Annotated in this window: 52 protein-coding genes, 1 tRNA gene and 6 pseudogenes (2 of these 59 cut by a window edge); 39 read left to right on the top strand and 20 right to left on the bottom strand. The window is 62.1% G+C overall.

Going from position 1 to position 55961, the window contains the following annotated elements; all coding sequences use genetic code 11:
- Positions 1–1034 carry the 3' portion of a DUF2336 domain-containing protein gene (locus tag N2A41_RS10480; protein ID WP_260110883.1) on the top strand. Its footprint begins 109 nt before the window's first position, so 1034 of the gene's 1143 nt are visible here — the last part of the coding sequence; the start codon falls outside the window, past its left edge; the stop codon is at positions 1032–1034.
- Here the strand turns inward: N2A41_RS10480 and N2A41_RS10475 are convergent.
- Positions 1031–1453, bottom strand: a complete 423-nt coding sequence (locus N2A41_RS10475; RefSeq protein ID WP_222385065.1) for a hypothetical protein — start codon at positions 1451–1453, stop codon at positions 1031–1033. The two genes, N2A41_RS10480 and N2A41_RS10475, sit on opposite strands and share 4 nt — an antisense overlap.
- Positions 1454–1582: 129 nt before the next feature.
- On the opposite strand from N2A41_RS10475, the pseudogene N2A41_RS10470 reads away from it, so the two are divergent.
- Positions 1583–2040: pseudogene (locus tag N2A41_RS10470) on the top strand (GNAT family N-acetyltransferase).
- 19 nt (positions 2041–2059) lie between these two features.
- Here N2A41_RS10470 and N2A41_RS10465 read toward each other — a convergent pair.
- From N2A41_RS10465 to parE, 3 genes are all read right to left on the bottom strand, one after another.
- Positions 2060–3277, bottom strand: a complete 1218-nt coding sequence (locus tag N2A41_RS10465) for an AI-2E family transporter (protein ID WP_222385063.1) — start codon at positions 3275–3277, stop codon at positions 2060–2062.
- 116 nt (positions 3278–3393) lie between these two features.
- A complete protein-coding gene (locus N2A41_RS10460; RefSeq protein ID WP_260110882.1) occupies positions 3394–4533 on the bottom strand; it encodes an esterase-like activity of phytase family protein in 1140 nt (379 codons plus the stop codon).
- A 202-nt stretch (positions 4534–4735) separates the two neighbouring features.
- Positions 4736–6835, bottom strand: a complete 2100-nt coding sequence (gene parE / locus N2A41_RS10455) for a DNA topoisomerase IV subunit B (RefSeq protein WP_260110881.1) — start codon at positions 6833–6835, stop codon at positions 4736–4738.
- A 217-nt stretch (positions 6836–7052) separates the two neighbouring features.
- On the opposite strand from parE, the gene N2A41_RS10450 reads away from it, so the two are divergent.
- On the top strand, positions 7053–7952 hold the full coding sequence (locus N2A41_RS10450) for an alpha/beta hydrolase (protein ID WP_260110880.1): 900 nt from the start codon (positions 7053–7055) through the stop codon (positions 7950–7952).
- 24 nt (positions 7953–7976) lie between these two features.
- Here the strand turns inward: N2A41_RS10450 and N2A41_RS10445 are convergent, their stop codons facing one another.
- The gene (locus N2A41_RS10445; RefSeq protein ID WP_260111140.1) at positions 7977–8201 is read right to left on the bottom strand and encodes a hypothetical protein; all 225 of its coding nucleotides are present in this window, start codon (positions 8199–8201) and stop codon (positions 7977–7979) included.
- Here N2A41_RS10445 and tpiA point away from each other — a divergent pair.
- From tpiA to N2A41_RS10425, 4 genes are all read left to right on the top strand, one after another.
- A complete protein-coding gene (gene tpiA, locus N2A41_RS10440; RefSeq protein WP_260110879.1) occupies positions 8149–8919 on the top strand; it encodes a triose-phosphate isomerase in 771 nt (256 codons plus the stop codon). The two genes, N2A41_RS10445 and tpiA, sit on opposite strands and share 53 nt — an antisense overlap.
- A gap of 131 nt (positions 8920–9050) precedes the next feature.
- Positions 9051–9596: a preprotein translocase subunit SecG gene (gene secG / locus N2A41_RS10435; RefSeq protein ID WP_017964389.1), complete on the top strand. Its 546-nt coding sequence runs from the start codon at positions 9051–9053 to the stop codon at positions 9594–9596.
- 143 nt (positions 9597–9739) lie between these two features.
- Positions 9740–11368: a CTP synthase gene (locus N2A41_RS10430; RefSeq protein WP_017964388.1), complete on the top strand. Its 1629-nt coding sequence runs from the start codon at positions 9740–9742 to the stop codon at positions 11366–11368.
- Between the two features lie 71 nt (positions 11369–11439).
- Positions 11440–11910: an SRPBCC family protein gene (locus N2A41_RS10425; protein ID WP_260110878.1), complete on the top strand. Its 471-nt coding sequence runs from the start codon at positions 11440–11442 to the stop codon at positions 11908–11910.
- Positions 11911–11952: 42 nt separating this feature from the next.
- Here the strand turns inward: N2A41_RS10425 and N2A41_RS10420 are convergent, their stop codons facing one another.
- The gene (locus N2A41_RS10420; protein WP_260110877.1) at positions 11953–13041 is read right to left on the bottom strand and encodes a citrate synthase/methylcitrate synthase; all 1089 of its coding nucleotides are present in this window, start codon (positions 13039–13041) and stop codon (positions 11953–11955) included.
- An 83-nt stretch (positions 13042–13124) separates the two neighbouring features.
- Between N2A41_RS10420 and N2A41_RS10415 the strand changes: the two genes are divergently transcribed.
- The 6 genes from N2A41_RS10415 to N2A41_RS10390 all read left to right on the top strand — a co-directional run bounded on the left by N2A41_RS10415 (position 13125) and on the right by N2A41_RS10390 (position 20086).
- Positions 13125–14270 carry a citrate synthase gene (locus N2A41_RS10415; protein WP_260110876.1) on the top strand — a complete coding sequence of 382 codons (1146 nt, stop codon included), beginning with the start codon at positions 13125–13127 and terminating at the stop codon, positions 14268–14270.
- A gap of 135 nt (positions 14271–14405) precedes the next feature.
- The gene (locus tag N2A41_RS10410) at positions 14406–14924 is read left to right on the top strand and encodes a FecR domain-containing protein (RefSeq protein WP_260110875.1); all 519 of its coding nucleotides are present in this window, start codon (positions 14406–14408) and stop codon (positions 14922–14924) included.
- A 5-nt stretch (positions 14925–14929) separates the two neighbouring features.
- Positions 14930–16786, top strand: coding sequence for a CHASE2 domain-containing protein (locus N2A41_RS10405; protein WP_260110874.1), 1857 nt, complete (start codon positions 14930–14932; stop codon positions 16784–16786).
- Positions 16787–16885: 99 nt separating this feature from the next.
- Positions 16886–18856, top strand: coding sequence for a DEAD/DEAH box helicase (locus tag N2A41_RS10400; protein ID WP_260110873.1), 1971 nt, complete (start codon positions 16886–16888; stop codon positions 18854–18856).
- Positions 18857–18921: 65 nt separating this feature from the next.
- The gene (locus N2A41_RS10395) at positions 18922–19356 is read left to right on the top strand and encodes a GNAT family N-acetyltransferase (protein ID WP_260110872.1); all 435 of its coding nucleotides are present in this window, start codon (positions 18922–18924) and stop codon (positions 19354–19356) included.
- 25 nt (positions 19357–19381) lie between these two features.
- Positions 19382–20086: a class I SAM-dependent methyltransferase gene (locus N2A41_RS10390; RefSeq protein WP_260110871.1), complete on the top strand. Its 705-nt coding sequence runs from the start codon at positions 19382–19384 to the stop codon at positions 20084–20086.
- Here N2A41_RS10390 and N2A41_RS10385 read toward each other — a convergent pair.
- Genes N2A41_RS10385 through N2A41_RS10365 form a run of 5 tightly spaced genes read right to left on the bottom strand, consistent with a single transcriptional unit; the run spans position 20055 to position 25513 of the window.
- Positions 20055–21278, bottom strand: coding sequence for a molybdopterin molybdotransferase MoeA (locus tag N2A41_RS10385; protein ID WP_260110870.1), 1224 nt, complete (start codon positions 21276–21278; stop codon positions 20055–20057). The two genes, N2A41_RS10390 and N2A41_RS10385, sit on opposite strands and share 32 nt — an antisense overlap.
- Positions 21275–21772 carry a cyclic pyranopterin monophosphate synthase MoaC gene (moaC, locus tag N2A41_RS10380; protein ID WP_260110869.1) on the bottom strand — a complete coding sequence of 166 codons (498 nt, stop codon included), beginning with the start codon at positions 21770–21772 and terminating at the stop codon, positions 21275–21277. Before moaC ends, N2A41_RS10385 begins: the two co-directional genes overlap by 4 nt.
- Before the next feature lies 1 nt (position 21773).
- Complete coding sequence (gene trpC / locus N2A41_RS10375; RefSeq protein WP_222385048.1) at positions 21774–22586, bottom strand: indole-3-glycerol phosphate synthase TrpC; 813 nt, start codon at positions 22584–22586, stop codon at positions 21774–21776.
- A gap of 9 nt (positions 22587–22595) precedes the next feature.
- Positions 22596–23612, bottom strand: coding sequence for an anthranilate phosphoribosyltransferase (gene trpD, locus N2A41_RS10370; RefSeq protein ID WP_017964376.1), 1017 nt, complete (start codon positions 23610–23612; stop codon positions 22596–22598).
- An 8-nt stretch (positions 23613–23620) separates the two neighbouring features.
- The gene (locus N2A41_RS10365; protein WP_260110868.1) at positions 23621–25513 is read right to left on the bottom strand and encodes a peptidylprolyl isomerase; all 1893 of its coding nucleotides are present in this window, start codon (positions 25511–25513) and stop codon (positions 23621–23623) included.
- Between the two features lie 219 nt (positions 25514–25732).
- Here N2A41_RS10365 and N2A41_RS10360 point away from each other — a divergent pair, with 219 nt between their 5' ends.
- A complete protein-coding gene (locus N2A41_RS10360; RefSeq protein WP_026154158.1) occupies positions 25733–26014 on the top strand; it encodes a hypothetical protein in 282 nt (93 codons plus the stop codon).
- Positions 26015–26114: 100 nt separating this feature from the next.
- Here the strand turns inward: N2A41_RS10360 and N2A41_RS10355 are convergent, their stop codons facing one another.
- The gene (locus tag N2A41_RS10355; protein WP_162117140.1) at positions 26115–26369 is read right to left on the bottom strand and encodes a GlsB/YeaQ/YmgE family stress response membrane protein; all 255 of its coding nucleotides are present in this window, start codon (positions 26367–26369) and stop codon (positions 26115–26117) included.
- A gap of 879 nt (positions 26370–27248) precedes the next feature.
- On the opposite strand from N2A41_RS10355, the gene N2A41_RS10350 reads away from it, so the two are divergent.
- The 3 genes from N2A41_RS10350 to N2A41_RS10340 all read left to right on the top strand — a co-directional run bounded on the left by N2A41_RS10350 (position 27249) and on the right by N2A41_RS10340 (position 29726).
- Positions 27249–27404, top strand: a complete 156-nt coding sequence (locus N2A41_RS10350; RefSeq protein WP_017964370.1) for a hypothetical protein — start codon at positions 27249–27251, stop codon at positions 27402–27404.
- 514 nt (positions 27405–27918) lie between these two features.
- Entirely contained in the window at positions 27919–28800 is an 882-nt protein-coding gene (locus N2A41_RS10345) for a transglutaminase family protein (RefSeq protein WP_026154157.1), read from the top strand.
- A 98-nt stretch (positions 28801–28898) separates the two neighbouring features.
- Positions 28899–29726, top strand: a complete 828-nt coding sequence (locus N2A41_RS10340; protein ID WP_260110867.1) for a transglutaminase-like domain-containing protein — start codon at positions 28899–28901, stop codon at positions 29724–29726.
- Between the two features lie 120 nt (positions 29727–29846).
- On the opposite strand, the gene N2A41_RS10335 is transcribed toward N2A41_RS10340, so the two are convergent.
- Positions 29847–30167, bottom strand: a complete 321-nt coding sequence (locus N2A41_RS10335) for a hypothetical protein (protein ID WP_260110866.1) — start codon at positions 30165–30167, stop codon at positions 29847–29849.
- 161 nt (positions 30168–30328) lie between these two features.
- On the opposite strand from N2A41_RS10335, the gene N2A41_RS10330 reads away from it, so the two are divergent.
- Together N2A41_RS10330 and N2A41_RS10325 are read left to right on the top strand one after the other, a co-directional pair.
- A complete protein-coding gene (locus tag N2A41_RS10330) occupies positions 30329–30736 on the top strand; it encodes a DUF3024 domain-containing protein (protein WP_017964365.1) in 408 nt (135 codons plus the stop codon).
- A gap of 67 nt (positions 30737–30803) precedes the next feature.
- Positions 30804–31946, top strand: a pseudogene (locus N2A41_RS10325) (hypothetical protein).
- A gap of 475 nt (positions 31947–32421) precedes the next feature.
- On the opposite strand, the gene N2A41_RS10320 reads toward N2A41_RS10325, so the two are convergent.
- Positions 32422–33318 carry a LysR family transcriptional regulator gene (locus tag N2A41_RS10320; protein ID WP_260110865.1) on the bottom strand — a complete coding sequence of 299 codons (897 nt, stop codon included), beginning with the start codon at positions 33316–33318 and terminating at the stop codon, positions 32422–32424.
- Positions 33319–33471: 153 nt separating this feature from the next.
- On the opposite strand from N2A41_RS10320, the gene N2A41_RS10315 reads away from it, so the two are divergent.
- Both N2A41_RS10315 and N2A41_RS10310 read left to right on the top strand, forming a co-directional pair.
- The gene (locus N2A41_RS10315; protein WP_260110864.1) at positions 33472–34125 is read left to right on the top strand and encodes a hydrolase; all 654 of its coding nucleotides are present in this window, start codon (positions 33472–33474) and stop codon (positions 34123–34125) included.
- Between the two features lie 335 nt (positions 34126–34460).
- The gene (locus tag N2A41_RS10310) at positions 34461–34775 is read left to right on the top strand and encodes a hypothetical protein (protein WP_017964360.1); all 315 of its coding nucleotides are present in this window, start codon (positions 34461–34463) and stop codon (positions 34773–34775) included.
- A gap of 507 nt (positions 34776–35282) precedes the next feature.
- Here N2A41_RS10310 and N2A41_RS10305 read toward each other — a convergent pair.
- A tRNA-Ser gene (locus N2A41_RS10305) sits at positions 35283–35372 on the bottom strand.
- Positions 35373–35639: 267 nt separating this feature from the next.
- Here N2A41_RS10305 and N2A41_RS10300 point away from each other — a divergent pair.
- Positions 35640–35962: pseudogene (locus N2A41_RS10300) on the top strand (GYD domain-containing protein); the annotation flags it as partial.
- 100 nt (positions 35963–36062) lie between these two features.
- On the opposite strand, the gene N2A41_RS10295 reads toward N2A41_RS10300, so the two are convergent.
- On the bottom strand, positions 36063–36266 hold the full coding sequence (locus N2A41_RS10295) for a hypothetical protein (RefSeq protein WP_170263105.1): 204 nt from the start codon (positions 36264–36266) through the stop codon (positions 36063–36065).
- Between the two features lie 404 nt (positions 36267–36670).
- Here N2A41_RS10295 and N2A41_RS10290 point away from each other — a divergent pair, with 404 nt between their 5' ends.
- The 4 genes from N2A41_RS10290 (at position 36671) to N2A41_RS10275 (ending at position 40889) form a co-directional block, all read left to right on the top strand.
- Positions 36671–37777, top strand: a complete 1107-nt coding sequence (locus tag N2A41_RS10290) for a septal ring lytic transglycosylase RlpA family protein (protein WP_222279468.1) — start codon at positions 36671–36673, stop codon at positions 37775–37777.
- Positions 37778–37848: 71 nt separating this feature from the next.
- Positions 37849–39042, top strand: coding sequence for a D-alanyl-D-alanine carboxypeptidase family protein (locus tag N2A41_RS10285; RefSeq protein ID WP_170278037.1), 1194 nt, complete (start codon positions 37849–37851; stop codon positions 39040–39042).
- Positions 39043–39174: 132 nt separating this feature from the next.
- Positions 39175–39855 carry a dTMP kinase gene (gene tmk, locus N2A41_RS10280; protein WP_170263107.1) on the top strand — a complete coding sequence of 227 codons (681 nt, stop codon included), beginning with the start codon at positions 39175–39177 and terminating at the stop codon, positions 39853–39855.
- 8 nt (positions 39856–39863) lie between these two features.
- A complete protein-coding gene (locus N2A41_RS10275) occupies positions 39864–40889 on the top strand; it encodes a DNA polymerase III subunit delta' (RefSeq protein ID WP_260110863.1) in 1026 nt (341 codons plus the stop codon).
- A gap of 80 nt (positions 40890–40969) precedes the next feature.
- Here the strand turns inward: N2A41_RS10275 and N2A41_RS10270 are convergent, their stop codons facing one another.
- On the bottom strand, positions 40970–41758 hold the full coding sequence (locus N2A41_RS10270) for a sulfite exporter TauE/SafE family protein (protein WP_260110862.1): 789 nt from the start codon (positions 41756–41758) through the stop codon (positions 40970–40972).
- 234 nt (positions 41759–41992) lie between these two features.
- Between N2A41_RS10270 and metG the strand changes: the two genes are divergently transcribed.
- From metG to N2A41_RS10255, 3 genes are read left to right on the top strand one after another with little or no spacing between them, the layout of a single operon-like run.
- Positions 41993–43543: a methionine--tRNA ligase gene (metG, locus tag N2A41_RS10265; RefSeq protein WP_260110861.1), complete on the top strand. Its 1551-nt coding sequence runs from the start codon at positions 41993–41995 to the stop codon at positions 43541–43543.
- Between the two features lie 4 nt (positions 43544–43547).
- On the top strand, positions 43548–44330 hold the full coding sequence (locus N2A41_RS10260) for a TatD family hydrolase (protein ID WP_260110860.1): 783 nt from the start codon (positions 43548–43550) through the stop codon (positions 44328–44330).
- 4 nt (positions 44331–44334) lie between these two features.
- Positions 44335–45159 carry an MBL fold metallo-hydrolase gene (locus N2A41_RS10255; RefSeq protein WP_260110859.1) on the top strand — a complete coding sequence of 275 codons (825 nt, stop codon included), beginning with the start codon at positions 44335–44337 and terminating at the stop codon, positions 45157–45159.
- Between the two features lie 21 nt (positions 45160–45180).
- Here N2A41_RS10255 and N2A41_RS10250 read toward each other — a convergent pair whose 3' ends face one another.
- Complete coding sequence (locus N2A41_RS10250; protein WP_017964345.1) at positions 45181–45789, bottom strand: TerC family protein; 609 nt, start codon at positions 45787–45789, stop codon at positions 45181–45183.
- 281 nt (positions 45790–46070) lie between these two features.
- Here N2A41_RS10250 and N2A41_RS10245 point away from each other — a divergent pair, with 281 nt between their 5' ends.
- On the top strand, positions 46071–46748 hold the full coding sequence (locus N2A41_RS10245; protein WP_260111127.1) for a hypothetical protein: 678 nt from the start codon (positions 46071–46073) through the stop codon (positions 46746–46748).
- A 63-nt stretch (positions 46749–46811) separates the two neighbouring features.
- Positions 46812–47189, top strand: coding sequence for a hypothetical protein (locus N2A41_RS10240; protein ID WP_026154153.1), 378 nt, complete (start codon positions 46812–46814; stop codon positions 47187–47189).
- Between the two features lie 75 nt (positions 47190–47264).
- Here N2A41_RS10240 and N2A41_RS10235 read toward each other — a convergent pair whose 3' ends face one another.
- Positions 47265–47786, bottom strand: a complete 522-nt coding sequence (locus N2A41_RS10235) for a PAS domain-containing protein (RefSeq protein WP_017964342.1) — start codon at positions 47784–47786, stop codon at positions 47265–47267.
- 363 nt (positions 47787–48149) lie between these two features.
- On the opposite strand from N2A41_RS10235, the gene N2A41_RS10230 reads away from it, so the two are divergent.
- The 5 genes and pseudogenes from N2A41_RS10230 to N2A41_RS10205 all read left to right on the top strand — a co-directional run bounded on the left by N2A41_RS10230 (position 48150) and on the right by N2A41_RS10205 (position 52043).
- The gene (locus tag N2A41_RS10230; RefSeq protein ID WP_260110858.1) at positions 48150–48929 is read left to right on the top strand and encodes a LamB/YcsF family protein; all 780 of its coding nucleotides are present in this window, start codon (positions 48150–48152) and stop codon (positions 48927–48929) included.
- A 111-nt stretch (positions 48930–49040) separates the two neighbouring features.
- A complete protein-coding gene (locus N2A41_RS10220; RefSeq protein ID WP_170278032.1) occupies positions 49041–49748 on the top strand; it encodes a 5-oxoprolinase subunit B family protein in 708 nt (235 codons plus the stop codon).
- Positions 49736–50707 carry a biotin-dependent carboxyltransferase family protein gene (locus tag N2A41_RS10215; RefSeq protein ID WP_260110857.1) on the top strand — a complete coding sequence of 324 codons (972 nt, stop codon included), beginning with the start codon at positions 49736–49738 and terminating at the stop codon, positions 50705–50707. The genes N2A41_RS10220 and N2A41_RS10215 overlap by 13 nt, the downstream gene beginning before the upstream one ends.
- 97 nt (positions 50708–50804) lie before the next feature.
- Positions 50805–50990: pseudogene (locus N2A41_RS10210) on the top strand (DUF599 domain-containing protein); the annotation flags it as partial.
- 198 nt (positions 50991–51188) lie between these two features.
- Positions 51189–52043, top strand: coding sequence for a LysR family transcriptional regulator (locus N2A41_RS10205; protein ID WP_260111126.1), 855 nt, complete (start codon positions 51189–51191; stop codon positions 52041–52043).
- Between the two features lie 51 nt (positions 52044–52094).
- On the opposite strand, the pseudogene N2A41_RS10200 reads toward N2A41_RS10205, so the two are convergent.
- Positions 52095–53039 (bottom strand): annotated as a pseudogene (locus N2A41_RS10200) (alpha/beta fold hydrolase); the annotation flags it as partial.
- A gap of 303 nt (positions 53040–53342) precedes the next feature.
- On the opposite strand from N2A41_RS10200, the pseudogene N2A41_RS10195 reads away from it, so the two are divergent.
- The 3 genes and pseudogenes from N2A41_RS10195 to N2A41_RS10185 all read left to right on the top strand — a co-directional run.
- Positions 53343–53785: pseudogene (locus N2A41_RS10195) on the top strand (VOC family protein).
- Between the two features lie 67 nt (positions 53786–53852).
- Entirely contained in the window at positions 53853–55163 is a 1311-nt protein-coding gene (locus N2A41_RS10190) for an epoxide hydrolase family protein (protein ID WP_260110856.1), read from the top strand.
- 240 nt (positions 55164–55403) lie between these two features.
- Positions 55404–55961, top strand: partial view of a mechanosensitive ion channel family protein gene (locus tag N2A41_RS10185; protein WP_260110855.1) — the 5' portion only. Its footprint extends 1593 nt past the window's final position; the window shows 558 of its 2151 coding nt (coding positions 1–558); the start codon lies at positions 55404–55406; its stop codon lies off the right edge, out of view.

Raw genomic sequence — 55961 nt, 5'->3', positions numbered from 1 at the left:
CCGAAATGTCCGGCGACGAACGGGCGGCGGCCGAGATGGCGATGACCTTTCTTCTCGACGATCCGTCGCCGCGCGTGCGGCTTGCGCTTGCCGAGGCGATCGCCTGGTCGCCCGATGCGCCGCGCAGCCTGATCCTTTCGCTTGCCGAGGACCAGCCCGAGGTGGCCTGCCACGCGGTGATCTGTTCGCCGCTTTTGAGCGATGCCGATCTCGTCGACCTTGCCGCGCGCGGCAACGGCGCCACCCGCATGCTGATCGCGGCGAGGGCGCATGTGACTCGCCCGGTTTCCGCCGCCCTTGCCGAGGTCGGCGACGAAGAAGAGCTGCTCTGCCTGCTCGAGAACGACGGGGCGGCGATCTCCACTCCGTCGCTGAAACGCATCGCGGAGCGGCTTGGCGACTGCTGTGACATCCGTAACCTGCTTCTGGACCGCAGCGATCTTCCGGCCGATGCCCGCCAGCTGCTCACCCAGCATGTCAGCAATGCGCTGGTTAACCTGCCGCTGGCGCAGGCGGCGATCGGCCTGCAAAGGCTGGAACGGATCAGCCGCGAGGCGACCGAGGCTGCCATCGTTTCGATCGCCGGCGACGTCGCGCCGCGCGAAATACCCGACCTCGTGACGCATCTGCGCCTTAGCGGCCGGCTGACGCCGTCCTTCCTGATGCATACGCTCTGCGCCGGCAAGGTGGATTTCTTCGCCGGCGCGATCGTCGACCTGACCGCGTGCAGCGAGCGCCGCGTGCGTTCGATCCTGGCAACCGGGCGCATGCATGCCGTGCGTGCGCTCTATGAGTCCGCCGGCCTGCCCAGGGATATCAGCGTCGTCTTCGTCGAGGCGACGATGCTGTGGCGCGACGCCGCCAGAAAAGCGCCAGCGAGCGTGCTCGGCAATGTCTGCGGCCGTCTTCTCGAAAAATTCCGCCATCACGACGCGCATGGCGCGATCGGCGAACTGCTCGACATGGTGGAAAAGCTTAGTGTCATCGAGCAGCGACAATCGGCCCGCATCTATGCGGCGCTTGCGGCGGCCTAATCAGCTAGCCGCGTCGCCACCCAGGAATAGCTGGCGGAGACGAAATGCAATGGCTTGCTGAGTGTGTCTCTGACGCTTCTGCCCGAGGGCAGATGGGCGCGGACCTCGCCGGCGATGCCTTCAGCAAAACCGGCGATCCTTCCTGCTGGTTCCTCGGGCGCTGCGACAGCGACCTCGGGCGCCGCGGCAGGCATGGGCGCCGGCTTCGGCGGCTCGGCGACGGCGATGGCTTTCGGCGCCTCGCACACTGCGATCACCGAGGGATAGTTGACGTTCACATAAGTCTTCAGCCGTCGTTCGGCCTCGGCATCGCAGGCGGCAACGGTTTCCCAGCGTTTATCGACCGTCGCGACATAATTGCACTGGCTGATGGAATCGTCGCAGCCGAGAATGGTCATCGCGATCAGCAACGCTTGCATCTTCTGCTTCCTTGATTATTGAGCACTTCATCGTCTTAGAGGGAGCAATTCCAACCGAATGAAGGCAACGACATTAACTCTTCGTCATATCGGGGAAATTGTGCCCCCGCGCCAGCAGAAGGAGCCAGCATGTCCGTCACCATTGCCCTGGAGCCGCCGCGCCAGGAGGGCGTCATCCGCCTTCTCGATCTTTCCGATGCCTATGCGCAATCGCTCTATCCGGCAGAAAGCAACCATCTGGTCGACCTCTCCTTACTGGAGAAACCTTCGGTGAGCTTCCTGGTTGCGCGTAACGGCGATGCGATCGTCGGCTGCTGCGCGCTGTCGAGGCCGGCGATGGCACGGCGGAAATCAAGCGCATGTTCGTCGATCCCGAGGCGAGGGGGCTGAGGATCGCCAGTGGCCTGATGAATGCGCTCGAAGCAATCGCCGGGGAAAAGGGGCTGACGGCGATCCGGCTCGAAACGGGCATCTACCAGCCGGAGGCAATCGCGCTCTACCGCAAATACGGATATCGGGAAATCGAGCCTTTCGGCAGCTATCTGCCGGATCCGCTCAGCCTGTTTATGGAAAAGCGGCTGGCGTAACCCATCTGCGAAGCTATGTTCAGCCTTCGGCGACGCGCGGCATGGCCTTCGGCGAACCGGGGACTGGCGGCGGGGCCTGATCGTCGATAATGATCTGCGGTCCGCTTTCGCTCTTGTCGGCATTGCGGGCTTCGTGGATCCATTCGCGCCAGATGGCGACGATCAGCGCCATCAGCACCGGGCCGATGAAGATGCCGAGAAAACCCATCGTCTTGACGCCGCCGACGAGGCCGAAGAAGGTCGGCAGGAAGGGCAGCTTGATCGGACCACCGACGAGTTTCGGCCGCAGCGTCTTGTCGACGATGAAGAGTTCGACCGTCCCCCAGACGAAGAGACCGATGCCGGCGACATGCGAGCCGCTCGCCAACAGATAGATGGAGACCAGCGAGAAGGAGAGCGGAGCACCGCCCGGTATCAGCGCCATCACACCGGTCAGAACGCCGAGCGTCACCGGCGAGGGCACGCCGGCAATCCAGTAGGCAAGGCCGAGCACGATGCCTTCGCCGATCGCGATCAGCGTCATGCCCATGACGGTGGAACTGATCGTCGCCGGCACGACGCGGGAAATGCGCTCCCAGCGGTTCGGCAGGATGCGCTCGCCGAGCATATCGATCTGCTTGGAGAAGGAGAATCCGTCGCGATAGACGAAGAACAACGCGATCAGCATGAAGAGCAGCGTCAGCAGCAGGTGGAAGGCGCCGCCGCCGGCCGCAAGTACGGCGCGGTAAATGTTGCCGATATTAGCGCCGCTGACCGCCTGGATGACTTCGCCGAGCGCGCCGGGACTGCCGATATATTTCGTCCAGACCTCATCGAGATAGGCGCCGGCCCAAGGCAATGCGACGATCCAGTCGGGCGTCGGGGCGCCGGCGCGGTTGGCGTGGATTGCCCAGGTGACCCAGGTGCGTACTTCGCCCGTCGTATAGGTCACAGCAAGCCCGATCGGGATGACCAGGAAAGTGATGATCATGATGATGGCGATGGTCGCGGCGATCGTCGTATTACCGCCGACGCGGGCAAGAAGCTTGCGGTAGAGTGGCCAGCTGGCGAAGCCGATGACGAGGGCTGCGAGCACCGGCACGAGGAAGCCGTAGAAGAAATAGACGCCGGCAGCGACGACCAGGACCAGCAGCCAGCGCGCCGCCGAAATGGAGGGAATCAGCGGCGTGCGCGTCTGCGCCGACGATCCGAGCCATCGCGGTTCATGATTGCTTTTCTGACGGTCAAACACACCCACGCGCGCCTCTTCTTTTTCTTGTACTCTGGTTATGGGACATCAACCCGGCGGTTTCAAGGTCCGCACCATGAAAGCGTATACAAAGCGTCGCTATTCGACCCTCAGACCCGGGCGTCTTACTGCTGCGGGAGGCTGAGAATCTTGAAGGCGTAGAATTGCGTCTTCTGGCTGGTCGAAAAATTATTATCGGAGCCGAGAATGAGAACATCGGTGCCGTCCTTGGCCTTGCCGAGCGACATGGCCTCGATATTGTCGGGAACGAGGCCGATCGCCCTCAAATCGAGGACCTGGCTCTTGCGGACGGGAACGACGCGCTGGTCGTTCTTGGCGAGGGACGCGATGGCGGATACATCGGTGGCATCAGTCAGATCCATCATCATGATCTTGATGCTGTTGCCGAAGCCCTGGGCATAACTGCGCTCGACGGCGAGCAGGCGGTGATCGTCGAGGGCGAGCATCTCCGACATGCCGTTGTCATTGCCGCCGTCGGCCTTGGTGGCGGCCTGCGGGATCGGCGAGACCGGGTAGACGTACTCGGCCTTCGGCTCGCCTGTGGCGCTGTCGTAACGGACGATGCGCGACAGGCTGCCTGATGTCAGCGAAGGGTTCGGGCCATCCTGATAGAGCGCCGCTTCGACACCGACGAAAACATCGCCTGAGGGCGCGATGGCAAGATCCTCGAAGGCGAGGTTGTCACGGATGCCGGTCGACTTGTCCGCGGTCGGCGCAAAGCCCTCCGGCAGCTTGAATTCGCGGACAAAGGAACCGTCCGGCGAAGCGACGCGGACGAACGGCGGAAGCAGCGCCTTGCCGTCGCCTTCGCTGCCCCAGTAGATGCCGTCCTTGCCGAGGCGGATCGATTCCGGATCGACGGTCCGGGCAGCGAAGGGCTCGCCGTTCTTGTCCTTCAGCGTCACCTGCTTGGCGACCGAAACGCCCTTGAGGCCCGAGGCGTCGAGATCGACGTCGAGTTCGTAGAAGCGGGTCGGGCCTCTTTCCGAGCGATCGTCGCTGATGGCGAGATAGTGGCCGGTGGCGGCATCGAAATCGAGCCCGGAAATGCCGCCGAATTCGACGCCGTTTTCCACATGGCCCGTGGGGATGACGAATTCACCGAGATAGGAGAGCGAAATGCCGGCGGCGCAATCGCCAAAGGGACAGGAGGTCTCAAAGGTGGCGCCGATATCGGTGGCGCTGACGGTGACGGTGCTGGACAGAAGAACGAAAGCGGCAGCCGCGAGAAAACGCTTGGTCATGACAAATATCCGGCAAGGGGTTGAAAACGGTTCAAACAGGTGCAGGCGTTCCTCACGGGAGGACACACGCCGACCGCTTCATGCGCCGGTTGTTTGTCGGAGTTGTTACGGTTCTTCGTCAGTTCCGTGAAATCGTGAATGCTAAAATGCGTGGCGACGAACCCATGTCTGTCCGACCGCTCGGCGCGCTCGATGGCATACGCTAGATATCGAGATTCTCCGCGAAAGCCGCGCGATCCTGGATGAAGCGGAAGCGGGCTTCGGGCTTGGTGCCCATCAGATCGTCGACGGCGGCGCGCGTGCCTTCGAAATCGATCTCGTCGATCAGCACCTTGAGCAGGGTGCGCTTGGACGGATCCATCGTGGTTTCCTTGAGCTGAGCGGGCATCATTTCGCCGAGGCCTTTGAAACGGCTGATCTCGACCTTGGCCTTGCCCTTGAACTCCGTCTGCATCAGCTCGGCGCGATGATTGTCGTCGCGGGCATAGGCGGATTTCGAGCCTTGGGTGATTTTGTAGAGCGGCGGCACGGCGAGGAAAAGATGGCCGCCACGCACCAGCTCCGGCATCTCCTGATAGAAGAAGGTGATGAGCAGCGAGGCGATGTGGGCGCCGTCGACGTCGGCATCGGTCATGACGATGATGCGCTCGTAACGCAGGTCTTCGTCGCGGTATTTCGACCGCGTGCCGCAGCCGAGCGCCTGGACGAGATCGGCGAGCTGCTGGTTGGCGCCGAGTTTTTCGCGGCCGGCGCTGGCAACGTTGAGGATCTTGCCGCGCAGCGGCAGGATTGCCTGGTTGGCGCGGTTACGTGCCTGCTTGGCCGAACCGCCTGCCGAGTCGCCCTCGACGATGAAGAGCTCGGCACCCTCGGCGGTATTCTGCGAGCAGTCGGCGAGCTTGCCGGGCAGGCGCAATTTGCGCACCGCCGTCTTGCGGTTGACTTCCTTTTCCTTGCGGCGGCGCAGGCGCTCCTCGGCGCGTTCGATCACCCAGTCGAGCAGCTTGGCCGACTCGTTCGGGTTATCGGCAAGGTAATGGTCGAAGGGATCGCGCAGCGCGTTCTCGACGATACGCTGGGCCTCGACGGTCGCAAGCTTGTCTTTGGTCTGGCCGACGAATTCCGGCTCGCGGATGAAGACCGACAGCATGCCGACGGCCGAGATCATCACGTCGTCGGTGGTGATCTGCGCGGCGCGCTTGTTCTGCGTCAGCTCGGCATAGGCTTTCAGGCCCTTGGTCAGCGCGATGCGCAGGCCGGCCTCATGCGTGCCGCCTTCGGGCGTCGGGATGGTGTTGCAATAGGAATGCACCTGCGGATCGCCGCCATACCAGGTGATCGCCCATTCCATCGAGCCATGGCCGCTGGTCTTCTCGGTCTTGCCGGCAAAGATCTCGCGGGTAACGGTGAACTCCTTGCCCATCGTCGCCTGGAGATAGTCCTTCAGGCCGCCGGGGAAGTGGAAGACGGCCTTGTCAGGCACCTCGGAACCTTCGGGCAGCACGCCTGCCTCGCAGCTCCAGCGGATTTCGACGCCGCCGAACAGATAGGCTTTTGAGCGCGCCATGCGGAAGACGCGGGCGGCATCGAACTTCATATGATCCCCAAAGATCTGGGGGTCGGGATGAAAGCGCACGCGGGTGCCGCGACGATTATGGACGTCGCCCAACTCTTCGAGCCCGCCCTGCGGCAGGCCGCGGGAGAAGCGCTGGCGATAGAGCTTGCGGTTTCGCGCCACCTCGACCTCGAGGTCGTCGGAGAGCGCGTTGACGACCGAGACGCCGACGCCGTGCAGGCCGCCTGAAGTCTCATAAGCCTTGCCGTCGAATTTGCCGCCGGCATGCAGCTTGGTCATGATGACTTCGAGCGTCGACTTGCCGGGCACCTGCGGATGGTTCTCGACCGGGATGCCGCGGCCGTTGTCGGAGACGGTGAGATAACCCTCGAGGTCGAGATAGACCTCGATGAAATTGGCGTGCCCGGCGACCGCCTCGTCCATCGCATTGTCGATGACTTCGGCAAAGAGGTGATGCAGCGCCTTTTCATCGGTGCCGCCGATATACATGCCCGGACGCATGCGTACCGGCTCGAGGCCTTCGAGGACGCGGATCGACGAGGCGCCGTAATCATCCGAGTTCGAGGCGGCGGGCGCGGGACGTGCTGAGGCTCCGGCAGCAGGGGGCGCTGCGGCGAAGGGCGCAGCCGGAGCCGACGGCCGTTCGGCGGGCGCCGCAGGCTTCTGCGCCTCCTCGCGTTTTTCAGAGAGGGGCATTCCGGAAAAGAGGTCGTTGCTATCGTCCATGGAGCCGTTCAGATCTTCATCCTGTCTTAGGTCTGGCTTGGGCGGGCATCCGCGCCGACCCAAAATCACCGCATTTCATGCCACCTTGCGAATCAGGCAGATTTTGCCAGAAAGCACATCTATACGCGACACCGCCTGTTTTGGCGGGCTTTTCCCAAATGATTTGCGTTGCCGGGTGCAGAATGGCAAGCGGCGGCGGGCTTCAGGAACCATCCGAATGCGAATGTCCACAAGTCATTGCACCATCTTCACGGCAATTGCGGCGTTTTTCTTGTCCGCGGCCATTCTGTCCGCTGTTGGCCCGGCGCAGGCAGCCGAAGCTTTGCCGCCTTTCAAGGACGACCTGTTTTCGAAGCAGGCCGTGCTCCAGACGGGCGATGACGGCGCCTTCGAGGTCATCGACTATGACGAGATGCGAGATATCAACGGCCGCGACCAGATCCCGCAAAAGCGGGTGCAGCAGAAATATGTGGCGCTCGCCATCCGCAAGACCCAAGCGGACGAGACGCTGTCTGTCGACGGCATCAAGCTCGATGTCACCAGGGTGGGACCGGTCGGGAATGCCGCCTTCACGGTGATTTTCATCCATGGGCGCGACGGTGACCGGCGGCTCGGCGCCAACGACTACAGCTTCGGCGGCAATTTCAACCGGCTGAAGAACCTCGTCGCCGGCAATGGCGGCGTTTATTATTCGCCGACGGTCAAAAGCTTCGACAGCAGCGGCGTTGCGGCGATCGCCGGCCTGATCCGCTATGCCAGCGCGCAATCACCCGGTCGGCCGATCATCCTTTCCTGCGCCTCGATGGGAAGCCAGGTCTGCTGGGGCATTGCGCGCGATGGTGACAGCGTCAAGCGGCTGAAGGGCATGCTGATCATGAGCGGGGTGACCGATCCCGATTTCACCACCAGCGCCTTCTACAAGGCGAAGCTGCCGCTCTGGTTCGCCCATGGCAGCCGCGATCCGGTCTATGCCGCCGCCGCCCAGCAGGCGCTGTTCGAAAGCCTGCACAAGGCAAAATATCCGGCGCGTTTCACGCTGTTTCAGACCGGCAATCACGGGACGCCGATCCGGATGATCGACTGGCGCAGGGTGTTGAACTGGATTCTCGCCGGCTAGAGCGCAGCGGGCCGATGCGTGGATTCAGAATGCTACCACAGCGTGTCCGATAAGACGCGCGGCGCTGTAGCGGACGATTTTCGGCAGAAATATGCGCGGGATCGCAGAGATTCCCCTTACGTCAAGGGCATGATGCTTTTCTTTGCTGCAAGCTTTTGATATTGCCCAAGGCATAAGCAGATTGTGGAAGGCCGGCATGACACCTGATGTGCGCCCGCTTGTGGCGGGAAACTGGAAAATGAATGGCATGCGTGCCTCCCTGGATCAGATCAAAGCGATCGCCGAGGGTGTTCGCCCGCCGCTGGCCGACAAGGTCGAAGCGCTGATCTGCCCGCCGACGACGCTGCTGTATGTGGCGACGGCGCTGTGCACCGACAGCCCGCTGGCGATCGGGGCTCAGGACTGCCATCAGAACCCGTCCGGTGCGCATACCGGCGACATTTCGGCCGAGATGATTGCCGATTGTTTCGGCACCTATGTCATCGTCGGCCATTCGGAGCGGCGCACCGACCATGCCGAAACCGACCATCTGGTCCGCGCCAAGGCGGAGGCCGCCTTTGCTGCCGGGCTGACGGCGATCATCTGCATCGGTGAGACGGCGGATGAACGCCGGACAGGCCAGGCGCTCGACGTCATCAAGCGCCAGCTTTCCGCCTCCGTTCCCGATAGCGCGACTGCCGAAAATACGGTCATCGCCTATGAGCCGATCTGGGCGATCGGCACCGGCGTGACGCCGACATCAGGTGATGTCGAAAAGGCGCATGCCTTCATGCGCGCAGAGCTGGCGACTCGCTTCGGTGATGGCGGCCGCAAGATGCGCCTTCTCTACGGCGGTTCGGTCAAGCCGGCCAATGCCCACGAGCTGATGGGCATTGCCAATGTCGACGGGGCGCTGATCGGCGGAGCGAGCTTGAAAGCGGCCGACTTCCTTGCCATCTACCGGGCCTATGAGGCGCTGCTCGCCTGAGGCATTTTTTATTCCTGAGTTTATTCCCGAGTTTATTCCTGGCCGAAGGGCTTGGAATAGATGAAAGCCTCATGTAAAGAGCCGCCAGAATTCTTAACTTTGTCCGTCTCGAGGCGGGCAGGACTGGACCCATGCAGACCGTATTGATTGTCATCCATCTCATGATCGTGCTCGCCCTTGTCGGCGTCGTGCTCATCCAGCGCTCGGAAGGCGGCGGCCTCGGCATCGGCGGCGGTTCGGGCTTCATGTCGGCCCGCGGCACGGCCAATGCACTGACGCGTACGACCGCGATTCTCGCGACGCTGTTTTTCCTGACTTCGCTCGGCCTCGGCATACTGACGCGTTACGAGGGCCGTCCGAGCGACATTCTCGATCGCATTCCGGCAACAGGCGGCCAGGGCAACGGTATTCTCGATTCGCTCGGCGGCGGGCAGGCTCCGGCAAATCAGCCGGCCGGCAACGGTGTTCCGAGCAGCGGGGCAGCGACGCCCGCACCGCAGGCTCCGGCCGCTCAAGCTCCAGCAACTGGGGCGCCGGCAACTGGCACTCCGGCAACTCAGGCCCCGGCGGCCACCGCGCCTTCAACGACTGCTCCGGCAACGACTGCCCCGGCAACGCCCGCAGCTCCGGCCGCGCCGGCACCGGCTCAGCCCTCCGGCGTCCCGACGGGACAGTAAGCCGGTCTTCGACATGAACCGCCGGCAGGCCCTCGGGTCTGCCGGTTTTCTTTTGTTCAGATTCCTGCGCCACGCATCGAAAGTTCTGGAAAAGAATTTTTGGGCTGGTGGAATCGTTTTTGAAAAGGTATCCGGTGACTCCCATGGCGCGATACGTATTCATCACTGGCGGCGTGGTTTCCTCTCTCGGAAAAGGAATTGCGGCCGCGGCTCTCGGAGCGTTGCTGCAGGCCCGTGGATATCGGGTCCGGCTTCGCAAGCTCGACCCCTATCTGAACGTGGACCCGGGCACGATGAGCCCGACCCAGCACGGGGAGGTCTTCGTCACCGACGACGGCGCGGAAACCGATCTCGATCTCGGTCATTACGAACGTTTCACGGGGCGTTCGGCGACCAAGACCGACAACATCACCACCGGCCGCATCTACAAGAACATCATCGACAAGGAACGGCGCGGCGATTATCTCGGCGCGACGGTGCAGGTCATCCCGCACGTTACCAACGAGATCAAGGATTTCGTCACCGAGGGTAATGGCGATTACGACTTCGTCATCTGCGAGATCGGCGGCACGGTCGGCGACATCGAGGCGATGCCGTTCATGGAGGCGATCCGCCAGCTCGGCAACGACCTGCCGCGCGGCACTGCCGTCTACGTCCACCTGACGCTGATGCCCTACATTCCGGCGGCCGGCGAGCTCAAGACCAAGCCGACGCAACATTCGGTCAAGGAACTGCAGGCGCTCGGCATTCATCCCGATATCCTGCTGGTGCGCGCCGACCGCGAAATTCCGGAAGCCGAACGCCGCAAGCTCTCGCTATTCTGCAACGTTCGCCCGTCCGCCGTCATCCAGGCGCTCGACGTCGCCAACATCTATGACGTGCCGATCGCCTACCACAAGGAAGGTCTGGACGACGAAGTCCTTGCCGCCTTCGGCATCGAGCCCGCGCCAAAGCCGCGGCTCGACCCTTGGGAAGAGGTCTGCAATCGCATCCGCACGCCGGAGGGCGAGGTGACCATCGCGATCGTCGGCAAATATACCGGCCTTAAGGATGCCTATAAGTCGTTGATCGAGGCGCTGCATCACGGCGGCATCGCCAATCGCGTCAAGGTCAACCTCGAATGGATCGAATCCGAGGTCTTCGAAAAGGAAGATCCGGCGCCCTATCTCGAAAAGGTGCACGGCATCCTTGTGCCCGGCGGCTTCGGCGAACGCGGTTCGGAAGGCAAGATCCACGCTGCCCGCTTTGCCCGGGAGCGCAAGGTGCCGTATTTCGGCATCTGCTTCGGCATGCAGATGGCGGTCATCGAGGCGGCGCGCAATCTCGCCGACGTGTCCGGTGCCTCCTCGACCGAATTCGGCGCGACGAAAGAACCGGTGGTCGGCCTGATGACCGAATGGGTCAAGGGCAACGAATTGCAGAAGCGTACGGCAGCCGGGGATCTCGGCGGTACAATGCGCCTCGGCGCCTACAAGGCGGCGCTGAAGAAGGGCACGAAGATCTCGGATATCTACGGTTCCACCGATATTTCCGAGCGTCACCGCCACCGCTACGAGGTGAATATCGACTACAAGGACCGGCTCGAGAACTGCGGCCTCGTCTTCTCCGGCATGTCGCCGGACGGCGTCCTGCCGGAGACGATCGAATATCCGGATCATCCGTGGTTCATCGGCGTGCAGTACCACCCGGAACTGAAGAGCCGACCGCTCGACCCGCATCCGCTGTTTGCCAGCTTCATAGAAGCGGCAACGGAACAGAGCCGTCTCGTCTGATGCATGCAAACCAGATCGCGTTGTTTCAGGCGCGATCTGGATAACATCCGTGCCCGCGCTATCTCGCCGGCATGACCCCTTCACGCAGCACCACCGTCTCACGCTTCATCGCAGCGCCGCGCGAGCGTATCTACCGCGCCTTCCTCGATCCAGAGGCGGTCGCCACCTGGCTTCCGCCTGATACGATGAAGGGCATCGTCGATGCCTTCGAGGGCAGGGAAGGCGGCGCCTTCAGCATGTCGCTCGTCTATCCCGATGACGAGGCGTCGCAGCCGGGCAAGACCTCTGACAAGATCGACACGTTCCAAGGCCGTTTTGCACGGCTCGTGCCTGACGAGAACATCGTCTGGGCGACGGTCTTCGAATCCGAGAACGAAGATTATTCCGGCGAGATGACTGTCAGCACGACATTGTCGCCCGCCGATGGAGGCACCGATGTGACGATGGTCTGCGACAACATCCCCTCCGGCATTCGCCTGGAAGACAATGAAGAAGGCTGCCGCTCGACACTCGACAACCTCGCCGCCTTCGTCGGCGGTTGACGATCGCCGGCAAGGACATGCCCCTGCCGGCGAATTCAACGTTTACGCGGCGGCCGGCAGCGGCCCGATATAGACCGAGCGCGGGCGGATCAGCCTGCCTTCGAGCGCCTGTTCGCGCGCATGCGCCAGCCATCCGACGGTGCGGCCGATCGCGAAGACGCCGGTGAAGGCCTCGCGGGGGAAGCCGACCGCTTCCAACAGCAGCGCGGTATAAAATTCGACGTTGACGTCGAGCGGCCGGTTCGGCTTGCGCGCCTTCAGGATCGCCAATGCAGCGGTTTCCACGGCTTCCGCCAGAGCGCCGCGGGCGCTGTTCACCTGGCCCGTTGTAATCAACGGCTTCAGCGCGCCCTTCAGCGCATCGGCGCGCGGATCGCGGACGCGATAGATGCGATGGCCGAAGCCCATCAGCCTTTCGCCGCGGTCGAGTGCTTCCTCGATCCACGGGTAAGCATTCTCCGCCGTTCCGATCGCATCCAGCATGTCGAGCACGGGACCGGGCGCGCCGCCATGCAGCGGCCCTTTCAGCGCGCTCACCGCCGCGAGTACGGAAGAGGTGAGGCCGGCCTGCGTCGAGGCAATGACGCGCGATGCGAAGGTCGAGGCATTGAGGCCATGGTCCGATATCGTCACGAGATAGGTGTCGAGTGCCGCTGTCTGCTCCCTGGTCGGCAATTTTCCAGTCAGCATGCGCAGGATATCGGCCGCCTGCGGCAGCGAGGCGTCCGGCGCGATCGGTCTTTTGCCGCGTTGCTTGCGAAGGATCGCCGGCAGGAAAACTGCGGGTGCAGCCAGAAGGCTGAGAGCGGTATCGAAATCCTCGCCGTCGGGCAGGCGGGCGATCAGCGCTCGCATCGCATCGACCGGAGGCAAAGCGAGCAGGGCGGCGTCAGCGGCCTTGATGTGGCCGAAAATCCTCGTTCGCGCCTGCGCCAACCAGTCGCGCAACTCCGCTTCGTCGAAGCTTCTTTCCATCAGCCCATCGAGCAATAGGGCGGCGACGCCTTCATAGGTGCCGTTTGCAACCAGGTGATCCAACGATACGCCCCGGATGATCAGTCGTCCCGCTTCGCCATCGACATCCGAAAGCTGCGTTTCGGCAGCAATGACATCTTCCAAGCCGTTTTTCATGTTGTTTCTCCTTTACGACCGGGATGATCGGACCTAGTCTCATTGACGTCAATCTTGACGCAATTGATCAATGTGAGGTTCCGATGTCGTGGCTGACCGCCGAGGAGGCGCTGCAGGCGCTGAAGACCAAGCCGCAGACGCTGTATGCCAATGTCAGCCGCGGACGCATCCGCGCCAAGCCCGATCCCGCCGACCCGCGCCGCAGCCTCTACCAGGCTGCCGACGTACAGCGGCTTGCCGAACGCCATGCCGGCCGCCGCAAGACCGAAACGGTCGCCGCCGAGGCGATCCGCTGGGGCGATCCGGTTCTGTCGTCGGCAATCTCCACCATCATCGGCGGACGGCTTTTCTATCGCGGAAAGGATGCAGCCGGTTTCGCGGAAGCCGCGACGCTCGAGCAGACGGCGACACTGCTCTGGAACGGCGCGGAAACAGCCTCTGGTGGCAACGAGACCCGCCATGCCTCTCCGTCGCTTCAGGCGGCATTCCAGGCGCTGGCAGGGCGGGTGACATCGGATCTGCCATCGCTCGGCCGCTCGCAGGCAGCACTTCGCCGCGAAGCAAGCGGCGTTCTCCGCACCATCGCCGATGCACTGGCGCCGGGGCCTTTCGAGCAGCTGCTGCATCTCAGGCTTGCGACAAGCTGGCAGCGGCCGGATGCCGCCGATTGTCTGCGCCGCGCGCTGGTGCTGCTTGCCGATCACGAACTCAACGCCTCGACCTTTGCGGCGCGGGTCACGGCATCGGCGGGGGCGGCCCTTTCGGCCGCCGTGCTGTCCGGTCTGGCGACGCTGACAGGGCCGCTGCATGGTGCCGCCTGGCAAGGCGTCGACGCCTTGATAGAGACCGCTTCCACCCTTGGGGCGGAGCAGGCGATCCGCCGTACGCTTGCCCAAGGCAATCGCCTTTCGGCCTTCGGCCATCCGCTCTATCCCGATGGCGATGTCAGGGCCTTGGCGCTGCTGTCGCACTTCCCCCTGCCGCCGCAATTTGCCGAGATCCGGGAAGTGGGCGAGGAGATGGTCGGCGAGAAGGTCAACGTCGATTTTGCGCTTGCCGCAATGGTCGCCGCCTTCGATCTCCCGAGGGAGGCGCCGATTATCATCTTTTCGCTTGCCCGCTCCGCGGGTTGGCTGGCGCATGCGATGGAGCAGATCGACAGCGGCGAATTGATCCGGCCGCGGGCGCGTTATGCAGGACCGGCGCCTGAAACGGCCACCAAAACTTGAATTCCGCCTCCGATTGCGCTGGTTAGCTTTTTTGCCTAGGGAAATATCCGAATTCGGCTATCATGCTTCACATGGAAGAAGACGGTTGGCGGACGCTTTCGACAAGAGCCGTCCGCACGGTCAAGGGGACTTTCCATGAATATGACGTTTCGCAGCACACTTGCCGCCATACTCGCTGTCGGCCTTATTCCGCATGGGTCAGCCCTTGCGCAGTCTGCCGGCTGCACGGTTTCGCGTGATGCCGGCGCCCGCCAGGTGCTGAGTTGTCCAGGCGGCGTCACGGTGACGGCAGAGGCGGGCGCTGCCTACAGCCTCGTCGACCGCAACCGTGACGGCAGCCCCGATTCGGCATCGCTGCGCCGCAAGGCCATCCTCGTCGATGTCGATAACACCCAGCACGCCGGTGGTTTCCAGGTCGTGACGCCGCAGGCGATCGCCGCCGTGCGCGGCACACAATGGGCTGTTGATGTCGCAGGCGGCAAGACCTCTGTGCTGGTCGTCAGGGGCAGCGTCGCGGTCCGCCGGCCGGCCGGCGAGGCAGTGGTGCTGTCGCCCGGCGAGGGCGTCGACGTCAGCGGCGGGACCGAACCTCTCGTCGTGCGTCGCTGGCCAGCGCCGCGCGCCGCCGCCCTTCTTGCCCGGCTCGGCCAATAAATCCCATGAACCATCGCCCGCTGACCGTGATCGCGCTGCTGCTCGCCGGTCTTTGGGGAGCTGCGCTCGGCTATACCAATCTCGATGCCGGAAGCGGCCTTCTCGACCGGATGGAGGCCTCGCTTGCCGATATCCGCAGCGCCATTGTCGGTGCGAAGACACCGCCTCCCGTCGTCTCGATCGTCGCGATCGACGACCGCACCGCTGGGGCGCACGGCTATCCGCTCGATCGGGCGACACTCGCGCGCCTCGCCGACGCGATCACCGCGTTGAAGCCGAAGGTCCTGGCGATCGATATTCTGCTGGTCGATCCGGGTCCGGAGGCGGGTGATGCGGCGCTGACATTAGCCCTTCGCCAGGGGCCGAGCGTGATTGCAGCCGCGGCCACTTTTGCGCAAAGCAGCCAGCGGGTCACCGATGTGGCCGAGGATCCGCTTGCCGCGATCCCGGAGGCAAACCAGCTGCTATTGCCGCTTCCCCGCTTTGCCGAGGCTGCCGCGGTCGGGATCGTCAATGTCGCAACCGACCAGACCGGCACACCGCGCTTCATTCCGCTGATCTCGCGTGCCGCAGACCGGCTGGATCCGGCTTTTCCGCTGCGTGCCGCATCGGTGGCGCTCGGCGTTGATCCCAGGATCGAACATGACGCCATCATGCTCGGAAAGCTGCGTATTCCCACCGATATCGGCCAGCGTCTGCCGGTGACCTTCTATGGCGGGCACGGCAGCATCGCCACCTTCAGCGCCGCCGATGCGCTGGACGGCAAGCTTTCGGCGGATGCGGTGGCAGGCCGGATCGTCGTCATCGGTTCGACTGTCACCGGCGGCGGCGACGTCTACCCGACGCCGTTCGATCCCGTCATGCCCGGCGTCGAGGTAATGTCGACGGCGATCACCCATCTCGTCACCGGCGATGGCATGGTGCGTGACCACAGGATGCGGCTGATCGATACCGCCACCGCCGTCGGACTGCCGATCGTGCTCGTGTCGCTGGTCGCCTGGCGCCGGAGTGCGGCAGGCTATCTCATCATCGTGCTGACGCTGGTCCTCTGGGCGATGCTCGATCTGTCGGCCTATGCACATGGCTACTGGCTGAGTGCGGCGCTGCCGATCGCCGCAGCGCTGCCGCCGGCGCTGATCTTCGGGGCGGCCGAGCTCTGGCTCGACCGCGGCCGCGCCCGCCATTTTGCCGAGCAGAGCGCGCTGCTGCAGCGCATCGAGGCACCCGGCCTCGGCGAGTGGTTGGCGCGCGATCCGAATTTCCTCGCCGCGCCTGTGCGCCAGAACGCCGCCGTCATCTTCATCGATCTCTCGGGTTTCACCGGCCTCAGCGAAAATGTCGGGCCAGTAGCGGTGAGCGAGATGCTGAGCGGCTTCTTCGAACTGGTTGACGAGGAGGCGCGGGCCCATGGCGGCGCCATCACCAGCTTCATGGGCGACGGGGCGATGATCCTGTTCGGCCTGCCGGAGCCTGCCGATGACGACGCCGCACGCGCCGCTGCCTGCGCGGTCAGCCTCTGCGAGCGCACACGAGCCTGGCTTCAGGCGCATGCTGGCTTTGCCCCGAAGAAGATTGGCTTCAAGGTCGGCGCCCATTGCGGCCCGATCGTCGCATCGCGATTGGGCACCGGCGACCGGCAGCAGATCACGGCGGCGGGCGACACCATCAATGTCGGCAGCCGGCTGATGGAGGTCGCCGCCCGCCATGGCGTCGAACTGGCGCTGAGCGCCGAAATCGTCCGCGCCGCCGGTCCCTATAGCGTGCTCACGCAGTCCGGCCGCATGGAGGGACCGTTGGAAACGGCGTTGCGTGGCCGGGCAAGCAGCATCGACGCCTGGCTGTGGCGCAGCCGCACACTTTGACAATCGCCGCGGGAGGGGCTAGGAACGGCGCAAATACCCCGCCGGCTGGCTCCGGCCATGGCGCAGCAACGCGCCTGACAGCTCCGAAAGATCGAACTCATGACAGAATTCAACGGCGTCGTTCCGGCGATCGCCAAGGCGTTGCAGAAGCGCGGTTACGCCGAACTTACCCCGGTGCAGAAGGCGATGCTCGATCCGGCGCTCGCCGCTTCCGACGCGCTGGTCTCGGCCCAGACCGGCTCCGGCAAGACCGTCGCCTTCGGCCTGGCGCTGGCGCCGACGCTGCTCGAAGGCAGGGAGCGCTTCGGCAATGCCGGAGCTCCGCTCGCCCTCGTCATCGCCCCGACGCGCGAACTTGCCCTGCAGGTGAAGCGCGAACTCGAGTGGCTCTTTGAGATGACCGGCGCCGTGATCGCCAGCTGCGTCGGCGGCATGGACATCCGCAGCGAGCGCCGCACGCTCGAACGCGGCGCCCATATTGTCGTCGGCACGCCTGGCCGGCTCTGCGACCATATTCGCCGCAGGGCGCTCGACATGTCGGAACTGAAGGCTGCCGTGCTCGACGAGGCCGACGAGATGCTCGATCTCGGCTTCCGCGAGGATCTCGAATTCATTCTCGATGCCGCGCCGGACGAACGCCGGACGCTGATGTTTTCGGCGACGGTGCCGGCGGCCATCGCGAAGCTTGCCAAGAGCTACCAGCGCAATGCCGTGCGCATCAGCACCGCGGCCGGGGAAAAGCAGCATATCGACATTGAATATCGCGCGCTAATGGTCGCCCCGAGCGACCGCGAGAATGCGATCATCAACGTGCTGCGCTATTATGAGGCGACTAATGCCATCGTGTTCTGCTCGACGCGTGCTGCCGTCAACCATCTGACGGCGCGCTTCAACAATCGCAATTTCGCCGTGGTGGCACTGTCCGGCGAGCTGACTCAGAACGAGCGCACCCACGCGCTGCAGGCGATGCGCGACGGGCGCGCCCGTGTCTGCATCGCGACCGACGTTGCCGCCCGCGGCATCGACCTGCCGGGACTCGATCTCGTCATCCATGCCGACCTGCCGACCAATCCGGACACGCTGCTGCACCGGAGCGGCCGCACCGGCCGGGCCGGACGCAAGGGCATCAGCGCCATGATCGTGCCGCTGAATGCACGGCGCAAGGCAGAGCGCCTGCTCGAGAATGCCGGTATTTCGGCTGCCTGGGCGCGACCGCCTTCGGCCGAGGAAGTGAGCGAGCGCGACGACGAGCGGCTGCTTGCCGATCCGATCTTCAACGAAACGCCGCAGGAGGAAGAGCAGGGGCTGGTACAGCAGCTTCTCGCCAGCCACGGCGCCGAAAAGCTCGCCGCCGCTTTCTTACGTCTTTACCGCACCAATCATTCGGCGCCGGAGGACCTCATCGAGGTTACCGTACAGGACGAGCGCAGCCGCAAGCGCCGCGACAATGCCGAGCCCTACGAGCCGGCGCAGAAGGGACCGCGCGAAGATTTCGGCGCCAGTGTCTGGTTCTCCGTCTCGGTCGGGCGCAAGCAGAATGCCGAACCGCGCTGGCTGATCCCGATGCTCTGCCGCAACGGCAATGTGACGAAGCGCGAAATCGGCGCGATCAAGATGCAGCCCGAGGAAACCTATGTGGAGATCGCCGCGGCGAGTGCCGAAAGCTTCCTGGCGGCGATCGGACCGAACAAGGCGCTCGAACGCGGCATCCGCGTGACCAGGCTTCCCGGCACGCCGGATTTCAACCGGGCGCCTGCGTCAAAACCCTATGCCGGCAAGCCATCCCGCGACGAGCGGCCGGACGATTCGTTCCGCGGCGAGCGGCCGAAGAACAAGTTCGGCAAGGGTCCGGGCGGCGGATATGCTGCCGCCGACAATAGCGGCGGGGAAAGACGGGATAGCAAGCCCTGGAGCAAGAAGCCGGGCAAGCCCGCCTTCGATGGCCCGAAGTCCGACAAGCCGAAATACGACAAGCCGAAATTCGAAGGCTCCAGATCCGAAGGCCCCAAATATGAGGGCAAGGGCGGCAGCGCACCGAAGAATAAGTTTTCAAAGAAGAAGCCCGGCTGATTTTGCCGGAAGCCCTTCGCTGGTCCGGCGGAGGGCTTTGGGTCGTGTCCCTAAGGGAGGCAAGGATGACGGTGGAAACGGCGATTCTCAGCGTTCCGGTTTTCAGTGCGCTCTGCAATGAGGCCTTCCGGCTGCGGCGCGCCGTTTTCGTGCATGAGCAGAAGGTTCCCGAAGCCGAGGAATTTGATGCCGACGATCTCCGCGCCCATCATCTCGTCGCCGTCACGGCGGGCGAGGTCTCCGGCACGCTGCGAGCCATCTACGCCGAGGAACATGTGAAGATCGGCCGGGTTGCGGTTGCCGGTCAACGGCGCGGCCAGGGCATTGCCGCCGCAATGATCGGGCGAGCGATGGAACTGCATCGCGGCGCCCGCGACAACCGCTTCTATCTCACAGCGCAGGCCGACAAGCTGCCGCTTTACGAGCGTTTCGGCTTCGTTGCCTATGGCGCGGAATTTCTTGACGGTGGCATGCCGCATCTTGCCATGAAGAACTACTGAGCTTCGTCGGCAGGAGCAGACAACCATGAAACGCCCGGGCACGCCGCAACCCGATCCCGCCGCCTTCATTCAGGCCAACCTGCCGATATCACCCGTTCCATCCATCCCCGAGATCCGGCTCCATACGGCAGGACCTGCGAGCGGGCTCTGGCGGCTTGCCGGTCGTGGAGAGGCCGATCCGCCGCCTTACTGGGCCTATCCCTGGGCCGGCGGCGCGGTGCTTGCCCGCCATCTGCTCGACCGGCCGGAAATTGTGCGCGGCCGCCGGGTGCTCGATCTCGGCGCCGGCTCCGGGCTCGTAGCCATTGCCGTGGCCAAGGCCGGCGCAGCCACGGTGACCGCTATCGACATCGATGCCAATGCCATTGCCGCGATCGGTCTCAACGCGGCGATCAACGGCGTGGATATCGCGACCGTCGCCGCCGATATCATCGAGGGTCAGCCACCAGCGACTGACCTTCTCGTGGTCGGTGACCTGTTTTACGATCCAGCGCTAGCCTTGCGGGTGATGGGCTTCCTGCGGCGTTGCCAGGCCGCCGGTATCGAGGTGCTGATCGGCGATCCCGAGCGTGCCTACCTGCCGCAGGGCGAACTCAGCCGAATTGCCACCCATGCGGTTGCGGATTTCGGCGGGGGCACTGGCGGTCGTGCCGTGCCGGCGGGCGTCTTTGCCCTCTCCGGCAAAGCTGAAGGCGAGATTATGCCCGGAGGTCGGGCCGCAACAGCATGACCGGGCAGGGCGCTCCGGCTGGCAATTCCGGCGCATGCGGCGGGCGGATGACGAGGCAATCGGCTGCGGCGAAGACCTTCATCATCGAGGAATCCTGCTTGCCGAAGGGTTCGGCGAGCCAATGGCCGGCGGCGGATTTCGAGAGCTTCGCCCTGATATAGTCCTGCCGGTGGTCGTTGGCGCGCAGCGTGACAGCCGCCTCCACCGTTGCCTCGCGCCGCACCGGCGGCAGGGAGGCGAGCTTGCGGATCAGCGGCTCCAGGAAGAGCAGCGAACAGACGAGGCTCGAGACCGGATTGCCGGGCAGGCCGAGCACATGCGTCTCGCCGAAGCTGCCGACCATAAGCGGTTTGCCGGGGCGCATGGCGATGCGCCAGAAATCAAGCTGCATGCCGGCCTCGATCAGCGTCGCCTGCACCAGATCATGGTCGCCGACCGAAGCGCCGCCGAGCGTGACGATCACATCGACCTTGGCGCCCCGCGCCATGTCGATCGCTGCGGTGATCTTGGTCTTGTCGTCAGGCACGATGCCGAGATCGAGTACATCGGCGCCGGCTTTGCGGGCAAGGGCTGCAATACCAAACGTATTGGATGCGATGATCTGCGAAGGGCCGGGCGTGCTTCCAGGCGGCAGCAGCTCGTCGCCGGTTGCAAGGATGGCGACCAGCGGGCGCCGCAGCACCTCGACGTGAGGCCGGTTCATGCCGGCGGCGACCGTCAGCCGCGAGAAATCAAGCACGGTGCCGGCCGACAGCACGGCTTCGCCTTCGGCGAAATCCTGGCCGCGGGGACGCACATGCTGGCCCTGCCGCACAGGGAAATTGGTTCTGATGCCGCCTTCGATCTTCTCGGCATCCTCCTGCAGCAAAACGCTATCGGCGCCCGTCGGAACAGGCGCGCCGGTGAAGATGCGGACGGCTTCACCCTGGCTGACGTTTCCCTCGAAGCCATGGCCGGCGGAAGACATGCCGATGACCTTCAGCTCGGCGCCCGGCTCCGGCGCGTCTTCGCGGCGCAGCGCATAGCCATCCATGGCGGAAGCATTGAAGGGCGGCTGGGTCAGGCCGGCCGTCAGATCGACGGCCAGGACGCGGCCCTCAGCATCGGCAAGCGGCAGCGTCTCGGACGCAGCAATGGGCTTCGCGCTGGAGAGCAAGCGGTTCAGGGCCTCGGCAACCGGGAGAAGGTTCATCTTGCCTCCGGATGACGGAAATCGCCGGATTTTCCGCCGGACTTTTCAAGAAGTCTGATGCCGCCGATCTCCATTGTCTTGTCGACCGCCTTGGCCATGTCGTAGATCGTCAGACAAGCGACCGAGACGGCGGTCAGCGCCTCCATCTCCACACCGGTCTTGCCGGTCAGCTTGGCGGTCGCCGTAACGCGCAGACCGGGCAGGGTGGTATCTTCCTCGATCTCGACCGTGACCTTCGTCAGCATCAGCGGATGGCAGAGCGGGATGAGATCGGCGGTGCGTTTTGCCGCCATGATGCCGGCAAGGCGCGCCGTGCCGATGACATCGCCCTTCCTGGCATCGCCTTGGGGGATGAGAGCGAGCGTTTCCGCCGCCATCTTCACATGTCCCTCGGCAGTGGCGATGCGCACCGTCTCGGCCTTCTCGGAGACATCGACCATATGCGCCTCGCCCGAGGCCCCGATATGAGTTAGCTTTGGCTTTTGGCCGCTCATATCATTCGGCCGCGATAGCGGCTTCGCCAAAGAGCAGCGCGCGGGTGGCAGCGGCGACGTCGTCCTTGCGCATCAGGCTCTCGCCGACGAGGAAGGTATTGATGTCGACGGCCTGCAAGCGCTTGCAATCGGCGTGGGTGAAGATGCCGCTTTCGCCGACCAGCAGCCGGTCGTCAGGCACCATGGGCGCAAGCGCCTCGCTGACCGTCAGGCTGACCTCGAAAGTGCGCAGATTGCGGTTGTTGATGCCGATGAGCGGCGAAGAAAGTTTCAGTGCCCGCTCCATCTCCTCGGCGTCGTGGACCTCGACCAGCACGTCCATGCCGAGGCCGAGGGCTTCGTCTTGCAGGCGTTCGGCTTCATCGTCGGACAGCGAGGCCATGATCAGCAGGATGCAGTCTGCGCCCCAGGCGCGGGCCTCGTGCACCTGATAGGTTTCGAACATGAAATCCTTGCGCAGCGCCGGCAGCGCGCAGGCAGCACGGGCGGCTGTCAGAAATTCCGGCGCCCCCTGAAAGCTCGGCGTGTCGGTGAGCACCGAAAGGCAGGCGGCACCGCCGGCCTCATAGGCGCTCGCCAGCGACGGCGGATCGAAGTCCGGGCGAATGAGACCCTTCGAGGGGCTCGCCTTCTTGATCTCGGCGATCAGGCCGAAGCCGCCGGCATCACGCTTGGCAATGAGCGCCTTGTGGAAGCCGCGCGGCGCGGACTGGCCGGCTTGCATCGCCTTGAGATCGGCAAGCGACACTGTCGCCTTGGCAGCGGCGATCTCCTCGCGCTTGTAGAGTTCGATCTTCTTCAGGATATCGGTCATCCGGCAATCCTAGTCGATATCGTTGGAAACGGCGATGAGTTTGTCGAGGGCGAGCGCGGTCGCACCGCTATCCAGCGACTGCGTGGCCAGCGTCATGCCGTCGCGGATCGTTTCGACCTTACCCGCGATGACGAGCGAGGCGGCGGCATTGGCGAGCGATATATCGCGATAGGCATTCTTGGCGCCGCCAAGCACCTCGCGAAGGGCTGCGGCGTTGGCGACACCATCACCGCCCTTGATGTCGGCGAGCACGCAAGGGCTGACGCCGAAATCGGCGGGCGAGAGTTCGAAGGTGCGGATCTTGCCGTCTTCGAGTGCCGCGACTTTTGTAATGCCGGTCGTGGTGATCTCATCGAGGCCGTCGCCATGGACCACCCAGACGCATTCGGAGCCGAGATCGCGCATGACTTCGGCAAGCGGCACCAGCCATTGCGGCGAGAACACGCCGAGCAGCTGGCGGCGCACGCCGGCCGGACTGGAGAGCGGCCCGAGCAGATTGAAGATCGTCCGCGTGCCAAGCTCCACCCGCGAGGGGCCGACATGGCGCATGGCGGAATGATGCAGCTGCGCGAACATGAAGCCGACGCCGGCTTCGGCGATACAACGGGAGATGATCTCGGGACCGACATCGAGCTTGACGCCGAGTGCCGCCAGATTGTCGGCCGCGCCCGATTTCGAACTCAGCGCCCGGTTGCCGTGTTTGGCGACGGGAACACCGGCGCCGGCGACGATCAGCGCTGCCAGCGTCGAGATGTTATAGGTGCCGCTGGCATCGCCGCCGGTGCCGACGATGTCGATCGCATCGGCCGGCGCCTCGACGGTCAGCATCTTCGAGCGCATCGCGGTCACCGCGCCGACGATCTCATCGACCGTTTCGCCGCGCACACGCAGCGCCATCAGGAAGCCGCCGATCTGCGAGGGGGTCGCCTGGCCCGACATCAGGATGTCGAAGGCGGCACGGGCCTCGTCACGCGTCAGCGGCTCGCGGCTTGCGGCCTTGGCCAGGAACGGCTTCAGATCGGTCATAAAGCCTCCTAGCGGACCGTCGCCTTTTCGGCGAGCGTCTGGTTGATCTGTGCCCCGTACTGCGTCTGCAGCAGGTTGACCATCTGATCGAGAATATCGTCGCCGGCGGAATTGGCCATGGCGGTGATCTGGGCATCGCGGTTGTTCAGTACATCGCCGGTCGGCTGGGTGTTGACCTCGGTGACCTTCAGCAGGATCTGCGTCGAGGGATCGGCGCCGACGGCACTTGCGACCGTATCGACCGGGCCGGAAAAGGTGGCGGTGACGCCGGCGCGGCCGAGGACCGCATCATCGGTGGAGCGGGTGATGCCACTCTTGCTTTCGACGGCAATACCGAGCGGCGTAGCGATATCTGCAAGTGTCTTGCCCTTTTGCGCCTCGGCCTTCAATTCAGCGGCCTTTTTGGCGAGTTCGGCCTTCTGCTGCTCCGCCGTCCAGTCCTCGATGGCTTTTTCGCGCACCTCGGCCACCGGGCGCTCGCGATCCGGCGTGATTTCGCGGACATTGAACCAGACATAGCCGTCATTGCCGATCGAAAGCGGCGGCGCATCGACGCCGACCTCGGTCTTGAAGGCTTCGCCGAGCAGTTGCTGCTTGGCGGGGAGATCCTTGACCTCCTTGCCGTCCTTGTCGGCGCCGGTCATATCGACGGCGTCGACGGCCACTGCGGTGAGCTTCAGCTGGCCGGCAATATCCTCGAGCGTGGAACCGCCCGCGCGCAGATCCTCGATGCGATCGTGAACGTTGATCACTTCCTGAGAGGCGTTGGAGAGCGCCAACTGCTTGCGGATATCTTCCTTCACCTCGTCGAAATTCTTCGTCGTTTCAGGCTTGATGTTGGTGACGCGCAGGATGACGGGTCCGAAGGAGCCGTCGACGACAGGCGTCGTACCGCCGTCGCGCGAAACCGCAAAGGCGGCATCGGCAACGGCCTGGTCGGGAACCTTGTCTTTGGTGAATTCGCCGAGCAGCACGTCGCTTGCCGTCTTGCCCTGGTCGGAGACCAGTTGGTCGAAGCTGGTGCCGCTCTTCAGTGCGGTTTCGGCGGCGGCGGCGAGATCCTTGCTGGCGAAGGTCAGCTGTTCGATGGTGCGGCTTTCCGGTGTGCGATAGGTATCCTTGCTCTTATCGAAGGCTTCGTGGATCTGGTCGTCGGTGACGGTCGCCGCATCGGCGATATCGGCGGGCTGCAGCTTGAGGTAGACGAGCTTGCGGTATTCCGGCGCACGGTAGCGCTGCTTGACACCCTCGAACCACGTCGCCAGTACGTCGTCGGCGGGCGCCTTGATCGGCTCGATATTGGCGTTGGTGAGCAGCAGGTAATCGATACTGCGGCTTTCATCGCCATAGAGCTTCAGCGCGTCGACCAGCGTCTTCGGCGCCGTGAAGCCGTTGGAGATGGCATCGACGACCTGGCTACGGACTGCGACCTTGCTACGCTCCTTGATGTAATCGTCCTGGCGGATGCCGGCATTGCGAAGACGCGAGACGAAGAGTTCGCGGTCGAACTGGCCGTTGACGGCCTTGAAAGCCGGATCGTCGGCAATCAGCTGGGCGAGGCGATCCTGCGACAGGCCGAGGTTCATGTCTTCGGCGAGTTGGTCGAGCGAGGCGCCGGCGACGAGCTGGGCGAGCACCTGCTGCTCGATGCCGAAGGCGCGGGCCTGCTCGGGGGTGAGGCGGGTGCCGAACTGCTGGCTGACGCTTGCCACCTGGCGCTGATAGGCGAGGTGGAATTCGTTGACGTCCACATGCTGATCGCCGACGGTCACGACCGTGGTGCTGTTGCTGCCCGTGATCAGCGACCGGGAGACGCCCCAGATGCCGAAGGACGCGACCAGCAGAAGCATCAGCAGCTTGGCGACCCAGGTCTGAGCGGCTCTTCTCAGGATGTGGAACATAGAAACGCAAACCTCGCAGTATCATTGACCCGCGCACGGGCGGACATTCGACGTTCCTTAAAACAAACCCGACAGGAAATGAAGGGTTTGTCGCGCGAAAAGCTGCACAAGGTGGCCGCTCCGCCGCGGCGGCGTTGCGGCGAACAAAAGATCGGCTCCGACGGAACCTTTCGGGCCGCCATTTCGTTGAAGCGGCATCCCATGAAACAGGAGCAGACCATGGCAGAATTGAAAACCGCTTCCGCCGAATCCACCGCCGCGCGCGTCAAGGCTGACATAGCAGCCGACGATCTCTCGGCGCAGGTCGCAGCCCTTCGCAACGATCTTTCACGCCTGACGGAAAGCGTGGTGGCGCTGGGACAGGGGGCGAAGTCGGCCGTGACCGACGAGGCTTCGCTGATGACGGAACGGCTGCGCGATAAGGTGCGCGAAGAACCGCTCATGGCACTCGCGGTGACGGCAGGCATTGCCTACGTGTTCGGCATGCTCAGCCGCCGCTGAACGGGAATTCAGGATGAATAAAAGCCGGACGTCATGAACGCCCGGCTTTCAATATTTCCGAGGACAGCAAAAGCCACAGAGGCCAGCTATCGCGACCGGTTCAACGGCGGATGACGCGCCCGATCGCGATCAGGATGCAAGCACCGACGAAACCGGTGATCAGATAGCCCAGCCAACCGGCAAGCGGCTGGATGTGCAACAGGCCCAGGACCCAGTTGGCGACGATGGCGCCGACGATGCCGAGCAATATGTTCATGAGCAAGCCCATGCTGCTGCTCATGACCTTTTCCGCCAGCCATCCGGCGATGCCACCGATGATGATGGCTGCAATCCAACCCACGCCTGCGTTTTCCATGGTTATCTCCCTCCTGGCAAAACGAGTCACAGAATGCACGAAACGACAGGAAGTTCCACTCCCAGTTACTGAGATCGCTTGCAGGCTCAGCAACTTATGTGACTCACGGCAGCAGGGTGACCGGAGAGTGCAGCGCGTGGGCGGCAATCTGGAACAGTAGGCCGGCAATGGCCAGCATTGCGAAGCTGAACGGCATAATCAAACTTTTGCTAAACATCTTTCCTCTCCCGTTTTGCGTAAAGCATAAGCGGAGGCTGACTGAGCGCAACAATATTGTTAACGGATAGTTAAGGCCGGCAATTAATTAGTATTCAATACATTCACGGTTGTTGTAATACTTTCGGGTGACGAAACGTTTCTTCTGCAGCCTTGCCGTGTCAGCTGACGATCATCTGCGATCTTTGCGCTCCAGGCCTTCCGGTCTGCGACGGCTCGTCGACATTGACTACAGAAACAGTTGCACCCGAAGATGCAATCTCTGTGGATCGCAGGCAAGCGGGCCGGAAACGGCCGGCGCTGTTCCGGTGATCACACGCGGCCGGCGGGCAATCAGATTCGGTGAACGATCAGCATGAAGAAGAGGAAAGATGCCGTTGCGACCGTTGCGGCGAAGGCAATCTGATAATCCATGTCGTTAACCCCGGCTTGGATAGCTCCCATTAACGCCCGCGGCGTCGCGGGGTCCATGCCGCCAGTTCGCGCCTGTTATCTGCGGATTGATTTTGCCGAAGAATGCGTCATCTTCCTTAGAACACGATGATTTTAGGCCAGCAGCCTAAAATCCCGTTCTAATTAAGAGTTAGAGCATGATGTCGTCCGAAACGGTTGACACTTTGGCATCATGCTCTGAAACGCCATCCAATCCGGGGAAAACACTTGATGTCAAAAGCTGCAATCGCCATCGCCTGCATCTGCCTGCTGACACTTTCGGGCTGCGGCAATACCGCATACGGGCTGAAGAAGGATGGACAGGAAGCAAGCCACGCAATGGACGACGCGACACATCGGGTGCTTTCCGCCGGCGCCAAGAAGTGATGCAGGCGACGGAATAAAAAGCCCGCCTGGGGTGAGGCGGGCTTAGGATAACAGGGAGAATGGACGGATAGACTCCGCCTCCACTAATAAAGCACTTCCTTAATCGTGTGGCTTTACGTCATTCGACGTAACTGCGACCGGCAACGATCCGATGCGACCATGATTCGGAATCGAATCAGAGATGCCAGGACCGAATCAATGATATTGGATCGGATCAGAAGTTGCCCCAGTTTTGGGCGCGGGCACGGGCGCGGATAATCCGGTATTCGCGACCGCCATAGAGCGAGCCGATTGTCAGCAGAAGTGTCAGGACGTCCCAGAAGATATGCATGGTGCCCTCTTAAGGTTGGACGGTCCCGCCGCCGATCGGTGAAGATACAATAGCAATCTTTCGGATGTGCTTATATGACAAGAAATCGGGATGAGCGGAGAAGCGGGCAGGGCGCCTCCGCAAGGGAGAGGCGGCATCGCCGCCTTGGAGCAGCAAAGTGAACAGATTACCGGACGGCGGCTCATGACGATTTTCACCGTCCGCCACATCACGTCCTATCGTTACGTCAGGGAGGTCGGTTTCGGCGAGCATCGCTTGATGTTCCGACCGCGCGACAGTTTCGACCAGCGGCTGATCGAAGCGTCGTTGACGATCTATCCTGAGGAAAGTCATGTGCGCTGGATCCACGATGTTTTCGGCAATTGCGTGGCGCTCGTCGATATTTCGAGGCCGGCGTCCGAGCTTCGTTTCGAAACCTGGATCACGCTTGATCATACGCCCCAGGTCGCGCTGGATCTTAAGGTGGACGACGAGGCGCTGACCTATCCATTCTCATACGACAAGGATGAGATTGCCGATCTGACGCCGGCGATGCAGCGCCATTATCCAGATCCGAACGACGAGGTCGGACGCTGGGCGCGCCAGTTCGTGCGCCTTGGGCGTCCAACCGAGACCGGGCATCTGCTGATGACGCTCTGTTACGCCATTCGGGAAAGCTTCGTCTATGCGCGGCGCCAGGAACATGGGACGCAGACGCCGGTCCAGACCTTGCGGCTTCGTTCCGGCACCTGCCGGGATTTCGCGCTTCTGATGATGGAGGCCGCACGCGTCCTCGGCCTCGCGGCACGGTTCGTCACGGGCTATGTTTATGTTCCCGACCGGGACGGCTCCACCGTGCTCGGCGGCGGCTCCACGCATGCATGGTGCCAGATTTATCTTCCAGGCGCCGGCTGGACGGAGTTCGATCCGACCAACGGGATCGTCGGCAACCGCGATCTCATTCGTGTCGCCGTTGCCCGCGATCCGCGCCAGGCAGTCCCGTTGAGCGGCAGTTATGACGGGCATGGGAAGGATTTCGACAGCATGACGGTGCAGGTGAACGTCACCACAAGGCCATATGGCTAGCCATGCGGTGACGGTCCCGGGCTTGCGGGAACCGGGGCCGCGCGATCAGCGTTCCCTGCTCACCTCTACCAAAGTAGAGACGCGACAAGGAAGCCACAATGAAGATACGCGCAGGGTTTCATCTGGGCTACGAATGCATGCAGCCAACGCCGATGCTGCTCGTCCTAAATATTCACCCCTCCCGTCGTGCCGATCTTCTCAGCGACCAGATCCTGACATTCGACCGGCCGATCGAGGCCTGGAGCTATACCGATGTGTTCGGCAATGCCTGCAGCCGGATCGTCGCCCCGCCGGGACTGACAACGATCTCTACGGAATTCGAGATCTACGACAGCGGCCAACCCGACATCGTTCCCGACGATGCTGTCCAGCACGCAATCAATGACCTGCCCGACGATGTGCTGGTCTTCCTGCTCGGCAGCCGCTATTGCGACACCGACAGGCTTGCGGATTTCGCGTGGGCCAGGTTCTCGTCAACGGCGCTTGGCTGGGCTCGCGTCCAGGCGATCTGCGATTTCGTCCATGACCATATCACCTTCGATTACCTGAAGGCCGACGTCCTCAGGACCGCGCATGGCGGCTTCACCGACAAGGCGGGCGTCTGCCGCGACTTTGCCCATCTCGCCATCGCGCTTTGCCGATGCATGAATATCCCGGCCCGATATTGCACGGGCTATCTCGGCGATATCGGCGTCCCGATCGATCCCAATCCGATGGATTTCAGCGCATGGTTCGAGGTGTTTCTCGGCGGTCACTGGCATACGGTCGATGCCCGCCACAACACGCCGCGGATCGGCCGGATCCTGATGGCGACCGGCCGCGACGCCACCGACGTCGCCATGTCGACGGCCTTCGGCCCGGCAACCCTCTCCCGTTTCGAGGTGATCACCGAGGAAGTACCGCAGGAGGCGGTGAAGGCCGACTGATCGCGGGATCGCGGGCGAGGGAAATTCTATGCCTTCTTCAAGCAGGCGGGCCGCCGAACCAATTCTGAAGGCGCATGATCGGCGCCCGGTATGAACATGCGAGCACCAGATGCCCGGAAGTCAATTGGACTCGAGCTTGCCGGTCCAGCGGTTTCGCCCCTTCCAATATGAGCATTCCGGGCAGGGCTCGCCGACCGGATAGTCGATTCCCTCCTCGTGGGGGCACCCGATGATTCCTTCCGCCATCACCACCGATTTCACCTCATTCTCGCGCAGGAATGCCGCGATCTCGGTGATAACGGTCTCGTCCATCCTGAGATCGCCGGTTTCGGCAAACCATTGGCGCAGATCGAGGGGATCCGCATGCAGCGCCGGCATGATGCTGACGGCGGCCTTGCTGGCGCGGCGGTTGTCGGGCCCATAAAAGGCGATCGTGCCCATGGGGTAACCGCGGTTACCGCGCTTGCTCTTTTTCTCGAGCCATTTCCGTGGTTGCCAGCCTAATTTCATCGTCGCTGCTCGCTTTTTCAGTGGTTTGTTATTCTATTATCCATCCTAATTCGCAGGGTAAAGTTCGGTAGCAATGAAAATGGGCCGAGGATATGGCGGGCAAGAGACAATGGATCAGGACACGGAGCGAGAAGCCGGCTCCGGCCGACAATCTTGAGAAGCAGGCGATTATCGCGGCCTGCGAGGCCTTCATTCGAGCTGTTCTGAAGCCGCGTTTCCTGCCTGAGATCCGGCCAACCGAATGGAACTACGTCGTCGATATCAGAGGCTCGTGGGCGGGAAATCGGTATCGGTTCATGCAGCGCTACAGATCCGGCTTTGAGAACAATCGCGGCGAGGAGTTCGATGCTCCCTTCGCCCGCATCGACCGCATGGGACCCGATCGGTTCGATATCTATTGGATGCGGCACACAGGCAAATGGTGGCGGCTTCATTCCGGCGTAACGCTTGCCGAGGCTCTGCGAATCCTCGAAACTGACGGCGTGCTGCATCCGGTCTGATCAAGACAGAACGGCGCCGCAGACTGCAACCGCCTTCGTCCACGATGAAATCTCGACCACCACGGCCATGAGCGAATATCAATATTACGAATTCCAAACGATCGACCGCCCCCTCAGCGGCGCGGATCGCCACTCTCTGCGGGAGCTATCGACCCGGGCGCGGATCACCTCCACGAGCTTCACCAATTCCTACGAATGGGGCGACCTCAAGGGTGACCCGGCCAACCTCAAGGAGCGCTGGTTCGACTTGCACCTCTATCTCGCCAATTGGGGTACGAGGCGCCTGATGATCCGCTAGCCAAAGCGGCTTGTCGACCAGCAACGCCTCGACGGATTTCTCAGCGCGGTCGATGGCGCCGATCTCACGACCTCAGGCGAAAACCTGATCCTCGACATAATATGCGAGGAAGTGGAATCCGACGCTGATTGGGAAGAGGGGCCGGGCTGGCTCACGGCGCTGGCGCCATTGCGCGCGGCGGTGCTGAGCGGTGATCTCAGGCTTTTCTATCTCTTGTGGCTGATGGCTGTTCAGGCGGGGACGCTCGGGCCGGAGGAGGTGGCGCCACTGCCGGGGCTAGGCCCGATGACCGATGCGCTTGAAGCCTTCGCGCAATTCTTCGGTCTCGATGCCGACCTCGTTGCCGCGGCCGCCGAACGCGCGGCCGAGACGACATTGGCCGGCTCCAAGGCATCGGATGCCGTCCAAAGCTTTGTCGCCGCCTTGCCCGACAAAGAGAAGACGATGATGCTCGTCCGTCTGATCGAGGGCGATCCGTATGTGGCAAGCGAGTTGCAGAAAAGCGCCCGCAGCTTCTTCGCCGCGGCCTCCGCAGCCAAACCGGACGCCGCCCCGCCCACGGTCGCGGAACTGCGAGCCCATGCCGGCGAGATTCGCCATATCCGCGAGCGCAAGGAAAAGGAGCGGCTGGCGGCGGAACGAAAAAAGCGGGAGGCAGAAGAGGCCCGCGCCCGCCGCGCGCGGCTCAACGCGATCATCCAACGGGGCGATGCAGTCTGGCGCGAGATTGAGACCGAGATCGAGCGCCGCAACGCCTCCGGCTATGACAACGCCGCCAGCCTGCTCGCCGACCTGAAGACGATCGCCGAACAAAATGGCGGCACTGCCGATTTCACCCGCCGCCTACATTCGATCCGTGAACGCCACGCTCAGAAGGGGCGCTTCATCGAGCGGCTGAACGCTTTCGGCTAGCCCGCGCGAGCGCAGCTCAGACCAAGGTCCAATCCATCCCGGACTTCATGCCCATAGCGACTCTCGGTTAATGCGATAGCTTCCTGCGCCATGTGCGGAGGTGTTCGGAGTTTTTGCTATGACTAAAATAATCGTTGCGGGGATGATACTGACGCCGCTTATCTTCTGGGGTTCTATTGGCGTCCTGATCTACGCGTACTTCTCGTGAGGGCTGCCCGGCGAATCATCGACTGAGGTCGGTCGCGTCCTGCTTATCTGCCTATCTGAGTGACGGCGCTGAGGACGCGCGCTGTTTCCCGCAAGGATAACACCAGACTTCATCCCCGCCAGGAACGGCACCGGGACGTCTTCGCGACGCCGACGAGAGGACGGCCACGTGATCTCGTGGCAGCGACGTGACGTCAATCTGCCGCCCGACCCCATTCTTAAGTTAATGGCGGTCGCGTCCTGCTTCAGCCTGTATATCATCTCGTTGTCAACGGAAAGGAGCAGGCGTGAGGTGCGGAGCGGGTTCGCAATACTCAATCAGCAATTCGGTGAGGACCCGTATCTTCCGTGCGGGATGCTGACCTGGCGGGCGGATGACATATGCAGCCGCCGGGGGTGGTGGATAATGCGTCATGACCGGCACAAGCGCGCCGGAGGCTATAAATTCATGGGTAAGGCAATCAGGCAGGTAAGCGATCCCTAGTCCTGCTGCCGCGGCAGCGACTAGAGCAGGGCCGTTGTCGGCCTTAAATCGCCCCTGCGGACGAACCGTGATGATCTTGTCGCCATCCATAAGTTGCCAGGCTTCGGTACCCTGCATGAGGGCCTCATGAACGACGAGTTCCTCCGGCGCTTCGGGAGACCCATGCGCCTTGATGTAGTCCGGGCTCGCGACGAGCTTCCCATAGATCGGTCCGACGCGTCTTGCGATCAAGTTGGAGTCCTGAAGATATCCAACGCGTATCGCACAATCATAACCCTCTGTGATGAGATCGACGAAGCGATCACTGTAGCACGTGTGGATGTGGAGCTGGGGGTGGCGGCGCGCCATTTCCGCGAGGATAGGCGCGAAGTGACTCTGGCCGAAGGAAAGTGGCACGGCAACTCGCAAGCGGCCGCGAAGGTCACCGGCGGGTAGGATCGTTTCCCTGGCCACGTCGATCTCGGCGCAGACTCTCGCGGCATAATCTCGGAACGTGGCCCCTGCTTCCGTGAGAGCGGCGCCCCGGGTGGTCCGTGCAAGAAGCTGGACACCAAGTTCCGCTTCAAGCCGGAAGAGCCGCCGACTGACGATTGACTTGGAGACGCCGAGCCGGAGCGCAGCTGGCGAAACACCCCCGGCATCAGCCACTTCGACGAAGGTCTGCAGTTCTTCGATGTCCATATAGCGTTCCCCTTTCCGCGACACAGCTTGCCATAGGAGGGTGCTACCGCATCTCGAATAGGAACGGCAATACTGCTTCCAGGCAACGCCGCCCCCGGCGCATGTCTCCCGCAAAACCAATGCCGCTCGTGGGCGGCAGCAAAGGATGTAATAATGACCTTTCGTAATGGCCTTGCTTCGCTTCTTCGCCCCGAAGATTCGGTACTCGTTCTGATCGACCACCAGCCATACCAGCTCGCGAACCTAAACAGCCACGATCCGCACGCAGTGGTCAACAACTCGACCGCCCTGGCGAAGGCCGCCAAGGCCTTCGATGTCCCCACCATCCTGACGAGCGTGATCGCCGATCGGGGCGGTCTGATCTCTCCGCAAATCACCGATGTGTTCCCCGGCCGGGAGGTGATCGACCGGACGTTCATCAATACCTGGGAGGATCGGAAGGTCGTGGACGCAGTCAAGGCGACCGGCCGCAAGCAGCTGATCATCGCCGGCCTGTGGACCGAGGTCTGCGTCGCAATGCCGGTGATCCAGGCGCTCGGCGAAGGCTGGGATGTGACTGTTATCGCTGACGCATCGGGAGGGACTTCGGTCGAAGCCCATGAGGTCGCCATCCAGCGCATGACCGCGGCCGGCGCGAACATGATGACCTGGCTGGCGTTGGCGTCCGAATGGCAGCGCGACTGGGCCCGGACCGAGCACGCCGCAGAGTTGACGGAGGTGCTCAAGCAGCATGCCGCTGGCAGCGGTATCGCGTACCTGTGGGAGCAGCAGCTGCTCAACACGCCTGTGCCTGGCAACGCAGGCTGATCTAAGCGGGGATGCAGAGATTTTCGAGCGACGCGTTGCGAAGGCTGATTGCTTATCGAGCCTCTTCATCCCCTCTCAATCGGAAGGCCGTCCGTCCCTGGATTCTCGCGGCGGGCATGATCGACTCAAGAACTAGGGCTTTGCAGTCCCTTCCAGCCCCTCTTGTGTTTGGAGCAGAACTTGCGAACGCATTCGAAGGTGTCGGGCTTATGAATCCTGAAGGAATGACCACCCGCAACCATACCAGCGGCGCCGGCGGTTATTCTGGAGCGCGCAGATGTTCATCGCAGGTTAATGCGGATTAACCCAGAATCGCAGCCAGAAAGGATGCGCCGATGAAGATGCTTTTTGCCTCACTTGCAGCCACGGTATTGGCTGCATCTTTCGCCCTGCCGCTAAGCGCCGCGCCGATCGTCGTGCCGAACGCAGTACATATACATACCCCCGACGTCGAGCAGATCAAACACCGTCGCCACGATAATGGACATGCGTATGGCCACTGGAAGAAACAGCGATACGCTTACCGCGACTGCCGGTATTACGGCTCGTGCTATCGTCCGCGGTATTACGGCAGCCGCGACTATTACGGCTATCGCGACGATTACCCCTATCGTCGTCGGTCAGGTGTGACCGTGTACTTCGATTTTTAGTCGGCAGTGCCACGGACACCAACGTTGGCGCCCCACAGCGCGCCTTCGGCCTTCACGAGTTCCGCTGCCATGAGATGAACGGGCGTCGGGCAGGGATGGGCATTATCGACAGTAGCCACAGAACGGTCTTGCATAAAAGAAGGGCCGGGCGAATGCTCGCGCCGACCCTTCTCTGATTGCGTCAGCACGGTGCCAGTACATCCGTGGTCACCAGCAAAAGCCATCTGATAGATTGAATTTATGCGCCTCGTGAATTTTCGCAAGGATTAGGGGGTGCTGAATTAGGGCTAGATGAGGGAGGCGCAATAACCACGGGACGACGAGGAGTACGACACGCGCTCTGAGGGCTCCAGCTTCAATGCCGATCCGTCCAGTCGATCATCGGGGCGACAGCAAAACGGAAGCCCTACCACATCACCGCGATGCCACTGAGATGGAACCTGCCGTTATGATAAGCTGTAGTTTCCGGGCAGAAATCGGAAATTACTCAACAAACTCAATGTGATGTGGCGGAAGAGGTGGGATTCGAACCCACGGTACGGTTTCCCGCACGCCGGTTTTCAAGACCGGTTCCTTAAACCACTCGGACACTCTTCCATCTGATTGAAAAGGTCGAGACACATTCTGTTGATGTCTGTGAACCGGCCGTTGCTGCCGATTTGCTACCCAATCATTCGATGGCTGGCTTTCTAGCAGCTTTGAAAGCAGCGTCAACTTGCTCTGCAGCATTTGCCGGCATCCCTGGCGCGACGTGCGAACAAATTCGAGCGTGAGCCGAGGCAGGCCTATTCCGCATATTGGAAATGAATCGCGTTCTCCAAGGCTTGAGCGTTAACTGTATCGTTCCGGCGGAGGAAACAAGCCATGGCCATGTATCTCACACGCTTCAGCTACACGCCCGAAACCTGGGCGCGAATGATCGAAAACCCTGAGGATCGCCGAGAGGCGGCGCGTAGTTACATCGAATCCGTCGGCGGAAAGCTGCATGGGTTCTGGTACGCCTTCGGCGAGCACGATGGTTGGAATCTGTGAGAGGCGCCTGATAACGTATCGATGGCGGCCGTCGCACTTGCGATCGGCGCAGGAGGCGGCTCAGTTCTATGGAGACCACCGTCCTCCTCAGCGTCGAGGATACGATCGAAGCCTTGGAAAAGGCGAAGACGATTCGATATCGTCCACCTGCAGCAAAGGTGGTGCGCCCACCGTTTCCATCCATGTTGAAGATAACGTTTCGCGTGTCTCATTCCCGGCGCAAGCTCTCTGTAAAATACGCCGGAGACATGAGATCTAGCTTCCGTCAGATCCAAGGCCCTTCGGACCGTTGAGTTGGTTCATATCCTCGCCGAGAGATCGAACCGCCTCCATCGTCACGGCGAGTGCCGACATCAGGATTGCGATGTCGTTGTCTTTATCCAGCTGGGAAAGCGCGCGAGATCGGGCGTGCAACTGCTGGCTGATCGTGTCGAGCTGCGTCATGGTTTTATCGTTCATGGTGATCCTCCAAAGGTCTACACGCTCAAAGCCCGCGGCGGACAATTCGTTCCCACACGGAAGGAAGCGCCGACCCCCTGCCGCTCGTCAATACGCGCAGGCCTTGTTCCAATATGGAGCTTCTGGGGCGTTCGGAAGCACCTGGACGTTCACCATATGCCCCGCATCGGCACGTTGATTTCTGGCCCTATTACGGCGATGGAATGGCAGGCGGGGAGGGTTCGCGTTAGTAATTTGTAAACCATAATCATTAGAATTGTCGCTATCGCCGCGAAATTGTTCGTAAAATTGCCACGAACCTAGCAAGATTAAAGCCTCATTAGGCGGGCGGGAATAAAGGCGTTGTTGGCCCAAGATAGGGCAAGGTTCCTTAACCATAACGATCTTTGAGCGGCGTGGGGCACATGAAACTGGAATACGGGGCGGCGTCTTTCGCAACGACAGCACGGTGGCTGGCGATCTCGGCGATGTGTGCGACGGTTGCGGCGTGTGGCACGACGCAGGCGGTGCCGAAGAAAAAAGCCCACGGCAAAGAATATTTCTCTGAATCCGAATATGGCGTCAAGGCGAGCCCGCGGGTCGCCACCGGCAACAACATCCCCAAGGGCGGCGGCCGCTACCTCGTCGGCAACCCTTACGAGGTGAAGGGCAAGTGGTATTATCCGAAGGAAGACTTCGCCTATAACAAGGTCGGCGTCGCCTCCTGGTATGGTTCGGCCTTTCACGGGCGCTTGACGGCGAATGGCGAAGTCTACGACCAGATGCATCTTTCCGCTGCGCATCCGACCTTCCCGCTGCCGAGCTATGCGCGCGTTACCAATCTCGAAAGCGGTTCCTCGGTCATCGTGCGTGTCAACGATCGCGGCCCCTATCACGAGGGCCGCATCATCGATCTTTCCAACAAGACGGCCGACATGCTCGACCTGCAGCACAGCGGCACCGGTAAGGTGCGCGTGCAATATGTCGGCCGCGCCCGCATGGACGGCCACGACATGCCCTATCTGATGGCCTCATATTCGCCGAAGGGCAGCCGCATTCCCGGCGTCAATCCTGAAGGCCAAATCGCAACCGGCGTGATGGTCGCCTCCAACAGCCGCAAGATCACTCGCGACCAGCTGCAGAGTTCGGAAGACTACGAGGCGCCGGCCAACGTGCCGGTGCCGATGTCGGCGACCTCCTATGCCGGTTCGACGCCCAGCGCACGCTACAATGCGGCACCGGCCGCAGCACCCGCTCTGGCGCCGGCTGCCCATGTTCTGGTGGCCCCATCGGCGCCGTCGTTCAACAATGGCGCTCAGGCGATGGACCAGTTGGTCGTGCTGCCGGAGATCGGTCCGATGCCCTACGAGCGGCCCGAGAATTCGCTGGCGCTCGGCTATCAGAGCGAAGAGGTGAAGACGGTGACCGTCGATCTCGCCTTCGATGCGGTGATGGTGCGCAATGACGGGCTGACGCAAGAGTCCATCCTTGCCGCGGCCAAGCGTCATCAGGCAAAGTTCGCCGCGCGCTGAACTGGCAATTGCATCGGATTTCCTCGCGTTCTAACCTCCTGAAATACGCCGCTCGATCAATGGAAATTGCGATGCTGAAGCCCGTGCTTCGCCTGCTTGCATGCCTGATGCCGTTCGCCACCGGCGCCTTTGCAGCCGATGGCGGTGCCTCCGGCTTCGCCACCAAGGCGGCGCAGGCCTATATGATCGAGGCCGCCACCGGCACGGTGCTTCTCGCCAAGAACGAGGACCAGGGCTTTTCGCCGGCTTCGCTCGCCAAGCTGATGACGATGGATCTGGTTTTCGAGGCGGTGACCAAGGGCCAGATCACGCTCGATACCGAATATCCCGTATCCGAATATGCCTGGCGGACGGGCGGCGCGCCGTCGCGGACGGCAACGATGTTTGCCAGCCTCAAATCACGCGTGCGCGTCGAGGACCTGATCAAGGGCGTCGCCATCCAGGGCGCCAATGATAGCTGCATCATCCTCGCCGAGGGCATGGCCGGAAGCGAGCAGCAATTTGCCGCGTCGATGACCCGGCGTGCCCGCGAACTCGGCATGGAGAAGGCCGAGTTCGGCAATTCCACCGGCCTTCCCGATGGCAAGAGCAAGGTGACCGCACGCGAGATGGTGACGCTCGCTGCCGCCCTTCAGCAATCCTATCCGAATCTCTATCCCTATTTTGCGCAACCGGATTTCGAGTGGAACAAGATCTTCCAGCGTAACCGCAACCCGCTGCTCGGGCTTGATCTCGGCGCCGACGGGCTGGCAACCGGCTTCACCGAGGGCGAGGGCTACTCGATCGTCGCTTCGGTCGAGCGCGACGGCAGGCGGCTGTTTCTGGCACTCGCAGGCATCGCCTCCGACAAGGAGCGGACGGAGGAGACCAAGCGGGTGCTCGAGTGGGGACTGACGGCCTTCGAGAACCGGCAGATCTTCGCTGAGAAGGAAGTGATCGGTGCCGCCAGCGTCTATGGTGGCACGTCGCGCACCGTCGATCTCGTCGCCAAGGCGCCGGTCAGCGTCTATATTCCGATCAGCAATCCCGACCGGCTGTCGGCGCGCATCATCTATCACTGGCCGCTGACGGCGCCAGTCATGCCGGATACCCAGGCGGGCACGCTGAGGATTTTCGCCGGCAGCCGGCTGCTCAGGGAGGTGCCGCTTTATACGGTGCAGGCAGTCGGCGAGGGCTCGCTCAGCAGCCGGGCGGTCGACGCCATGCTGGAACTCGGCGAATCGCTGTTCTTCTCCTGGCTCTGGGACAAGTCCGCGCCCGGCTGAACATTCGGTTTCCAATGCAATTTGCCGGGAAAGGTGAATATGTCGCCGCGGCGAAAGGTTTTCCTCCATGATATCTTCGGATAGATAGAAGGAGCGGGGCGCGTGCGGCGCCTGGAATGCGGGAAGTTGTCATTGTCATCCGGTACGGGATTGTTCGTTACGTTTGAAGGCGGGGAAGGCGCTGGGAAATCCACGCAAATCCGTCGCCTCGCCGAGGCGCTGAAGGGCGAAGGTCACGACGTGCTGGTGACGCGCGAACCCGGCGGTTCGCCGGGTGCCGAGGCCGTGCGCCACGTGTTGCTGTCGGGCGCTGCCGAGGCCTTCGGCACGCGGATGGAGGCGATCCTCTTTGCGGCGGCGCGCAACGACCATGTCGAAGAAGTGATCCGGCCAGCCCTTGCATCAGGCAAGGTCGTGCTCTGCGACCGCTTCATGGATTCCTCCCGCGTTTACCAGGGCATCACCGGCAATCTCGAGCCCGATTTCATTGAGACGCTGCAGCGCATCGCCATCAACGGCGTCATGCCGGATTGCACCGTGATCCTCGACATCCCCGCCAGGGTCGGGCTGGAGCGGGCGCAGAAGCGCGCTGCCGCTGACGGTCCCGATCGCTACGAAAAAGAGCGGCTGGAAACGCACGAGAAACGGCGCGAGGCCTTTCTCGATATCGCCGCCCGCGAGCCCGAGCGCTGCCACGTGGTCAACGCCATGCAGACGGAGGAGGCGATCGCCGCCGAGATCCTGGCGATCGTCAAACAGCTGTTGTCGCCCGCGGGCCGTTTGCGAATGCCGGAAGCCGCCCATCATGAGTGAAGCCCATTATGAGTGAGGAAAGGCCCGGACTGCTCGACGGCGCCATCTGGCCGGGGGAAAATACCAGACTGTTCGGCCATGAAGAGGCGGAGGTGTTCCTTGCCCAGTCCTACCGGTCCGGCAAGGGCCACCACGCCATCCTGATCGAGGGGCCGGAAGGCATCGGCAAGGCGACGCTCGCCTTCCGTTTCGCCAATCACGTGCTCTCGCATCCCGATCCCGAGACAGCGCCGGAGACGATCGGCGATCCCGATCCTGCCTCTCCCGTCAGCCGGCAGATCGCCTCTGGTGCCTCGCATAATCTGCTACACCTTGCTCGGCCGGTAGACGAAAAGACCGGCAAGGTGAAATCGGCAATCACCGTCGACGAGGTGCGCCGCGCCGGCAAGTTCTTCTCGCAGACGTCTGGCACCGGCAACTGGCGGATCGTAATCATCGATCCTGCCGACGACATGAACCGCAATGCAGCCAACGCTATCCTGAAGATCCTGGAAGAACCGCCGAAGCGGGCGCTGTTCCTGGTGCTCTCGCACGCGCCGGGACGGCTGCTGCCGACGATCCGCTCGCGGTGCCTGCCGCTGAAACTGGCGCCGCTTACCGACGAAGCACTCGTCGCGGCCCTTGCCCATCTCGGCATATCAGGCGAGGGCGGAACGGTGCTTTCGGCCGCCAAAGGCAGCGTCGGCGAGGCGCTGAAACTGTTGAACTATGGCGGCGGCGACATCATCGCCGCCTATGACGAGATGCTTGCCGCCGAAGGGCCGACGGCTCGCAAGGCGATGCATCGGCTGGCCGACGCACTTTCGGGTCGGGAAAGCGACACGATCTTCGATTTCTTCGTCAGCCATGTGGGCGACGACATCATGAACCGCGCGCGCGCGGCGGCAGGCGCGGGGCAGATCGCCGCGGCAGAGCGGCTGGCGCGGCTCTATTCCGAGATCACCGAGCGGCTCACCATTTCAGATGGCTACAATCTCGACCGCAAGCAGACGATCATCAGCATTCTCGCCGATATCAAGCAGCCGGGCGTTTAAAGCGCGAAACCGCTTTAATTCTCTGATTTATGCATGTCGTTATCCCAAAACCGCTGCACACTTTTGGGCGACATGCATTGTCAGCCAGTCAGCAGCTTACCTGCGACGACGGCAAGCGTGGCGGCAAGGACGATGCGGATAGTGCGTTCGTGCAGCCTCGGCGCCAGAAGGCTTCCGATGATGATGCCGGGGATGGAGCCGATCAACAGGGCAAGCAGCATCGGCCAGTCGATCTCGCCGATCAGCCAATAGCCCGTGCCGCCGATCAAGGTTAGCGGTACCGCATGGACGATATCGGAACCGACGATCTGGCGCACATCGAGCCTGGGATAAAGGATCAGCAGGATCGTCACCCCCAACGCGCCGGCGCCGACAGAGGTCAAGGTGACGAGGACGCCGAGAACGGATCCGAGAACGACGGTGAGGATGAGGATGGTCGTCGGCTTCGGCGGCGTGCGATCGCCGATGGCGCGGCGCGCCAATTCGAGGATCGGGCCCCGGAAGACCAGCATGATCGCGGTCATGACCAGAAGCCAGCCGAGCGCGGTGGTGATGGTATTGGTTACGCCGATGCTTTTGCGATCGACGCCAGCCAGCAGCCATAGCATCAGCAGGGCGGCCGGCAGGCTGCCGGCTGCGAGGCTGCCGACGATCTTCCAGTTGACGCGCCCATGCATGCCGTGAACGGCGGTGCCGGCCGTCTTGGTGATCGCCGCATAAAGAAGATCGGTGCCGACGGCGGTGGCGGGATGGACGCCGAAGAGCAGCACCAGCAGGGGCGTCATCAGCGAACCGCCACCAACGCCGGTGATGCCGACGAGCGCGCCCACGAACAGACCTGACAGCGAATAGAGCGGCTCGAATGTCAAACAAGCGCCCCTGACGGCGCGCGGCCACCACAAACCCGGCAAATGAAAACTGGCACTTCGTTCCTGTCCCGCCCTCTGTCTTATGACGGGTAGATTGGGTGAGAAGCTGAGTCAAGTTCATGCCTTCGCCGTCCCGGAAAACATCGGCAACTGGAAAGTTGAGGTTTCGCTTGACGGTGACATGCGCTAAGAGCGGCTGACCATTTTTATAGAGTTAGCCGGACATTGGCCGCCATGACAGACAGAACACCCTTCTACATCACCACCGCGATTTCCTACCCTAACGGCAAGCCGCATATCGGTCATGCCTATGAGCTGATCGCGACGGATGCGATGGCACGCTACCAGCGCCTCGACGGCAAGGATGTGTTTTTCCTCACAGGCACCGACGAACACGGCCAGAAGATGCAGCAGACGGCACGCGCCGAGGGCATCAGCGCGCAGGCGCTCGCCGACCGCAACTCTGGCGAATTCCAGGCGATGGCGACGCTGCTCAACGCTTCGAACGATGATTTCATCCGCACCACGCAGGAGCGCCATCACGAGACGTCGCGCAACATCTGGAAGCTGATGGCCGACAATGGCGACATTTACAAGGACAGCTATGCCGGCTGGTATTCGGTGCGCGACGAGGCCTATTACCAGGAAAACGAGACGGAGCAGCGCGCCGACGGCGTGCGCTACGGGCCGCAGGGCACGCCTGTCGAGTGGGTGGAAGAGGCAAGCTATTTCTTCAAGCTCTCCGAATACCAGGAGAAGCTGCTTGCGCATTACGAGGCGAACCCCGATTTCATCGGTCCGGCCGAGCGCCGCAACGAGGTGATCTCCTTCGTCAAGTCGGGCCTCAAGGACCTCTCGGTCTCACGCACGACCTTTGACTGGGGCATCAAGGTGCCGAACGATCCGGCCCATGTCATGTATGTCTGGGTCGACGCGCTGACCAACTACATCACCGCGACCGGCTATATCGAGGACAGGAACGGCCCTCGGGCGAAATACTGGCCGGCCGACGTGCACATCATCGGCAAGGACATCATCCGCTTCCACGCCGTCTACTGGCCGGCTTTCCTGATGTCGGCGAAGCTGCCGCTGCCGAAGCGGGTCTTTGCCCACGGCTTCCTGCTCAACAAGGGCGAGAAGATGTCGAAGTCGCTCGGCAACGTCGTCGATCCGGTCAATCTGGTGAACCATTTCGGCCTCGACCAGGTGCGTTACTTCTTCCTGCGCGAAGTCTCCTTCGGCCAGGACGGCAGCTATAGCGAAGAGGCGATCGGCACCCGCATCAACTCCGACCTCGCCAACGGCATCGGCAATCTCGCCAGCCGGTCGCTGTCGATGATCGTCAAGAATTGCGACAGCAAGATCCCGCAATGCGGCGCGCTCAGCGACGAGGACAGAGCGATGCTGGCTGAGGTCGACGCGCTGCACGCTTCGACCCGCGAAGACATGGGCAAGCAGCAGATCCATCGGGCGCTTGCCTCGATCATTTCGGTCGTTTCCGAGACCGATCGTTATTTCGCCGGCCAGGCGCCGTGGGCGCTGAAGAAGACCGATCCGGAGCGTATGGGCACCGTGCTTTACGTCACCGCCGAAGTCGTGCGCCAGATCGCCATCCTGCTTCAGCCCTTCATGCCTGAATCCTCGGCCAAGCTGCTCGATCTTGTCGCGGCAGCTGCAGACAAGCGCGATTTTGCTGCCCTCGGCGAAGCCGGTCGTCTGGTTGCCGGAACGGCCCTCGAAGCGCCGACGCCGGTCTTCCCGCGCTACGTGGCTCCGGAGGCTTAAGGCCGTGCTGATCGACACGCATTGCCATCTTGATTTCGCCGACTTCGAGGCGGAGCGGGACGAGATCGTCGCGCGCGCCCATTCGGCTGGTGTTGCGCAGATGGTGACGATCTCGACGCGGGTGCGAAAGCTCGATACATTGCTTGCCATCACGGAGAAATATCCCTCGGTATTCTGCTCCGTGGGTACGCATCCGAACAATGCCGACGAAGAGCTGGATATCCAGACGGAAGAGCTGGTGCGTCTCGCCAATGCCCATCAAAAGGTGGTGGCGATCGGCGAGGCCGGTCTCGACTATTTCTATGACACGCAAAAGCCTGAGGACCAGCAGACCGGCTTTCGGCGCCATATTGCGGCGGCGCGCGAGACTCAGCTGCCGCTCGTCATCCACAGCCGCAGCGCCGACGAGGACATGGCTGAGATCCTGACCGAGGAAAGCGGGAAGGGGGCCTTCCCCTTTATCCTGCACTGCTTCTCGGCAGGCCCCGAACTTGCCAAGACCGGAGTCGCGCTCGGCGGATACATCTCCTTCTCCGGCATTTTGACCTTCCCGAAATCGGAAGAGCTGCGAGAGATCGCCAAGACGCTCCCGCATGAGCGGCTGCTTGTGGAAACGGACGCGCCCTATCTGGCGCCGAAGCGCTGGCGCGGCAAGCGCAATGAGCCGTCCTATGTTGTTAACACGGCCGAGGTGCTCGCCGATACGATCGGCCTTTCCCATGAAGAGGTCGCGCGGATTACGACGGAGAACGCTTTCCGCCTGTTCTCGAAGATGCCGAGGATCTAGCGGCGTGCTCTACCGGCGGCGTTTCACCATTCTCGGCTGTTCGTCGTCACCGGGCGTGCCGCGCATCACCGGCGACTGGGGCGCCTGCAATCCCAACAATCCGAAGAACCGGCGCACGCGCGCCGCCTTCATGGTGCAGCAATTCGCACCGGATGGCGAGGTGACGACCGTCGTCATCGATACAGGGCCGGATTTCCGCGAGCAGATGATCAGGGCAGGTGTCGATCATGTCGATGCGGTGCTCTACACCCATCCGCACGCCGACCATATTCATGGCATCGACGATTTGCGCGGTTATTTTCACAATACGCGCCGCCGGGTGCCGATCTTTGCCGACCAATTTACGATGGACAGGCTGCGGGAAGCATTCGGCTATTGTTTGGAGACGCCGCCGGGCAGCAATTATCCGCCGATCGTGCTGCCGATCGTCATCGAAAATCTCGATGAACCTCTGGAAATCCACGGCCCTGGAGGCACGATCCCGTTTCATCCGCATATCCAGCAGCACGGGGATATCCACTCTCTCGGCTTCCGCATCGGCGATGTGGCTTATTGCAGCGATATCAATGACTTCCCGCCGCAAACTGTCGAGAAGCTTAAAGATCTCGACGTGCTGATCATCGACGCGCTGCAATATAGCTATCATCCGAGCCATCTGTCGCTGGAACAGTCGCTCGACTGGATCGGCCGGCTGAAGCCGAAACAGGCGATCCTCACCCATATGCACACGCCGCTCGATTACGACGCGGTGATGGCTGAGACGCCGGATCATGTGGTGCCGGCGTATGACCAGATGAGCTTCGAGATCGAGGGCAGAGCCAGGGCCTGAGCCCCGGCACTGAGTGCAGGGTCACTGCATATAAGGCAGAACCTCGACCGCGCCGCGGTGGATCATGTCAAGCGAGACATAGAGGATGATCAGCAGACCGACATAGGCGATCCAGCGATGGTTGTTGAGCAAGCGGGCGATCAGGTTTGCGGCGATACCCATCAGCGCGATCGACAGGGCAAGACCGATGACCAGCACGCTCGGATGTTCGCGTGCAGCACCCGCAACGGCCAGAACGTTGTCGAGCGACATCGAGACATCGGCGATGACGATCTGGGTCGCCGCCTGCAAGAAGGTCTTTCTCGGCGCGCCTTCGGCACCCGCCGCTTCGTGGTTCTCGCCGTGACCGGCGCGAAGTTCGCGCCACATCTTCCAGCAGACCCAGAGCAGCAGCAGGCCGCCGGCCAGCAGCAGACCGACGATCGCCAGCAGATAGACAGCAACGCTGGCAAAGAGAATACGCAGTACGGTCGCGGCCAAAATGCCGACGATGATCGCCTTGCGGCGTTGCGTGGCCTCCAGGCCGGCAGCGGCAAGGCCGATAACCACGGCGTTGTCGCCGGCGAGAACGAGGTCGATAGCGATGACCTGCAGCAAAGCCGTCAGACCGGCTGCCGTAAAGATATCCATATGAATTGTCCCCAATGCGTCAAAGCCGTGCTAGCGTTTCGAAGGTTTGACGTCAACCGCTGAGGGATTTCGCAGCCGGCGCAATTTATGGCTCTGCGCATCTGATGGCAGGCGACGTAATGGAACCGCAGGCGATATGGCAGAGCATCGCAATTCCCGTGGAACATTCACCTCAGCCACCGGTTCTTCAGGTCAGGAAACCAGGCGTCAGCCAGCCTTCGGCCAGATATTGGCCAGACTTCGGATTGGCGGCTGGATCTGCACACCGAGAGGAGAGCCAAATGGGCAGCATTTACAATGATACCAACCCGGCCTTTTCAAGCCCGACGGGGCGCAGCAGTCTTGCCGCATTCTTCGACAGCCGATCGGACGCCGAATCCGCCGTCTCCCGTCTTGAAGACGCGGGCGTGCCGGTTGCGAGAATAAGGCTGATGCCCGGATATGAGGCGGACAGAAAAAATGCCGGCGGCATGAGCGACAACCGCAGCGGCTTCTTCGACGCGCTGGCAGACTTCTTCTTCCCCGATGAAGATCGTGCGGTCTATGCAGAAGGGCTACGGCGAGGCGGCTTCCTCGTCCAGGTCAATGATATCGATGACGCACTTTATGAGACCGTCCACGATATTCTGGACGACGAAGGCAGTATCGATATGGATGAGCGGGCGGATCTCTGGTCGTTGGAGGACAGACAGCAAGGCGCGTCCAATACCGGCTTTGCCGGATCGACGCATGGCGGCAAAGCCTCGGAAGACCTCGCCGTGTCCGAGAGCGCATTCGACGATGCGCGCCCGGTGGCAATGCGGGACACCGCGCATGGAAGTGCCAAGGTGCGCGCCTATACCTTCCCCGACCCTGGCACCACGTCAACGGACGAAGCCAATCGCCAATCCCAAGGCCAATCCCAAACTCAATCGCAAGGCGGATCTCACCAGAGCCAGGGTTTCCAGCGCGACCATTGATATCAGGGGCCGGCTGCAATGCCGGGCCTCATTTCCCTCGCTCACCTATTCGAGGACATGTCGATGCAATCGTCCATCAACCGCCACGGCCTTCCGCCTGACCCCGACGAACTGATCGAGGAAGGCGATCCGCCCTTTGCCGATGCCGCGGAGCAGACCGCGCGTGAAAAGGCCGACGAGAGCCTGAACGCCCTGCAGCATGAAGTCAGGCTGCTGAATGCCCGCATCGGCGTGCTGCGCGAGGATGCAGAAGCGGCGCTGAAAGCCAAGGCGACATCGGTCGATGCAAGCGCCCATGTCCAGCTCGGCGACTATCCCTGGCTTAAACTTGCCGCGGCGATCGGTGCAACCTTCATTGCCGCCAGGCTGGTTCGGCGTCTTCCGCTCGGCGTGCTGCTTGCAGGATTTGCCGGTAATATCCAGGAGATGAGACGGCAGTGACGGACGTGAGTGCCCGATTGCCAACGCCGCCCTTCAGCGTGACATGCTTTAAAAGCTACCAGTGCGCCGAAGGAATCAATGAACCTGCACGGTGTCCGAAGGCATCGGCTTGGCAAGCTCTTTGAGAATCGCTTCTAGCGCATCGGCTGTCGCCTGCAGGCCGGATGACCGCGCAATTTTCAGTGCCGCCCTGCAGTGAGCAGATAATTCGTCCTGCTCCCCGTGATCATTCGTCGGAAATACGATGCCCGCATATTGCGACGGGTTTCCGGCTTCATCCCTGAAGCAGCGGCCGAAGGCAGCCACGGCTACTATTTGCCCGCTTCGATCAAATACACGATAATCACAGCGATACGGATTTCCTGTGATCACCGATTCTGAAATCGCCTTGGCCACAGATGGCTTGTCGTCCGGGTGAATCCGGTCGAGGTATCGTATGACCGGCAGCCCCGTGAGGGTCTGTTCCGGATCGAGCCCAAAGAGGTTTGCCAGCGCCGAATCCGCATAAACCTTGTCGGTCGCCAATTCCCAGGTGAATATGCCAGGCTCTTCGGCAACGGAAAATTCGGACGTGCCGATGCTGTCGACAAGGTTCATTCCGCATCCACATTCTGCGCGCCACTGCTGCTCGTCGATCAAATCGGCTCTTGAGAGAATACGACGTGCTCGACCATTTCGCCGCCGATCTTACTGCATAATTCTTCAAATCGGAATCGATTTAAGGATTCCTCGCTTGGAAGGAACCCACGCTTGATGGGTTCGATCTGTGCCGGATCAATGGTAAGCTTGCCACCGAAGCCCCACGCGAAAGGCGGCCCGAGACCGCCACATAAGCTCGCCACGCGCAGCCAGCAGCCGTCGTTTTCTTGACGCGCAGGGCGAAGGTGTGCTCCACCTCGGCTTCGACGCTCCAGAATGCGACGAAGCTGACAAGACCGGCGCGAAGGGTTGACGGAAATCATGAAAAAAATCGATCTCAATTCTGATCTGGGGGAGGGATTTGGACCCTGGCGCATGGGCGACGACAAGGCGATCCTTGACGTCGTCACCAGTGCGAACATCGCCTGTGGCGGGCACGCAGGAGATCCGGCAACCATGGTGGAGACGCTTACCCTTGCAAGCGAGCGGGGTGTCGTCGCCGGTGCTCATCCGGGCTTTGCAGATCGCGAAGGTTTCGGACGACGCCTCATCCCCTTGAGCATCCGGGAAGTGGAGCAGCTTGTGGCGACGCAGATAGGGGCGCTGATGGGAGCTGCGGCTCTGGCAGGCGCCCGAGTCCGTTACATCAAGGCGCACGGGGCACTCGCCAATTGGGCGGCCGACGAACGGCCGGTCGCCGACGCCATCATCCGCGCAACCCGAGCGATTTCGCCGGAACTTGCTATACTGGCGATCTCCGGGACAGAGCTTGAGCATGCGGCCCGCGATGCAGGAATGACCGTGTTCAGCGAGATTTTTGCCGACCGCGGCTACCTCTCCACCGGTCGGCTCGTCCCGCGCAACTTGCCGGGAGCGATGATCCATGATCCCGCGGAGGCAGCTTCGAGATTGATCGAGTACCTGTCCAGCGGCCTCATGCCGACGGTCGACGGCGTTCCGATCACTCTCGATGCGCACTCGATCTGCGTTCACGGGGACAGCCCAGGAGCGCTCGCCATGGCCGTCCACGTGCGCAGGGAATTGCAAAAGGCTGGCATCGAGGTGGCACCATTCCTCCAACCGACAAAGGAAAACAGGTGATGGCAAAAGGCTATCTTATTGCCGAGGTTACCGTCACCGATCCGGACGCCTATGGGACCTGCGCGCAGGCAGCGGATGCGGATTTCATTCTGATCGAAGGCGCCGGCTGATTTGTCACAGGAGCCGTCCGCATCCCCCTGCAGCGTTCCGAACTATCGTCCTGTGGGCGGCCACGCGGTGCTCGTCGAATTCGGCGCGACCATCGATAAGCGGATCCACGATCAGGTCGTCAAGCTGGATGCCGCCTTGAAGGCGGCACCCTTTGAAGGATTCGTCGAAGCCGTTCCGGCCTATGCCAGCATTCTCGTATGCTTCGATCCGCTCGTGGCTGATCACCGGACGACGGAAGCGGCCATTGCCGAGCTTCTGGCGGCTGAGGTTCCAGAGACGATTGGAGCGATGCGCGAAATCGAAGTCTGCTACGACCCTGATCTTGCGCCCGATCTTGCCGCCGTCGCCGAGGCGAGCGGATTATCGCTGGAAGACGTCATATCCGCCCATCTCTCTGGCGACTACAGCGTCTTCATGTACGGCTTCGCTCCAGGATACGCCTACCTCGCAGGCGTGCCCAAAGCCATTCAGCAGCCGAGGAAGCCTGCGCCTATTCGCGGCATCGCCGCCGGAAGCGTGCTGATCGCCGGTCCGCAATGCTTGGTGAGCACGCTCACCATGCCGACCGGCTGGTGGATCATCGGCCGCTCTCCGACGAAGATTCTCGACGCCGCTTCCGACGACCGTCCGTTCCTTTTCGACGTCGGCGACGCGGTGCGTTTCCGCCGCATATCGAGGGCCGAATTCGACGCGAGGTGCCCCGCATGAGCGAAGCTGTCCTTGCAATCAACTTCGCGGGTCCTCACGTCGCTGTCCAGGACGAAGGACGTCACGGATTGATGCGCTATGGCGTCCCGGCCTCCGGTCCGATGGACAGGACCTCGTTTGCCGCCGCCAACGCCGCCGTCGGCAATCCTGCCGGTCAGCCGGCAATCGAAGTCTCCATGGGCGGCCTGGTTCTCGACTGCCTGTCGGGGGAGGTTACATTCGCCGTCGCCGGAGGAGGCTTCATCGTCGAGCATGCCGGCGACAAGCGCGGCGCATGGATGGTCGCCACCTTGAGGGCAGGGGAGCGGCTGGCGATCCGTCCGGGATACTGGGGAAGCTGGACGTATCTGGCCTTCGCCGGTCATATCGAGGCGAAGACCTGGCTGGGCAGCATGTCGACGCACAGCCTGTCCGGGCTCGGCGGCGGGCGCCTTGCAGCCGGACAGACGCTCACTATAGCCGATCCGGACGTGCGGGATGATCGACATGGTCCGATCACATGTCCGGTCATCGCAAGACCGCGATCCGAGCTGCATGTGGTGGTCGGTCCGCAGGATCGGTTCTTCTCGAAAGAAACCTTATCGAATTTCCTTTCGTCGCCTTTCCGCCTGAGCGACGCTTATGATCGCATGGGCGTACGCCTCCAAGGTCCGTCGCTTGCGCCAAGTGCGGCGCTGGACATGCCATCGGAAGCGATCGTGCGGGGCTCGGTGCAGGTCGCCGGAGACGGTGTTCCCACCATTCTGCTGGCCGACCATCAGACGACCGGAGGGTATCCGAAAATCGCCACAGTGGTGGATTGCGATCTGGACGCCTTCGTCCAGCTGCGCCCACGCGCCCATGTCGGTTTCCTGGCCGTGACGCCGCAACAGGCGATCGAGCACATCCGGCTTCGGGCTTCGACGATGTCGCGCTATCTCGCTGCGATCCGCGACGGACCATTGAACGCCCAGACATAGCGGTGTCGATCTGAAGGGCAGGGCGGCGGTAGGCGCTTGGAGCTGCCGTTCGCTCGAAGTACTGTTCAAGAAAATCCAGTTTCAGTTCGGGGGCACCGTGGATTTTCTGAACGTCGCGGCGATCGTTTTCTTCCTTCTCGTCTGGGTGGCGGTCGAGCCTTTGATGGCAGCGGGATGGCCGAGAAGGAATGACAGCCTTTCCGTTGATATGGTGCGCGTTCGCACGGCCTGGATGCGCGAGGTCCTGACGCGAGACAATAACTTCATCGGCGACGCCATGCTGCAAAAGGGATCATGGCCATACGGAAGCTGCTTGACTAGAACAGGCTGATTTAGGCGCGGTCGACCTAAAATTTGAATCCTGTTCTAAATCTAAGAGTTAAAGCATGATGTCGTTCGAAAAACGCGCACACTTTTCGGCATCATGTTCTAAAACCTAGCCTTAGGCTGGGTTGCACTTAAGCGGTATTGGCGGTGTCCGATGGATCGTCTGGAAGCGATGCGCATATTGCTGGCGGTCGTCGACGCCGGGAGCATCTCGGCCGGCAGCAGGAAGCTCAACGCGCCCTTGCCCAGCGTCAGCCGCAAGGTAGCCGAACTTGAGCGGCAGCTTGGGGCAAACCTCATCGTCCGCACCAGCCGCAATCTGCAGCTTACCGATGCCGGGCGCGACTATGTTGACGCCGCTCGCAAGATCATGGCGGATCTCGATGAGGCCGAACGACGAGCGTCCGGGGAATACCAGACGCCCAGAGGCGCGCTGACGGTCACGATGCCGATCGAATACGGGAGCCGATACGTGTTGCCCGTCGCGCTGAGCTTCATGGACAAATACCCGGAGGTGTCGCTGAACCTTCTGTCGCTCGACCGCACGGTCGATCTCGTGTCCGAGCAGGTGGATATCGCGATCCGTCTCGGCGACCTCGCCGACAGCGCCCTCCATGCCGCCAAGGTCGGCGAATTCCGCCTGCTGACCTGCGCGAGCCCCGTCTATCTCGAGCGGCATGGCATGCCCGAGCGTCCCGGCGATCTTATCGATCGCGACGGGATCATCTTCAACAAGCGAACATTCTTCTGGACGTTTGACGTCGACGGCACGCCGATAGAAACGGCGCCTCGCAACCGGCTTGAGGTGAATACCGCGGCGAACTGTGTTGCGGCGGCCGTCGGCGGGGCGGGGATCGCGCGGCTGTTCGACTATCAAATTCCAGAGGAGCTGGCGTCCGGCGCCCTCGTTCCCATCCTTCGCAATTTCGACGGCCCACCCCAGCCCATTCATATCGTCTACCTGCGCCAGGGGCTTCTCGCGTTGAAGGTGCGGGCTTTCGTCGACTAGGCGCTGCCGCGCCTGCGCGCACATTCTATTCAGAGCGATAATCCAAGTTGATCTGAATGATGCGCGGATCTCTTCGACCGTTTGTTTCGAGTTCTGAAGATGCGGGAAGTGACCGATACCGGGCAGGACATCGACTTTTGCACCGATCTTGCCGGCGAACTCGAGGCCCATTTCCCTTGCGATGTAGATGTCCTTCTCGCCCCAGATCACCTTCACCGGCGTCTTCAGCCGGGTGAGGTTGGCCTCGAGATAGTGCTGATCGCGGGTGAAATTCGCATAGTAATGGGCGAAGGCATCCGCTGAAGTCATCCCGTCACGGCTCCACGAACGGGTCATGTCCTGCTGGACATCAGCCGGCAGATCGAATTGCTCAGCGGGTGAGAGGCCGCGCCTGTGCACGTTCTGAAGGATCTCGTCGCACGTCTTGTTCATGTAGGTGCGGGTCGGCGAGGCGGTCGGCTCGGCTTTGAGGTTTTGCAGGTTCTCCCACATATATTGCGGCCGGTCGAACGGCGCGAAGTCTCCGACGATGATCTGCCTGGCGATCGCCGGCTCACCGAGGGCAAGCAGCAGAACGGGGAGGGCAGCGATATCAGTCGCATAGATCACGAGCTTCGATCGGTCGATGCCTGCCCGCTCGATATAGGCCTTCAACACCTGAGCGTACGCCTTCGGCGCATAAGAAAACCGTTCCGAAGCCGGGCGCGACGACTGCCCGTAGCCCGGCCAATCGAAGGCATGGACGTCGTAGTCGTGAGCAAGCGTTGTCGCGATGTCCTTCCACACCGTCAGCGTTTCCGGAAACCCATGCAGGAAAAGCACGGTGCCTTTTGGCGCGGGGGCGCGGACAATCATCCTTCTCAGCGTCAGAATCTCGTCGATCTCGATGAAGTCGACGATGTCTTGCGCGGCTTGCGTAGAAGCGAAGGCTTCAGCCATGTGGGAAGACGGAGTTGCTGCAACTGATGCAGCATTTGCGGTTTTGTCCTTAGACATAGGATGTCCTTTCTGAACGGCGGTCAGCGAAAGACCAAAAGTTGGCTGTCTCCACAAATAATTGAGCATGGCGTCAGTCCCCGGTAGCCGGAGAAAGTGAGAGGAACCCTCTCGACGGCGGTGGCGCTGCAACCTGGCTGCCCAAGGCTGACATCTGAACGAGAGGGTGCCTTTCACTTTCCCGAGGTGCCGGCCGGCCGTCGACCCGCCCAAATATCCACCAGCCGCCGATTGGAGACAGCTCGTTGGCGTTCGCATGCGGAAGGCAGAGCGTCGGCCGCGACAATATAAGGAAGAACTGATATGACCGACATTACCCAAAGCAGGCACGTTGCGGCCGTCCCCGGCAAGGTCCGCCGCCTCCCGCGCCACGCCACTGTCGGCACGAATGATCTGGATGCCGCCTCGATCTTCTACCGCAGGCTTCTGGCCGTGTTCGGGATCGGACGATCCTCGTCCAGCCCAACCGAGCCATCTACTACGGTCATCGCACGCTCGAATTCGGCATCATCAAGCCGTTCGACGGCCGCCCTGCCATCGTCGGCAACGGTGGAATGATTGCTTTCGAAGCGCCGTCCCGCTCAAAGGTCGACGAAGCCCATGCAACGGCAATGGCGGCGGGTGGCTCGGACGAAGGGGCTCCCGGTCCACGTGGCGAGAACGGCGCGGGTCCTTACTGCGCCTATTTTCGTGATCCCGAAGGCAACAAGTTTCTGATCTTTCGTTCCGGCGCGGACGACGTCTAACATTTTCGGCATTGAAGCGGGCAGGGTATCTTTTCCTCTCCCCGACATCACGAAAGGACACGGCATCATGCCATTGCTGAACTTTTTGAAACACCGCGACATATCGCGCCGCTCGCTGTTGTCAGGCGTTGCAGCGGCCGGCATAACCGCCGTTCTCCTTCCGCGCGCGTCCGATGCCGCTGATGTTGTTGGCGTCGCCTCCGAGGAGATCCGGCCGTTTAAGGTTGAGGTCTCCGAGGCGGCGCTCGCAGATCTCAGGCGGCGTCTTGCCGAGACCCGGTGGCCCGACGGCGAAACCGTCATGGATCGTTCGCAGGGCGTCCAGCCCGACAGGCTGAAGGAACTGGTGCGCTACTGGCAGTCGTCCTATGACTGGCGGAAGGCAGAGAGCAGGCTGAATGCCTTTCCGCAGTTTCTCACCACTGTCGATGGACTGGACATCCATTTCATCCATGTCCGCTCCCGTCATGAAAACGGGCTGCCGCTGATCATGACCCACGGCTGGCCAGGCTCGGTCTTCGAGCTGCTTGATATCATCGGACCGCTCACCGATCCGACGGCGCATGGCGGAATGGCTGATGATGCCTTCCATCTGGTGATCCCGTCGATTCCGGGATTCGGCTTTTCCGGGAAACCTCCTGCAAGAGGTTGGAACCCGCAGCGGATAGCCGCTGCCTGGGACGTTCTGATGAAGCGGCTTGGCTATGACCGCTATGTCTCGCAAGGCGGCGACTGGGGCGCGATCATCAGCGACGCCTTGGGTCGTCAGGCGCCCGATGGGCTGCTCGCGATCCACGTCAACAGGGTCGAGCGTGCGACGACTTTCCCACCGGACGCAGCGCAGGCTCTTAAAAGTGGAGGGCCGGCTCCCGACAGCTTGGCTCAGGATGAGAAGGTCGTCTTCAATGAGGCCCGGGACTTCCTCAACAACGGCTTCGGCTACGCAGCGATCATGAACACGCGGCCGGAGACGATCGGTTACGGCATTGCTGATTCTCCGGTCGCCTTGGCCGCCTGGCTTTACGACAAGATTGCCGACTGGGTGTATACACGCGGAGATCCGGAACAGGCCCTTGGCAAGGATGCCATCCTCGACAACATTACGCTATACTGGCTGACGAACACCGGCCCCTCCAGCGGTCGCATCTATTGGGAAAACGCCATGTCGGACGCAAAACTCACGCCCGTCCAAGTCCCGGTCGCCGTCACGGTGTTTCCCGGCGAGGTCTACAAGCCGCCAAAGCACTGGCTGTCGAAGGCCTATCCGAAACTTATCTACTACAACCGCGCCTCCAAGGGCGGTCACTTCGCTGCTTGGGAGGAGCCAGAACTCTTCTGTCAGGAGATCCGCGAGGCCTTCAGAAGCTTGCGGTCTTGACGCCGCCTAGGACAGGACGATTTTAGGCAAAATCTGAATCCTGTTCTACATTAGATAGTTAGAGCATGATGTCGTCCGAAAACCGCTCACACTTTTCGGCATCATGCTCTGGCTTTCGGTTCGCAGTCTGCGTCCCCAAGACCGGTTCGTCGATTGACGTTGGTCGTGCAACGCTTCACAAAGTCCGAAGTTTCGACCAACCCGGCAAAGCGACGACACCGTCGCGGGGACCACGGCCACATGCGCATCATCGACGACCGTCATCCCCTCCGCACAGTGTGCGCGTTTCTGACGCTGGTACTTTCAACGCTTCTGCTCGCGAGCGCAAACCCCGCCTCGGCGGCTGAGCCGACCAATTCCTCGGCGCCAATCCGGGTTATTATCGAATTGCCGAATGATGATTCCGGACGAGCGCTGGTCAATCGGATCGTTCCGGGCAATCAGGAACCGGCGCAGTCAGTAGCAGTCTCGCAAGAGGCGGCACCGACGTCGATTGCAACATCGCTACAGGATTTGCGCCAGAGGTTGCTCACACTCGTCGACGCCATTCCGACCCTCCCAGGGCAGATCCAGTCGGCGATCCGGGTCTTCCAAACGGATGATCGTATCGAGCCTGTCGGCCTGATCTTGGCGGTCATACTCTTCGTCGCAGGCGGGTTTGTTGCCCAGCGCCTTGCCTGGTGGTCAGGGCGAGGGCTGCTCCATTTTGTGCTGAACGCACCCGCCGACACTGTCCGGCAGCGGATCAAGCTCCACGCCGCCCGGCTTTCAATGGGTCTTCTCGCCTTGGTCGGTTAC

Source organism: Rhizobium sp. SRDI969 (genome assembly GCF_025152725.1).
Taxonomy (GTDB): Bacteria; Pseudomonadota; Alphaproteobacteria; order Rhizobiales; family Rhizobiaceae; genus Rhizobium; species Rhizobium leguminosarum_I.
Note: the sequence above shows the minus strand (reverse complement) of the source record. Positions and strands in the feature narration are given on the sequence as shown.

Coding starts and splice junctions, on each gene's coding strand:
- N2A41_RS10475 (WP_222385065.1), bottom strand. CDS start 1,453: ATGCAAGCGTTGCTGATCGCGATGACCATTCTCGGCTGCGACGATTCC.
- N2A41_RS10460 (WP_260110882.1), bottom strand. CDS start 4,533: ATGACCAAGCGTTTTCTCGCGGCTGCCGCTTTCGTTCTTCTGTCCAGC.
- parE (WP_260110881.1), bottom strand. CDS start 6,835: ATGGACGATAGCAACGACCTCTTTTCCGGAATGCCCCTCTCTGAAAAA.
- N2A41_RS10450 (WP_260110880.1), top strand. CDS start 7,053: ATGCGAATGTCCACAAGTCATTGCACCATCTTCACGGCAATTGCGGCG.
- tpiA (WP_260110879.1), top strand. CDS start 8,149: ATGACACCTGATGTGCGCCCGCTTGTGGCGGGAAACTGGAAAATGAAT.
- N2A41_RS10445 (WP_260111140.1), bottom strand. CDS start 8,201: ATGCCATTCATTTTCCAGTTTCCCGCCACAAGCGGGCGCACATCAGGT.
- secG (WP_017964389.1), top strand. CDS start 9,051: ATGCAGACCGTATTGATTGTCATCCATCTCATGATCGTGCTCGCCCTT.
- N2A41_RS10430 (WP_017964388.1), top strand. CDS start 9,740: ATGGCGCGATACGTATTCATCACTGGCGGCGTGGTTTCCTCTCTCGGA.
- N2A41_RS10425 (WP_260110878.1), top strand. CDS start 11,440: ATGACCCCTTCACGCAGCACCACCGTCTCACGCTTCATCGCAGCGCCG.
- N2A41_RS10420 (WP_260110877.1), bottom strand. CDS start 13,041: ATGAAAAACGGCTTGGAAGATGTCATTGCTGCCGAAACGCAGCTTTCG.
- N2A41_RS10415 (WP_260110876.1), top strand. CDS start 13,125: ATGTCGTGGCTGACCGCCGAGGAGGCGCTGCAGGCGCTGAAGACCAAG.
- N2A41_RS10410 (WP_260110875.1), top strand. CDS start 14,406: ATGAATATGACGTTTCGCAGCACACTTGCCGCCATACTCGCTGTCGGC.
- N2A41_RS10405 (WP_260110874.1), top strand. CDS start 14,930: ATGAACCATCGCCCGCTGACCGTGATCGCGCTGCTGCTCGCCGGTCTT.
- N2A41_RS10400 (WP_260110873.1), top strand. CDS start 16,886: ATGACAGAATTCAACGGCGTCGTTCCGGCGATCGCCAAGGCGTTGCAG.
- N2A41_RS10395 (WP_260110872.1), top strand. CDS start 18,922: ATGACGGTGGAAACGGCGATTCTCAGCGTTCCGGTTTTCAGTGCGCTC.
- N2A41_RS10390 (WP_260110871.1), top strand. CDS start 19,382: ATGAAACGCCCGGGCACGCCGCAACCCGATCCCGCCGCCTTCATTCAG.
- N2A41_RS10385 (WP_260110870.1), bottom strand. CDS start 21,278: ATGAACCTTCTCCCGGTTGCCGAGGCCCTGAACCGCTTGCTCTCCAGC.
- moaC (WP_260110869.1), bottom strand. CDS start 21,772: ATGAGCGGCCAAAAGCCAAAGCTAACTCATATCGGGGCCTCGGGCGAG.
- trpC (WP_222385048.1), bottom strand. CDS start 22,586: ATGACCGATATCCTGAAGAAGATCGAACTCTACAAGCGCGAGGAGATC.
- trpD (WP_017964376.1), bottom strand. CDS start 23,612: ATGACCGATCTGAAGCCGTTCCTGGCCAAGGCCGCAAGCCGCGAGCCG.
- N2A41_RS10365 (WP_260110868.1), bottom strand. CDS start 25,513: ATGTTCCACATCCTGAGAAGAGCCGCTCAGACCTGGGTCGCCAAGCTG.
- N2A41_RS10360 (WP_026154158.1), top strand. CDS start 25,733: ATGGCAGAATTGAAAACCGCTTCCGCCGAATCCACCGCCGCGCGCGTC.
- N2A41_RS10355 (WP_162117140.1), bottom strand. CDS start 26,369: ATGGAAAACGCAGGCGTGGGTTGGATTGCAGCCATCATCATCGGTGGC.
- N2A41_RS10350 (WP_017964370.1), top strand. CDS start 27,249: ATGTCAAAAGCTGCAATCGCCATCGCCTGCATCTGCCTGCTGACACTT.
- N2A41_RS10345 (WP_026154157.1), top strand. CDS start 27,919: ATGACGATTTTCACCGTCCGCCACATCACGTCCTATCGTTACGTCAGG.
- N2A41_RS10340 (WP_260110867.1), top strand. CDS start 28,899: ATGAAGATACGCGCAGGGTTTCATCTGGGCTACGAATGCATGCAGCCA.
- N2A41_RS10335 (WP_260110866.1), bottom strand. CDS start 30,167: ATGGGCACGATCGCCTTTTATGGGCCCGACAACCGCCGCGCCAGCAAG.
- N2A41_RS10330 (WP_017964365.1), top strand. CDS start 30,329: ATGGCGGGCAAGAGACAATGGATCAGGACACGGAGCGAGAAGCCGGCT.
- N2A41_RS10320 (WP_260110865.1), bottom strand. CDS start 33,318: ATGGACATCGAAGAACTGCAGACCTTCGTCGAAGTGGCTGATGCCGGG.
- N2A41_RS10315 (WP_260110864.1), top strand. CDS start 33,472: ATGACCTTTCGTAATGGCCTTGCTTCGCTTCTTCGCCCCGAAGATTCG.
- N2A41_RS10310 (WP_017964360.1), top strand. CDS start 34,461: ATGAAGATGCTTTTTGCCTCACTTGCAGCCACGGTATTGGCTGCATCT.
- N2A41_RS10295 (WP_170263105.1), bottom strand. CDS start 36,266: ATGAACGATAAAACCATGACGCAGCTCGACACGATCAGCCAGCAGTTG.
- N2A41_RS10290 (WP_222279468.1), top strand. CDS start 36,671: ATGAAACTGGAATACGGGGCGGCGTCTTTCGCAACGACAGCACGGTGG.
- N2A41_RS10285 (WP_170278037.1), top strand. CDS start 37,849: ATGCTGAAGCCCGTGCTTCGCCTGCTTGCATGCCTGATGCCGTTCGCC.
- N2A41_RS10275 (WP_260110863.1), top strand. CDS start 39,864: ATGAGTGAGGAAAGGCCCGGACTGCTCGACGGCGCCATCTGGCCGGGG.
- metG (WP_260110861.1), top strand. CDS start 41,993: ATGACAGACAGAACACCCTTCTACATCACCACCGCGATTTCCTACCCT.
- N2A41_RS10250 (WP_017964345.1), bottom strand. CDS start 45,789: ATGGATATCTTTACGGCAGCCGGTCTGACGGCTTTGCTGCAGGTCATC.
- N2A41_RS10245 (WP_260111127.1), top strand. CDS start 46,071: ATGGGCAGCATTTACAATGATACCAACCCGGCCTTTTCAAGCCCGACG.
- N2A41_RS10240 (WP_026154153.1), top strand. CDS start 46,812: ATGCAATCGTCCATCAACCGCCACGGCCTTCCGCCTGACCCCGACGAA.
- N2A41_RS10235 (WP_017964342.1), bottom strand. CDS start 47,786: ATGAACCTTGTCGACAGCATCGGCACGTCCGAATTTTCCGTTGCCGAA.
- N2A41_RS10230 (WP_260110858.1), top strand. CDS start 48,150: ATGAAAAAAATCGATCTCAATTCTGATCTGGGGGAGGGATTTGGACCC.
- N2A41_RS10205 (WP_260111126.1), top strand. CDS start 51,189: ATGGATCGTCTGGAAGCGATGCGCATATTGCTGGCGGTCGTCGACGCC.
- N2A41_RS10190 (WP_260110856.1), top strand. CDS start 53,853: ATGCCATTGCTGAACTTTTTGAAACACCGCGACATATCGCGCCGCTCG.